The sequence below is a fragment of the Duganella rhizosphaerae genome (assembly GCF_040364205.1).
Classification (GTDB): domain Bacteria; phylum Pseudomonadota; class Gammaproteobacteria; order Burkholderiales; family Burkholderiaceae_D; genus Rugamonas; species Rugamonas rhizosphaerae.
The window spans coordinates 445,717-498,751 of the sequence record NZ_BPWK01000004.1; the positions used below are offsets into that span (position 1 = coordinate 445,717).

The window sequence follows — 53,035 nt, forward strand, 5'->3', positions numbered from 1 at the left end:
GCGCCGGAGTCGAGCATCGAGCAAATGGCGGTGCACGAATATGGCGAGCTGGCGGTGGTCAGCTTCATGTGGAAAATCGCCGCGCCGAAAAACAGCGCGCTGCCCACCCAGGTGTTCGTGGTCGATACCTGGAAGCAGATGGACGGCGGCTGGAAGGCGGTGGCCCGCTACGCCGCCACCGTGGACGGCGCCAGCAAGGCCGTGCCCGGTTCCGACCTGGCCGCGCCGGCCATCCATAAAAAATACTGAACCCGGCCATGACGACCTTGCTGTACCGGGAACGCTACTGGATAGGCGCCGCCGCGCTGGCCGGCGTGGCGCTGGCGTGGTACTGGCCATCCGCCGACGCGCCGGCCGTCCCGGCGCGCACCGCCGCCGCGCCCGCGTGGTACGACCGCATCACCGCCAACAAGATGGTCGCCGACCTGCGCCAACCGAGCGAGCTGCCGCTCGACGACCAGCTCGCCCCCTCCTCGCTGTCAACCGACGCCGCCGGCAACCTGGTGGTGGATGCGCCGCTGCGGATGCTGTTCGAATTCTTCCTGGTACGCGGTGAAGGCGCCGACCTGAATGCGCGCGCCGATCAACTGCGTGCCCACCTGGAGCGGCAAGTCAGCGGCCCCGCCGCCATCCAGGCCGAGACGCTGGCCACGCGCTACGCGGCCTACGTGCGCGCGCACGACGAGCTGCTGGCAAGCCAGCGCATCGCGCTGACCGCCGGCGCCGCCCCCTCGCCGCAGCAGGTGGAACAGCTGGCGACCTGGCAACAGCAGCGCGCGCGCCTGCGCCTGAGCAGCTTCGGACCGGCCACGGCCAATCTGTGGTTCGGCGCCGACGATGCCGAACTGGCGCAAGCGCTGGCCGAGCTGCGCGAGCAGGCCGCCACCGGCGCGCCCCCGAACGCGGCCGATGCCGGCGCGGCCGAACCCGACTCCAATACGCTGCGCGAGCGCCGCCTGCACGGCGCCACCCGGGACGCGGTGCGCGCCAGCGACACCCGCGAACTGCTGGCCGGCGCCACGCAAAGCTATGAAGCCGCCGCCGGCGAGGAGCGCGCGTGGCGCGCACACTATCTGCGCTACCGGGCCGACGCCGCCCGGCTGGCCGCCGCCCCCGGCAGCGAAGCGCGCCGGCTCCAATTGGAAGCGCTACAACGACAGAATTTCTCCTCCGAGCGCGAGCGCATCCGCGCGCGCGCCAGCGGCATCGAATAATCCACCAGGAACACACCGCATGAAGCACACCACCAAGCTGCTGCTGGCAGCCAGCCTGCTGACCTGGTCCGCAGCCCACGCTGAAACGCCCCAGGAAGCCCGCATCAAAGCCCTGATCACGCCGCGCCTGGGCGTCAACATCAAAGTCGATTCGGTGACCAGGACGCCATACGGCGGCCTGTACGAAATCAGCACCAACGGCGACATCTTCTACACCGATGAAAGCGCGCGCTATCTGTTCGTCGGCAAAGTGGTCGACACCGGCGACAACTATCAGGACCTGACGCGGGCCCGGGTCGACCAGCTGGCCGCGATCCGTTTTGCCGACCTGCCGCTGGAGACCGCGATCAAGACCGTCAGGGGTGACGGCAAGCGCGTGATGGCGGTGTTCGAAGATCCGAACTGCCCCTACTGCCGCAAGCTGCACCAGACGCTGGAAGGGATAGACAACGTCACCATCTACACCTTCCTGCTGAATATCCTGTCGGACGACTCGTCGGTCAAATCCAGGGACATCTGGTGCGCCCCCGACCGGGCGCAGGCATGGCACGACTGGATCGTCAGCGCCAAGGCCGCGCCGGCCGCGCCGGCCGCCTGCCCGACACCGAACGAGCAGGTGCTGGCGCTGGGCAAGAAGCTGCACGTGATCGGCACGCCGACCGTCTACTTCGCCGACGGCTCGCGCACCGGCACCGCGTTCGGCCGGCAGGCGCTGGAGGCCAAGCTGAGCGCAACGGCGAGGTAGGCCCGCGCCGCTTGCAGGAGAATTTTTATTTCCTTAAAGATTACTCAATTTGGTCATTTTGGCATTAGAATGTCAAAAAACCACTTTTGTCCGCCATCATGAAGAACTTGATCGAATCGCTGGGCAAATCCGAAATCGAGAGCGTGGTCACCCGCCTTCAGGCCGATATCGGCGGCACAGCGCCGGTCACCGGCGAACTGCACAACATCATCATGGTCATGCCGCTGGCCCTGTTCATCAAGGATGCGCAATCCCGGGTGGTGCTGATGAATCCGGCCTGCGAAGCGCTGTGGGGCATCGCCTTCGCCGACATCCGCGGCACCGATGGCGCCGCCTTCTTCCCGGCCGATCAAACCGCCTACTTCCTCAAGCACGACCGCATCGCCTTCGACAGCGGCCAGCACACGATATACGAAGAAGAACTGTGGCATGCCGGCCGGGCCGAAAACCGCTGGATGCAGACCCACAAGCAGCCCACCTACGACGAGCTCGGCCAGCCCAAGCTGCTGATCGCCATGTGTGTCGACATCACCGAGCGCAAGCGGGCGGAATTGGCTTTGCAGTCCTCGCTGCAAGAGCTGCGGACCCTGTCCGAGCACGACCACACCACCAAGGAAAGCGAGCGCCGCCGCATCGCCCAGGATATCCACGACGACCTGGCGCAAAACCTGCTCGCGCTCAAACTGGACGTGACCACCCTGCACAAGCGCACCACCGAGCGCCAACCGCTGCTGCACCAGCGCGCCGCGCAAGCGCTGCGGACGCTCGACGCCAGCATCCTCGCGGTGCGCGAATTGATCAACGAACTGCATCCCCGCACGCTGGAACTGGGCCTGTCGGCCGCCATCGAATGGCAGATGCAGCAACTGGAGCGCCGCCACGGCCTGCGGTGCCGGCTGGAGCTGATCGAGGACAACGCCAAGCTGGACCAGCGCCAGATCACGGCGATCTACCGCATCATGCTGTCGGCGCTGAGCTATTTGTGCGGCCAGAGCGGCACGCGCTCCGTGCAGGCGACGCTGAACCTGCAACCGGAACGGCTGTCCATCGTGGTCAGCGGCGACGGCCTGCCCGAGCAGCAATCGCCGCGCGACGTGCTCGACCTGGGCGCCATCCGCGCCCGCCTGGCCGACTTCGGCGGCGACCTGGCGGTGGCGCAGCTGCCCGGCGCCGGCACCGTGCTGCGCATGAACTTGCCGGGCAAGCTCTCTGCCGCCTAGCGGATGCCCGGCGCCGCCCTTGGGCGCCATCCATCCGTTACCCCGCCAGCATGCAGGCGGCGCCTTCATGCGCCTGACCCTGCCCGCTATGTACGCCAGCGCATAGACGGCGCGGCGCGGCATTGATGTAATCACGCAGTTGCATTCCCACCCAACGAGGAGCGAACTAAATGAAGCTGAAAGACAAAGTCTGTATCGTCACCGGCGCCGCCAGCGGCATCGGCAAGGAAATCGCCCTGGTGTACGCGCGCGAAGGCGGCAAGATCGTCATCGCCGACCTGAACCTGGAGGCCGCGCAAGCGACTGCCGAAGAACTGAAAGGCGCCGGCCACCAGGCCATGGCCATCGCCATGAACGTGGTCGATGAAGGCCAGGTCAACGCCGGCATCGCCAGCGTGATCGAGGCCTGGGGCCAGATCGACGTTTTGGTCAGCAACGCCGGCATCCAGATCATCCATCCGGTCGAGGACTTCCCGTTCGAAGATTGGAAGAAGCTGCTGTCCATCCATCTGGACGGCGCCTTCCTGACCACCAAGGCCTGCCTGCCGCATATGTACAAGGCCGGCAGCGGCAGCGTGATCTACATGGGCTCGGTGCATTCGAAGGAGGCGTCCAAGCTCAAGTCGGCCTATGTGACGGCCAAGCACGGCCTGATCGGGCTGGCCAAGGCGGTGTCGAAGGAAGGCGCCGAGCACGGCGTGCGCGCCAACGTGATCTGCCCCGGCTTCGTGCGCACGCCGCTGGTGGACAAGCAGATCCCCGAGCAGGCCAAGACGCTGGGCATCTCCGAGGAAGACGTGATCAAGAAAGTGATGCTGGCCGACACCGTCGACGGCAAGTTCACCACGGTGGAAGACGTGGCCGAAGTGGCGCTGCTGTTCGCCAGCTTCCCGTCGAACGCGCTGACCGGCCAATCGCTGGTGGTCAGCCACGGCTGGTTCATGCAGTAACAAAAGTGGCCACGCCGGCGCCGGATGACACCCTATCGGGTTGAAGCGGCGCCGCTGCGGCGGCCTCGCTTGAGGTATTGATGCATCACCATCACGAACACCACCCCGATCACCGATAGCTGCAGCCAGAGCGGCAGGGTCGCTGGATAAATATAATCGACCAGCTTCACGGCCTGCCAGCACGCCAGCGCCAGGACCAGCAGCCATTCGCGTATGCAGATGTAGTAGACCAAAATCAGTGCGGAAATAATTGAAGCGACCACGAGTAATTATTCTTATTGATATAAACTGTTTTCATTCTTTACCGTCTCAGCGTCCCAGCGTCATCCGCTTCAGCAGCACGTTGAAGTCCATGGCTGGGCGGTTCAGCAGGTTGTTGGCGTACTCGCCTTCGCAGGATGCCCTGGCCTCGTCGGCCGGCACGCCGGCCACCTTTTCCTTCAGGTTCGCATTGAATATGCCCAGCACCGCGGCGACGTGCGCGTCGATATCGGCGTCGGTCGCATCGGGCTGCTGCGCGCGCTTCAGCTGCATCAATTGCGCCTTGTAGAGTTGACGCAGGATTAGCAACGCATCGGCGTTCTGTTCTTTCCATTGCGCCATGGCTGCCGTCAAGCCATCGACCGCTTCCGGCGCCAGCACCCTGCAACGTTCAAGCAACAGCGCGTGATAACTATCGAAGTCGATCTGCGCCAACTGTATGCCGGCGGCGACATCGACTACCGCAGCAGCAGCGGCCGTCGCGGACGCACCAGCCAGGACCAGGCTGAGAAAAATTGATTTGATCATCCGAAAGCCTTGGTTTTCCATGCCCATGCCGATTGGGTGGATATCGTTAGTGTATTGCAATACGATCAAAAAAGCGCGTTTGACAACAGATTCACGAGCTTGCTACACTAAAGTTGTTACTATTATATTTTTATCGAAATTCAAACATCTACGGGACCGTCATGAACCGACAATTACTGGCTGCGCTGTTCGCCTCCACCACCTTGGCCGGCGCCGCGCACGCCGCTGACATACCGAAATCGCTGGAAACCATGGGCATCAAGATCGGCGATACCCAGCAACAGGTTGAAAAAGTGCTGTTCGCCGACGGCTACAAGGCCAACCGCACGCACGTGCGTCCGGCCGACACGGTCTACGCGGCGCGCCCCGACAACATCGAATACACGGTCCCGAACGCGCCCAACCGTTCGCGCGTCACCGTCACTTTCGGCCCGATGGATGGCCGCGTGGTGCAGATCGAACGCCTCGCCGAGAAGTTCGAGCAAAAGGTGCTGAACACGGAGCTGCGCAAGCAGTTACTGGAAAAATATGGCCAACTGCCGCCCAACGAAGGCCAGTATGGCGACATGCACTGGGTCCGCACCAAGACCGGCAAGCTGATCAACGACTGCTACGCGCGCGGCATCGGCGTGACGTTCGCCCACGCCGCGATGATGGACCGCATCGTCAATTGCGACAAGGCTGTCCAGGTGGCGTTTGTCGGCGACTCCACCTGGACCACCTCGATGAGCGTGGTCATCACCGACTACGACGCCGTGCTCAGGAACCAGAAGCCGATCGCCGCCGCCGCTGAAAAGGCCAAACAGGACGCCATCGACGCGGCCAGGAAAGCCACGCCGGTCAAGCTGTAAGCCAAAAAAAAAAGCCACGTGCGCTTAGGACGGCCTTGGCCGTCTTAAGCGCACGTGGCTTTTTTCAAGCGCAACAATTAGTTCTGCGTCAGGAAAGTCTTCAGCTTGTCCGAGCGCGACGGCTGGCGCAGCTTGCTCATGGCCTTCGCTTCGATCTGGCGGATACGCTCGCGGGTCACGTCGAACTGCTTGCCCACTTCTTCCAGCGTGTGGTCGTTCGACATTTCCACGCCGTAGCGCATGCGCAGCACCTTGGCTTCGCGCGGGGTCAGCGAGTCCAGCACTTCCTTGATGACGTTGCGCATCGAGGCATGCAGCGCGGCGTCCAAAGGCGCCAGCGTGGTGTTGTCTTCGATGAAGTCGCCCAGCTGCGAATCGCCATCCTCGCCCATCGGCGTTTCCATCGAGATCGGCTCTTTGGCGATCTTCATGATTTCGCGGACTTTGTTTTCCGGCATTTCCATCTTGACGGCCAGGGTCGCCAGGTCCGGCTCGCTGCCGGTTTCCTGCATGATCTGGCGCGAGATGCGGTTCATCTTGTTGATCGTCTCGATCATGTGCACCGGCACGCGGATGGTGCGGGCCATGTCGGCGATCGAACGGGTGATGGCCTGGCGGATCCACCAGGTCGCGTAGGTCGAGAACTTGTAGCCGCGACGGTATTCGAACTTGTCGACCGCCTTCAGCAGGCCGATATTGCCTTCCTGGATCAGGTCGAGGAACTGCAGGCCGCGGTTGATGTACTTCTTGGCGATCGAAATCACCAGACGCAAGTTGGCGACCGTCATTTCACGCTTGGCCTGGCGCGCGCGTTTTTCGCCGGCGGCCATCTGCTTGTTAATCTTGCGCAGGTCGGCCAGCGGCAAGGCCACGCGGGCTTGCAGGTCGATCATTTTCTTTTGCAGCTCTTTCACCGCGGGCACGTTGCGGCCCAGGATGGCGCTGTACGGATAGGCGCTGTCGACTTCGCCGTCAACCCAGTCCAGGTCGCATTCATTGCCCGGGAAGACCTTGATGAAGTGGGCGCGCGGCATGCCGCATTTGTTCACGCACAGCTCCAGCACGGCGCGCTCGATGTGGCGCACTTCTTCCATCTGGCCGCGCAGCGTGTCGCACAGCTTCTCGACCACCTTGGCGGTGAAGCGGATGCCCAGCAGTTCGGCCGAAATCGCTTCCTGCGCCGACACATAAGCCTTCGAGCCATAGCCGCCGGCGGCTTTGCGCATCTTGTCGTACTGGGTCGAGATGACGTCGAACTTTTCCAGCGCGGCTTTCTTCAGCTGCGCCAGTTGCTCGGTCGAGAAGCCTGCCGCGCCGCCGTTGGCGTCGCCGTCTTCTTCCTCGACTTCCTCTTCCTCTTCCTCTTCGTCGTCCGACGCGGCGGCAGGCGCGGCCGCAACGGCCGGCGTGTTGTTCGCCTCGTTCAGGTCGACGAAGCCGTCGACCACTTCATCCACCTTCAGCTCGTCGGCTTCGATCTTCGCGGCCAGCGCGACGATCTCGGCGATCGTGGTCGGGCAGGCGGAGATGGCCTGGATCATGTCCTTCAGGCCGCCTTCGATACGCTTGGCGATCTCGATCTCGCCTTCGCGCGTCAGCAGCGCCACGGCGCCCATTTCACGCATGTACATGCGGACCGGGTCGGTGGTACGGCCGAAGTCGGAGTCGACCGTCGACAGCGCGGTCGCGGCGGCCGCTTCCACTTCGTCGTCGGAGGTCACGGTGGCGACGCTGTCGGTCAGCAGCAGCGAATCGGCTTCCGGCGCGCGCTCGTAGATGGCGATGCCCATGTCGTTGAAGGTGGCGATGATGCCTTCGATCGCTTCAGGGTCGACAATGTTTTCCGGCAGTTGGTCGTTGATCTCGGCGTAGGTCAGGAAGCCGCGCTCCTTGCCCATGTTGATCAGGTTCTTGATCTGGGTGCGGCGGCGTTCCAGTTCCTCGGCCGTGCTCTTCGAATCGACGCCCAGCATGTCGGCGGCGCCGCCCTTGGCTTTGCGCTCGCGGGCCTTGGACACGGCCTTCAGTTCGGCGCGCTCGACCGCGTTCAGTGCCGCCACTTCGTCGTTTTCCGGCGTGAATTCGGACGGCTTGCGGCCGCGGCGGCCTGGCACCTTGACGCTAGGCAGCAGGTAGCCGGAAGTGTCGATCGAAGCCAGCGTGGCGGCGTCGGTCACCTGGCTCACGGCCGGGCCGGCGGTCACGATGACGACCGGCGCAGGCTCGGCCTTGACGGCCTTGACCAGCTTGGATTTCGGCGCGGCCTTGACCACCACCGCAGGCGCGCCGGTGTCGGCGGCCGGCAGCACGGCGCTCTTGCGCGCCACCTTGACGGTCTTGACCGGGATGTCGGACGCGTCAGCGTGCTGCACCGCCACCTGCGCTTCCGCCTGGGCCGCTTCGGCCGCGGCGCTCAGGCGGGTTTTCTTTTTGACTACCGTTACTTTGCTCGCTGCCTCTTGCGCATTATCGATCACATAAGATAGAGTCGTCTTTGGCACCACCAGCGGAGCGGAGCTGGTACGGGCGGCCTTGACGGACAACGTTAAAGTTTTCGGCGTTTTTGTCATTAAATATCTCTCAATGCGTATTCGCCAGAAAATACAAAATGCCATAGCCGGCGCCGACCGTTACCGGTGCGCACAGATGGAAATGTTGTAATTTAGCTGACGATTATCTGCGGAATAAAAAAAGCCCGCATCCAACAACGGGCTTGTTTCTCTTTTCAGTGAAGAATAGGGAGAGGGCAAAGTATGCCGTATAGCGAGACATCAGGATAATTGATAGTACTTATATCCGACATCGTAAAACCATATAACAAGGGCGTCACACTCTTGTCAGACCGTCCAAATCGCATCCTGTACCAAACTGAAACGCACCGTCCTGCAAAGGTGCGTCTCGCATTATACATGTTTTGGCGTGCGAACGCACCTTCCGCGCCGAAGGGGCGTATGATGTCGATATGGTCATTTTTACATCATGGCCTAAAAGGCACTGCAATCCCGTAGTGCACATGATATGCTGACGCCTCTTGCTTAAACTATGAAGTCGATGAACACTAGCCTCACCCCTCAGGCGCCGGCAATCGAGCCCGCAGCCTCTGCCGCTACCGCCGCCGTCACACCCACCTCTGCGGCTCTGACCCCGCGCAGCTTGCTGAAACAATTGCAAACCCAATTCCCGGCCTTCCGCGATTTCCTACCCCTGTCGATCGGTATCGACAAGCAGATCCTCGCCATCATGCCTGAACTGGATCGCAAGACCATGCGCACCGCGCTCGGCATCCATACCGGTTCGCTGCGCTACCTGAAAGTCATGGAAAAAGCCAAGGTGCGCCACGATCTGGACGGCACCCCGGGCGCCGAAGTGACCGACACCCACCGCGCCCACGCCACCCAGGTATTGCAGGACCGCTTCAAGAAAGAAGCCGAGCGCAAGAAGGCGGAACGCGACGCGGCCGCGGCCGAAGAAGCGGCCCGCGTGCGCGCCGACAAGCTGAACCAGCTGACCGCGAAGTTCTCGCGCAAGGGCTGAGTTGGCTCAGTTGGCTCAGTTAGATAATACCCAGCAGCCTGCACTACAGGCGGAGGCCGAGCTTCCGCCTTACGTGGGGATACGCATCGCCGATGTGCGGCTGGTCACCACGGCCGAGCAAGCCGTCGCCGCGCGCGACGCCCTGCTGGCCACCGACGCCATCGGCTTCGATACCGAATCGAAGCCGACCTTCACCAAGGGCGAGACCTCGACCGGTCCGCACCTGATCCAGTTCGCCACCGACCACCAGGCCTATCTGTTCCAGATCGGCAGCAGCACGTCCGCGGTCATCCTCGAAGTGCTGCAGGCGGTGCTGGAAACGCCGGCTTTGCTGAAGGTGGGCTTCGGCCTGTCCGACGACGTCAAGCGCCTGCACGCCAAGCTGGCGATACGGGCGGCCGGCGTGGTCGACCTGTCGGTGGCGCTGCGCACGCCGGGACAACGCAACGACCTCGGCGCCAAGACCGCCGTCGCCAAGTTCTTCGGCCAGAAGCTGCAGAAATCCAAGAAGATCTCCACCACCAACTGGGCGCTGCCGCGCCTGAACGAAAAGCAGATCCTGTACGCGGCCGACGACGCCCAGGTGGCGCTGCGCATCTACCGCCACTACATCGGCGCCGGCAACAAGCTGCCGCCGGTGAAAGCCGTCAAACTTCCTCGCCCGCCCAAGCCGTTGTAGGGGTTGATCTGGTATCCTTGCCAGATAGCTACGACTTCAAGGAATGGCATGTCTACCTCTCTCGTCGTGCGCGCGTGCGTCGCGCTGGCTTTGGCCGGCTGCGGCCTGCCATCGTTGGCCGCCGCACCCGCCACCCTGCCCGACACGCTGGAACAGCGCGTGGCCGCCTGCACCGCCTGCCACGCCGTCAAGGAGCGCGGCGACGCCTTCTTCCCGCGCATCGCCGGCAAGCCGGCCGGCTACCTGTACAACCAGCTGGTCAATTTCCGCGACGGCCGGCGCCATTATCCGATGATGACCTATATGGTCGACCACCTGCCGGACGCCTACCTGCGCGAGATCGCCGACTACTTCTCGCAGCAGCACCCGCCCTACCCGCCGGCGCAGGCAGGCAGCGGCGCCAGCGCCGACAGCACCGCCCTGGCGCGCGGCCAGGCCTTGGTGCAGCAAGGCGATCCGGTCAAGAAAATCCCGGCCTGCGTGGCTTGCCACGGCAGCACGCTGACCGGCGTGACGCCGGCGATACCCGGCCTGATCGGCCTGCCCAGCGACTACGTCAACGCCCAGTTCGGCGCATGGAAGAACAAGGTGCGCCGCGCCGCCGCGCCGGACTGCATGGCGGAGATCGCCAACCGGCTGTCCGAGGCCGACGTCGCCGCCGTCTCCGGCTGGCTCAGCAAGCAAACGCCGGACGCCGCCGCCCGCCCCGGCGCCGCCGACAGCATCGCCATGCCCCTGCCGCTGAACTGCGGCAGCGTGCCAGCACCTTGAGGGGCCGCACATGAAGAAAATTATTTATACCGTTATCGCGCTGCTGCTGGCCGGCATCCTGCTGGTGCTGTTCGGCGGTTCCGACGACGCCGGCCCGGCGCCGACCGTCACCGCCAAACTGGCGCCGGCCGAAAAGATCGCGCGCGGCGCCTACCTGGCCAAGGCCGGCGACTGCATGGCCTGCCACACCGTGCGCGGCGGCGCGCAACATGCGGGCGGCCGCGCGCTGCAAACCCCGTTCGGCAACGTCATTTCGCCCAACATCACCTCCGACAAGGCCAGCGGCATCGGCAACTGGAGCGCGGACGATTTCTGGCGCGCGCTGCACAACGGCAAATCGAAGGATGGCCGCCTGCTGTACCCGGCCTTCCCCTATACCAACTACACCCGCATCACGCGCGACGATGCGGATGCGCTGTACGCCTACTTCCAGTCGGTGCCGGCGGTGGCGCAGGCCAACCAGCCGCATGATCTGCGCTTCCCATACAACCAGCAATTCATGCTGGCGGCGTGGCGCGCGCTGTACTTCAGGCCGGCCGTGTTCCGCGAGGACAGCAAGCAATCGGTGGACTGGAATCGCGGCGCCTACCTGGTGCAGGGCCTGGGCCATTGCAGCGCCTGCCACAGCGCGCGCAACACGCTGGGCGCGACCGACGGCGAAGGCCTGTCCGGCGGTCTGATTCCGGTGCTGGGCTGGTACGCGCCGTCGCTCAATTCCGGCGCCGAGGCCGGGCTGGGAGAATGGATGCAGCCGCACATCGCGCAATTGCTGAAGACCGGCGTGTCGCCGCGCGCCACCGTGTTCGGGCCGATGGCGGAAGTGGTGCAGCAAAGCCTGCAATACCTGAGCGACAGCGACATCAACGCGATGGCGGTCTACCTGAAAGCGCTGCCAAGCGACGGCAAGAAATCCGAGTTCGAGCGCGACAAGGGCGCCGAGGCGGTGGCCTACCTGTCGGCCGGCGCCAAGCTGTACGAGAAGCACTGCGCGGATTGCCATGGCGCCGGCGGCGCCGGCCTGCCGCCCGGCTACCCGCCGCTGGCCGGCAACCGCGCATTGACGATGGAGCAGGCGGTCAATCCGATCCGCATCGTGCTCAACGGCGGCTTCGCACCCGGCACGGATGGCAATCCACGGCCATACGGCATGCCGCCTTTCGGCCACGTGTTGAACGATACCGAAGTGGCGCAGGTCGTATCCTATCTGCGCAGCGCCTGGGGCAACAACGCGCCACCGGTCAACGGCAACGACGTCAACCGCTACCGCGCGATTCCGTTGGATTAAACCACTGGGGTCAAGTCTGACATTCAACCACTGGGGTCAAGTCTGACATTCGGACACGACCTCATCCGAAAGGCGCGTCTACAGCAGGGCTCGTGTCCGAATGTCAGACTTGACCCCGGGGTTGCACAACGCCGGCACGACGGCTTGCAGGCTGTCCACTTCGTAGTCCGGCATCGCTTCCGACGCATTGGTCAGGCGGTCGGGATTGAACCAGCAGCTTTCGATGCCGTATCGATTCGCCCCGAGGATGTCGGCGTCCAGGCGGTCGCCAACGATGATCGCTTCTTCCTTGGCAAACGGCTTTGCCATTCTGGCGGCATATTCGAAGAAACGCACATCCGGCTTGGCATGGCCGCACGCTTCGGACGTGGCGACGAAGGAAATATACTCGGCCAGCCCCGAGCTGGCGATGCGGCGGTTCTGGATGGCTTCGACGCCGTTGGTGATGATGCCCACCTCGCCGATTGCGGACAGCGTCTCGCACAGCAAGTTGGCGCCCTCGATGAGCACCACCGTATCCGGCAGCGACTCAAGATAAAGAATGCTTGCTGCCTCCGGGTCGAGCTCGATGCCGTTCGCCAGGAAGGTCTTGCGGAAGCGCTCCACCTTCAAAAAGTCCTTGGTGACAGCGCCGGTCTCGAAGCGCCGCCACAGTTCCACATTGATCGCCTGGTACTGCTGGAAAATCCCGTCCACGCCGTCGCGCAGCCCCAGTTCCCGCATCGTGCGTACGAAAGAAAGTTTTTCGGACGCCTTGAAATCGAGCAGCGTATCGTCCAGGTCGAACAGAAACAATCGGTACTTCATCGCGTCCTTAGTAATGCTCGGCGAAACCGATGCGGTCGGTGGTGGCGTTGCGGGCGTCGTCCACGCTGACCTTGCCGGCGGCCAGCAGCGCGCGCAGCGAGGCGTTCATCGTATGGCAGCCCTCGCCCGGCTTGGTTTCCATCCAGTTGCGCAGCGCCGACACCTGGCCGGTGGCGATCATCGACACCACCTCCGGATTCGAGGTCAGGCACTCGGTGGCCAGGTGGTAGCGGTCGCCGTCCACCGACGGCAGCAGCGCCTGGCACAGCACGCCGCGCAGCGCATGCGCCAGCGCCTGCGATTGCGGCTCGGTGTTGCCCAGCAGGCGCACCATCTTCTGCAAGCCCAGCTCGGTCGAACGCGCGTGCAGCGAGGCCAGCACCAGCGGGCCGGATTCGGCCAGCGCCAGCGCTTCCTGCGCCGTCTGGGCGTCGCGGATCTCGCCGATGACGATCACGTCCGGCCGTTCGCGCAGCGCGTCCAGCGCGCCCAGGTAGAAGCTCTCGACGTCGCCGTCGAAGCCCACTTCGCGCTGGGTGATGACGCACTGGCGCTGCGGGATCAGCGTTTCCACCGGATCTTCAATCGTGATGATGTGGCCGGAGCGGTGCTTGTTGATCTCGTCGAGCATGGCGGCGATGGTGGTCGACTTGCCCTGGCAGGTGTCGCCGATAATCAACACCAGTCCGCTGGTGAGCTTGGCGAAGTTCTGCTCGGCCTGGCGCAGGCCCAGCTGGCTGAGCACCATCGGCTCCTTCGGGAAACGGCGGATCACGCAGCCCAGCCGTTTCTTGCCCTGGAAGCTGAAGCAGTTGGCGCGGATGCGCGCCGTGTGCAGGTCCACCGCGCGGTCGAAGGCGCGGTCCTGGATGCGCTCGGCCCAGTTCGGCTCGACCACCTCGAAGAACTCTTGCAGCTCCTCGCGCGTGATCGGCGAATCGGTCACCGCCACCAGCCCTTTCGGCTGGCGCAGCAACAGCGGACTGTTCTGGTGGATCAGGATGTCGCTGAAGATCAGCTTGGAATTCAGCAAATGCAGGATCTGCTCGACGAGCGTGCCGAAGACCGGGTGGTCTTCGTTTTCGATGTAAGTCAGGGTGCGAATTTGCGACGACTGGTAATTTTCCATCTGTACTCTGATCTCCGTGGGGTCGGTATTGCTCCGCCAACGATTATAAGAGAAAAATTGCGCTGTCGAAATTTTTTCAGCTGCGGACCTTCGGATATTTGAAGCCGGTGCGCAAGTCCATGCTGTAGCGTTGTTTGCCTTCGGTGACCACCACGTGGTCGGGCGGTTCCTCGCCGGCCAGCGCGCGATAAAAGATCGGCAAGCCCTCCCCTTTGCGGATCAGGTCGTCGCAGCGTTCGTAGACATTCGGACAACCGGTTTCCGCCAGCAGCGCCTGCACGATGGCCACTTTCCAGGCCTCGACGCCGGCCGACTGGAACTGGCAGATCAGGTAGCCTTTGACGCCGCCCCAGCTGTCGACCAGCAGGCCGGACAGGCCGTCCTCGTCGCCACGCACCACCGGCACCAGGTCGTTGGGACCGGCCGCGCGCACGCTGGCGGCGCGCTTGGCGATGGCGGCCTTGACGCGGCGCTTGATCAGCGCGTGGTCGACCGGCTCGTCTTCCTTGTAGGTCCAGATGCGGGCGCAGATCTGCGACTTGGCGTTGTAGGCGGCGCGGCCGATGAACTGGCGCGACGAGGTCTGCACGGTGGCGGTGGCGCCCGGCTTGTTCTTTTCCTGCGGCTTGCCCTCGACTTTTTCGATCGCGGAGGCGTAAATCCAGGGGTCGCCGGCCAGCAGGCTCTTTTCCTTGCCCTGTTTGATGGTGATGATAAGCATGTAAGTCCAATAAGTGCTGCATTGCAGCGTGCGGTGTTGCGGGATAGCCCGAATGATACCTCATGCCGGCCCTGCCCCCGCCGCCGCACGCGGCCTGCTCCCCGGCTGCTGCATTCTGTGCCGCGCTGGCTGCAATCTGTCGCAGCCGGGTTTCGTGCGCGGGCATGAGTCCGTAGTATTCAACCTCAAGAGCCGTACCCACCATCCCGAGGAGATCATCATGGCAAATCCATCCGTCCGTAGCGCGCTGCGCATCCTGTTCCTGTCCGCCGGCCTGCTGGCCGTCGCCGCGCCGGCCGGCATGGCCGTGGCCGGTCCGCTCAGCTGGTTCCATGGCGAGCGCGTGCAGGGCAGCGGCAAGATCGTCAAACAGAACCGCGAGACCGGCCATTTCACCTCGCTGGCGACCAGTCTCAGCGGCAACGTCGAGATCCGCATCGGCAACACCGAAGGCATCAGCATCGAGACCGACGACAATTTGCAGGCGCTGATCGAGACCGTGGTCGACAACGGCACCTTGCGCATCCGGCCGACGCGCAAGGACGTCAACCTGGAGTCGCATACGATGAAGATCGTGGTGCAGGCGCGTTCGATCGAGAAGATCGCGGTGGCCGGCTCCGGCTCGGTCGAGGCCGACAAGCTGCGCGGCGAGAGCCTGACGTTTGACGTCGGCGGCTCCGGTTCGATCAATGTGCGCAACCTGGAGAGCGAATCGGTGGCGATCGCGCTGGGCGGCAGCGGCAACCTGAAGGCCAGCGGCAACGTCGAACGCTTGCAGGTGTCGATCGGCGGTTCGGGGCGGGTGCAGGCCGGGCAGCTGGCGGCGCGCGATGTGACGGTCAGCATCGGCGGCTCGGGCCAGGCGACGGTGTGGGCCAAGCAGACCTTGAGCCTGAGCGTGGCCGGCTCCGGCGACATCACCTACTACGGCGATCCGCAGCTGACCAAGAGCGTGATGGGTTCGGGCACCATCAAGCGGCTGGGTGGTTCGCCGCAGTAAAAACCTGAGCTGGATCGCGACCATCAATCAGCGCCTGGATCCAGGCGCTGAGCTGGGCGGTGTCGGCATGGTCCATTTTTTCGGCAACGCCGACCGGGAGTGGCGCGTTTCGGCGATCCAGCAACTCCTGCAAAACGCCTTTCAGCGCCGTGCGTTCACCCTCTTGCCGCCCTTGCTGCATACCTTGCCGCATGCCTTTGCGGCGCCCCTCCTTCAATCCCTTGAGGCGGCCACGCTTGACGGCCTCATATTCCAGTAAGGCTTCATAGGTCTTGAATCGCCGATTAAATAGCATCACTGGCTCCTCCTCTGAGCTCATATTAGCTTCGTCAAATTCCTCCTGCAAGGTCGTGCATACCCAGCGCGTCAGGCTATCGCGGGCTCTTGCGACATCCGGCGCTTTCATGCGTTCGGCAAAATCGCCCAACGCAGACAGCATTTCCTTATTGGTCTTCGAACGCAACAATCGGAACACGATACCCAGAATATTGGCCGGGTCATCCGGATTCAAATGGCGATGCTGGTCTATCAGCATGTATTGCTGGCGCGGCTGATAGACTTCCAATCCCATCGGCGGTGAGAGCATCAAATCGGCCAGCTCCCTGCTGGTGCGCCATGGGCCACGACCGTGGTACAGCACAATTTCGGGATGCGCGAAGAGTTGGCGGTAAAGCGTGTCGCTGCGGGTATTCATCCAAAAAATTGTAGCGCCCGCCTGAAGACGCGGGTACGCTAGGCGGGCGCCGTTTGGCCCGCATCAATCCGGTGCGCATAAAACGAATAAGAACCTCACCACAAGGAGATCCGCTTGAACGTTATCGCCATGTCCGTCCGCCGCGCCTGCACGCTGCCGCTGTTGCTGTTGGCCTGCTCCGCCGCTTTCGCCGATGCCCCGCCCACCGTCACCGCCATCAAGGCCGCCCACATGCTCGATGTGCGCAGCGGTGCGCTGGTCGACAACGCCGTGGTGCTGGTCAGCGGCGAACGCATTACCGCCGCCGGCAGCAAGCTGGCGATCCCGGACGGCGCCCAGGTCATCGACCTCGGCAACAAGACCCTGCTGCCCGGCCTGATCGACATGCACACCCACCTGACCGGCGACCCGCAGGACGCCGGCTATTCCATCATCGCCAAATCCATCCCCCGCACCACGCTGACCGGCGCCAAGAACGCCCGCCTGACGCTGCAAGCCGGCTTCACCACCGTGCGCGACGTCGGCGCCGACGGCTATGCCGACATCGGCCTGCGCGACGCCATCAACGACGGCGACGTGCCCGGTCCGCGCATGGCCGCCTCCGGCCCGCCGCTGAGCATCACCGGCGGCCATTGCGACGACACCATGCACGCCCCGGAATACAAGCAGACCGCGCTCGGCGTGGCCGACGGCGTCGCCGAGGCGCTCAAGGTCACGCGCCGCAACATCAAGTATGGCGCCGACGTCATCAAGATCTGCGCCACCGGCGGCGTGCTGTCCTTCGGCGACGACCCGCGCACCTCGCAATACACGCTGGAAGAATTGAAGGCCATCATCGGCGACGCCCACCGCCTCGGCCGCAAAGCCGCCGCCCACGCGCACGGCGGCGACGGCATCAAATTGGCCGTGCTGGCCGGCATCGATTCAATCGAGCATGGTTCCTACATCGACGACGAAGGCATCAAGCTGATGAAGGAGCACAAGACCTGGCTGGTGCCGACGGTCTACCTGGGCGACTGGCTGATCGACAACGCCGAGGCCATCAAGCTGCCGCCGCCGCTGCTGGTCAAGGCCAAGACGGTATTGCCGACCGCGCGCCTGAACATCGCCCGCGCCATCAAGGCCGGCGTGCCGGTCGCCTTCGGCACCGACGCCGGCGTCTATCCGCACGGCCTCAACGCGCGCGAGTTCGGCACGCTGGTCAAGCTGGGCATGACGCCGATCCAGGCGATCCGCGCGGCCACGCTCAACGCCAGCGAGCTGCTGGGCTGGACCGACAAGGTGGGCACTATCGAGGCCGGCAAGTTCGCCGACCTGATCGCGGTCGACGGCGAGCCGTTGAAAGATGTGAAGACGCTGGAAAGCGTCCAGTGGGTAATGAAGGGCGGCGCGGTCGTCAAATAATATAAACGATAAACCGCGCGCGGCCTGGATCAGTGCTGGTGCTGCGCCGTGCCGGCGGGCGCCGGCAGTACCTCCAGCACCGGCGCCGGCGCCTTCAGTTTGGCCGCGCCGTCGCCGGGGATCTCGTCCCAGGCCACGCTGACCTTGTCGCACTGCTGCACGACGCGGAAGTACAGCTTGCCCGGCTGCCCGGTCAGCTTGACCTGCACCACGAACTCGTCGAAATAAGCGTCCGGCAGCGGGCCGCCCTTCCAGCTGATTTCCTGCGCGCCGCCGTTGGCGCCGACGTTGATCTTCCAGCCGGCCTTGGGCATCGGCTTGGCGTTGGTCGCGCCCTCCGGCAGCGACACCGTCAAGCCCTTGGTGGCCGTGCCGTCGCAGCCGTGGCCGACGCGGAAGGTCAGCTTCTGGAAACTGCCGGCCAGGCCGGTGGTTTGTTCCAGCGTGACGTGCGCCTGCGCCGCAGGCGCCAGCATCGCCGCAGAGAAAGCCAGCGCCAGCATGGTGGAAGTCGTTTTCATCACTGCCCTTTCGGTGGTGTGTACGTCAGCGGTTTGACCGTCACCTCGATGGCGACGGTTTCAGCCGGCTTGCCCTTCTTGCGGATCACCAGCGTGACCGGCACGGTCTCGCCTTCCTTCAACTGCCGCTTCAAATCCATCAGCATCACATGATAGCCGCCGGACGCCAGGTCCACGTTCTGCCCGGCCGGCAAGTCCAACGACGGCACGGCGTGCATCTTCATCATCTGGCCGTCCATCTCCATGTGATGAATCTCCGCCACGCCCGCCACGCCGGAGCGCACTTCCACCAGCTGCCCGCCCTGTTTGGACTTGAGCTGCATGAACACGCCGGTGGACTTGGCCGACGGCACGGTGGCGCGTATCCAGGCGTCGCGGACTTCGACCTGGGCCGAAGCCAGCGGCGCCGCCAGCAGCAATGCGTAGAGGATTTTTTTCATCGAAGGATTATAACAACGTTATATCAACGCTCGCCCTTGAAGGTTTCGCGGCCGACTTCCACCGTGGTGGTGCCGTCGGTCAGCCAGATCTGGCCGTCCTGGATCGTGCATTGCAGCTGCATGCTGCGCTGGGCCATCTTGGACAGCTGCTCGGCGGCGTCGGCGTCGAGGTTGATCACGGTCAGGTTCTTGCAGCGCTCGACCTTGTTGGCCAGCGCCTTCCACCAGATGTGGCTGGTCGCGGCGTAGCTGTAGACGTAGACGTGCTCCGAGCGGCCGCTGGCTTTCAGGATCACCTTCTCGTCCGGCTGGCCCACTTCGATCCACAACTGGATCGCGCCGGTCAGGTCCTTCTGCCACAGGTCCGGTTCTTCGACGTCGAACAGGCCCTTGGTGAAGGTCAGCGCTTCGTTGGCGTGGATGGCGAAGGCGATCAGGCGCACCATCATGCGCTCGTCGGTTTCGGACGGGTGGCGCGCCAAGGTCAGCGACTGGGTCTCGTAGAAGTTGCGGTCCATGTCCGCGATCTGCAAGTCGGCTTTGTAAATTGTTGCTTTGAGGGCCATCGGTGAATCTCTTCGTTTCTATTTTAATCAGTTATTTGAACACGACAGTCTTGTCGCCGTTCTGCAAAATGCGGTGTTCGACAAACCATTTCACGGCGCGCGCCAGCACCACGCACTCGACGTCGCGGCCGATCGCGGACAGCGTATCGGCGTCCATCGAGTGATCGACGCGCTCGACGTCCTGCTCGATGATCGGACCTTCGTCCAGGTCGCCGGTGACGAAGTGCGCGGTTGCGCCGATCAGCTTGACGCCACGGTGGTGCGCCTGCGCATACGGCTTGGCGCCCTTGAAGCTCGGCAGGAAGGAATGGTGGATATTGATCGCCTTCCCTTTCAACGCCGTGCACAGGCCGGGCGACAGGATCTGCATGTAGCGCGCCAGCACCACCAGGTCGATGTTGTGCGAGTTCATCAGCTCGATGATCTTGGCTTCCTGCGCCTGCTTGGCTTCCTGCGGAGCGCCGGTCGCCAGCGGCAGGTGGTGGAACGGAATATTGTAGCTGGCCGCCAGCTGGTAGAAGTCCATGTGGTTGGACACGATGGCCGGAATTTCCACCGGCAGCAGACCGCTCTTGTAGCGGAACAGCAAATCGTTGAGGCAATGGCCGATCTTCGACACCATCAGCATCACGCGCGGCTTGTAGTGGGCGTCGCGCAGCTTCCAGTCCAGCTGCATCTCGGCGCCCAGCAGGCCGAAGTCGGCGCGCAGCAGGTCGTCGTTGACGTTGCGGTCTTCCAGCGCGAAGTGCACGCGCATGAAGAACAGCTTCGATTCGCTGTCGCCGAACTGGGCCGAATCGATGATGTTGCAGCCATGGTCGGCCAGGAAGCCCGACACGCGATGAACAATACCGCGCTGGTCCAGGCAAGAGAGTGTCAAAATGTATTCGGGATTGCTCATATCCACCATCGTTATAGGTCTAACAAGGCCGGTATTGTCGCACGGCCGGGCGCAAACCGTAAAAATAGCACGATCGTTCAATTTGAGATATATTGAGCGTCACACCCACCTTCGAGGAGACAAAATGACTATCAACGAGACAAATCTTCAATTCCGCCTGGCGGCCCGTCCGGTCGGCATGGTCAAGGACAGCGACTGGCAGCAGGTCAGCGAACCGGTGCGCGAGCCGGCCGACGGCGAAGTCGTGGTCAAAGTGCTGTACCTGTCGCTCGATCCGGCCATGCGCGGCTGGATGAACGAAGGCAAATCCTACATCGCGCCGGTCGCCATCGGCGAGGTGATGCGGGCCGGCGGCGTGGGCGTGGTGGTGGCGTCGAAGTCGCCGGAGTTCGCGGTCGGCGATTACGTGCAGGGCGGCACCGGCGTGCAGCGCTACTGGGTCGGCCCGGCCGGCGACAAGCGCCACGGCTTCCGCAAGGTCGACGCCAAGCTGGCGCCGCTGCCCACCTACCTCAACACGCTGGGCATGCCGGGCATGACGGCCTACTTCGGCCTGATCGAATCGGGCCAGCCGAAAGCCGGCGAGACGGTGGTGGTGTCCGGCGCGGCCGGCGCGGTCGGCCAGACCGTCGGCCAGGTGGCCAAGCAGCTGGGCTGCCGCGTGGTCGGCATCGCCGGCGGCAAGGACAAGTGCGACTTCGTGGTCAACCAGCTGGGCTTTGACGCCTGCATCGACTACAAGGGCGGCTCGGTCAAGGACGGCCTGAAGGAACATTGCCCGAACGGCGTCGACGTCTACTTCGACAACGTCGGCGGCGACATCCTCGACACCGTGCTCACCCGCATCAACCTGAAGGCGCGCATCGTCATCTGCGGCGCCATCTCGCAGTACAACAACACCACCCCGGTCAAAGGCCCGGCCAACTATATGTCGCTGCTGGTCAACCGCGCGCGCATGGAAGGCATCGTCGTGTTCGACTACGCCGACCGCTACCACCTGGGCATCGCCGCGCTGGGCAAATGGATGAAGGAAGGCAAGGTCAAGAGCAAGGAAGACATCGTGCAAGGCCTGGAGCACTTCCCGCAAGCGCTGAACATGCTGTTCGAAGGGAAGAACTTCGGCAAGCTGGTGCTGCAGGTGGCCGCCGAATAAATCCGGGAACTTTTGGACGATAGCCGAGTCTATCCTTCGGCTGCACACACCGCCGGGCCGCAAGCCCGGCGTTTTTCATTGAAGGATCACGACGAGGACGCATCATGTTCGCCCAACCCATTCCCCCCGCGATCAAATCGCACATCGACATCCAGATTACGCTGTACACCGACCTGACCCGGCGCGCGCTCGAAGCCATGCAAAGCTTGAGCGAACTGAACCTGCAACTGGGCCGCGACCTGATCGCCGAGTTCGGCGCCAACATCCAGCGCATCATGGCCAGCAAGGACGCGGCGCAGCTGGGCTCCGCCGTCGGCGCCCAGTTCACGCCGGGCTGGGGCGCGCTGCAAAACTACCAGCAGCACCTGGTCGAGATCCTCAGCCGCGCCAACTCCAGCCTGGCGCAAACGGCCGCCACCCACATGCCGGCCGTGCGCCGCGCCGCCACCGACGCGGCCGAGGAAATCATGCACCAGGCCTCGGAACAGACTGCGCGCACCGCCGAACAGATGTCCAAGTACCAGATGGCGAGCGAACTGCGCCATTAATCGCCTTCTTTGTGGAACTTTCGTCAACCTTGACTCTCTAACCATGCAGAGCAGCCGGCTTCAGGGCTGGCTGTTCGGGGAACCCTGACGGAATTTCATAACACTCATGAGGAGGTTTTATGGCCAGTAATTCAGGTAACGATCAAAGCAAGCCGAAAGGCACGGCCAAGCGCGGCTTTGCGGCGATGGACGAAGCAACCCAGCGCGCCATTGCCAGCAAGGGCGGACAGGCGGCCCACCAAAAAGGCACGGCCCATGAATTCGATTCGGAAGAAGCGCGCCGGGCCGGCCAGAAAGGCGGCGAGGCGGTCAGCCGCGACCGCGAACACATGGCGCAGATCGGCCGCAAAGGTGGGGAAAGCCGGCAGTCCGCGGCCCGCGCCAACGCCGAGAAAAACGCCGCCAACAACGCGCGCGGCGCTGCGTCCGAACAATCTTCCAAGGGAGGCAGCCAGCAAGGCGCCAAAGCCGCCGAGCGCTAAACTTCACCGCGCGGCGGCAGGCGGGCGTGGCCGCGCCCGCCTATCCTAGGCCTCCAGCGCTTCCTGCAAGCGCAGCAGCATGGAGGCATGCGCCCCCGGCGCCGCGGCGGCCATGCTGAGCGCACCCAGGCCGTAGGGCTTGCCATCGACCTGGGTCGCTTGTCCGCCGGCCTCGCGCACCAGCAGCGCGCCGCCGAGGCAATTGAAACCGTCATCGCCGAATTGCCAATATCCATCGAGGCGGCCGCATGCGACATACGCCAGTTGCAGCGATGTCGCACCCGGGCCGCGCACCGCCGCCACGTCGGGCAGCATGGCGCTCAGCGCGGCGCCGGCCTGGCGCACCGCGCGCCGGTCGCGGCCGGCAAACGGCGGCTGGCTGGTGGCGACGATGCCCTGGTAGTGGCTGGCGCGGCCGTTCACGCGCATGCGTTCGCCGTTTCGGTAGGCGCCATGGCCCCGGACCGCGTGGAACATCTCGTCATGCACGGCGTCGAAGATCGCGCTGAACACCGGCACGCCCTCGCGCATCAGCGTCAGCGACATCGACCAGCTGGGTATCGCGCGCAGGAACTGCGCCGCGCCGTCGATGGCGTCGCAGATCCAGTACTCGCCACGCTCGGCCAGGGCGGCGCTTTCGGCGTCCTCCGCCACGGTGTCGCCCAGTTCGTCTTCCAGCCAGCCGATGGCGGGATACAGTCGGCCCAGCGCCCGCTTCAGCCCGGCGTTGGCGGCGCCGTCGATGCGCCGGAACGCCGTCATCATGTCGTCCACTTCCAGCACCGGTTCGTCGCGCCAAAAGGTCTCGCACAGATCGGCGCCAGCCTCGCGCAGCAGCGCCAGGACTTCTTCCGTATCGATTGCAGTCATGCCGATTCCTTGCTATAAACTAAAGTCCTAGATTGCCAGAGAACTCAACTCCTGACTAACTGGCGACAGACAAGTAATATCGCAATCGGGCCAAAATATGGGTAGCAACTACTATGGCGACAAGCGGCTGACGGACGAGATGCCGATCATGGTGGCCGCGCAGCACGCCGACCACAACACCAGCAACATCAAGCATGTGCACCATCATCCGGAAGGCCAGCTGTACATTCCGCTGCAAGGCGTGATCGTGGTCGAGGCCGGCGACGTGCGGCAGGTGCTGCCGCGCGGCCGGCTGGGCTGGATACCACCCCATATGCCGCACGGCGCCAGCGCCTACAGCAGCACCTTCAAGCCGGGCCTGGCCGGCTACACCATCCATCTGGCGCCCTCGCTGTGCGCCGACCTGCCGCCGCAGTCGCGGGTGATGCGCATGTCGCCGCTGGCCGCGTCGCTACTGGAGCGCATGGTCGCGTGGCCCGGCGGCATGCCGGCCGACGCCGCCGCACGGCGGCTGATGACGGTGTTCCTGGACGAGGTGCGCGCGGCCGACGAAGAACCGCTGCACCTGACCATGCCCAGCCATCCGCGCCTGCAGGCGATGGCGGCGGCGATCGCCGACAATCCGGCCGACGAGACCGACCTTGACCAATGGGCCGCCAAACTGGGCTGGTCGCGCCGCAGCCTGACGCGCCACTTCCGCCACCAGACCGGCATGTCGCTGGTGGAGTGGCGCCAGGTGGCGCGGCTGCAAAAGGGCATGGAGTTGCTGAACGGCGGCGCCTCGGTGACGACAGTGGCGCTCAGCCTCGGTTATGACAGCGTCAGCAGTTTCATCGCGCTGTTCCGCCGCATCCTGGGCGTCACGCCGGCGCGCTTCGCCCAGTTCGACACCTGATCAGGCCGGCGTGCCGAGGATGACGCTGGACGCCTTGAAGATGGCGGTGGCGGCCATGCCCACTTCCAGCGCCAGCGTTTCGCCGCTGTCGCGGGTGACGATGGCGGCGATCGCGCCGCCGCCCGGCAGCTCGATGCTGACCTCGGTGTTGACGGCGCCCACCTGCACCCGCGTGACCGTGCCGGACAAGCGGTTGCGCGCGGAAAATTTGGCCTCGCCCATGTCCGTCACCACGATCACCGCCGAGGCCTTGATCAGCGCGAAAGCTTCGGCGCCGATCACCAGGTTCAGGCTGTCGCAGCTGTCGCGCGTGATGGTGGCGACGATGTGTTCGCCGCCGACGATTTCCAGCGTCACCTCGTCGTTCACCGCGCCCTCTTTCAACGCCACCACCTTGCCGCTGAACTGATTGCGCGCGCTGGTCTTCATCTTCATCCTTTGTATCAGCAAAAAATCGTCGGCCAGCGCGTGCGACTGGCTGCTCAGGTGCGCCACGAACTGGCGGTGCTCCTCGTCGATCTTGCGGAAATTTTCCACCAGCTGCGCGCCGCGCGCCGTCAGCCGTGTGCCGCCGCCGCCCTTGCCGCCCGCCGCGCGCTCCAGCAGCGGCTCGCCGGCCAGGTTGTTCATCGCCTCGATGGCGTCCCACGCGCCCTTGTAGCTCATGCCGACCGCCTTGGCCGCGGCCGTGATCGAGCCCTGTTCGGCGATGGCCGCCAGCAGCGCCATCCGGTCCTGCCCGCCCAGCTTCTGACCGCCGACGGTCAGCCATACATTGCCCTGCAATGCCATTGCGTGTTCTTCAGGCTTCATTGCGCTCCACTAGCTCCAGGTCCTTGACGTCGGCCATGCTACCATTTTCCATGCGCAGCACGTGCTCGCCGAAAGCGCGCACGTCCTCGGGATCGTGGGTGATCAGCATCATCGGAATATCGAGGCGGCGTTGCAGCGCGTCCAGCTCCGCGCGCATGCGTTCGCGCAGGCCGGGGTCGAGCGCCGCGAACGGCTCGTCCAGCAGCAGCGCCGCCGGCTCCGGCGCCAGCGCGCGCGCCAGCGCCACCCGCTGCCGCTGGCCGCCGGACAGCTGATGCGGGAACTGCTGCGCCACATGGTCCAGTTCGAACGCCTTCAGCCAGTAGCGGACCGCCTCGCCATCCACGCGCGCCAGCGGATTGCGCCAGCCGCGCTGCAAGCCGAAGGCGATGTTCTGCCGCACATTCAGATGCGGGAACAGCGCGTAATCCTGGAACAGATAGGCCAGCTGCCGCTGCGGCGCCGGCAGGTCGATACCGTTGCTGCTGTCGAACAGGCTGCGGCCGGCCACGTCGATGCGGCCGCTGTCGGGCGTCATCAAGCCGGCCACCGCCTTCAGCAGCAGGCTCTTGCCCGCGCCTGACGGGCCGAAGATCACGATGCGCTGGCTGCTCGATGCCAGCTGCGCGCGCAGTTCGAAGGTCCGCGCGCCGGAACGCATGGTCTTGACGATGTCGATATTGATTTGCATGCTCAGGCCTGCGGATTGCGGTTGGGCGTCAGTTTGTTGGCCGCGATCAGCACCACGATGCAGACCACGGAAGTAATGATCACCAGCAGGTTGGCGCTGTCGTCCTGTCCGGCCTGCACGGCCTCGTACACGGCGATCGACAGCGTCTGCGTCTTGCCGGGGATGCTGCCGGCCACCATCAGCGTCGCGCCGAACTCGCCCATCGAGCGCGCGAACGCCAGCAGGGTGCCGCCCAGCACGCCGCGCCAGGCCAGCGGCAGGGTCACGCGCAGGAACACGCCGAACGGCGAAATGCCCAGCACCCTGGCGGCCTGCTCCAGCTGGGTATCGACCGCTTCAAACGCCGCCCGCGCGCCCTTGAGCACCAGCGGAAACGCCACCACGGCCGCCGCGATCACCGCCGCCTGCCAGGTGAAAATCAGGTTGATGCCGAACGCCTGCTGCAACCATGCGCCGATCACACCATGGCGGCCGATCACCACCAGCAGATAGTAGCCCAGCACGGTGGGCGGCATCACCATCGGCAAGGTCAGCAGCGCATCGAGCAGCTCGCGCCCCGGAAAGCGCTTGCGCGCCAGCAGATAGCCCAGCGCCACGCCGAACACCAGGTCCACCAGCGTCGCCCAGCATGCCACCTTCAGCGACAGGCGCAGCGCGATCCAGGCCGGTTCGGCGAGCAGCGCGTCCACCGCTTACGGACGGCCGAAACCGTACTTGGCCAGGATCGCCTGGCCGCTGGACGACAGCACGTAATCGGCGAACCGGCGGCCGGCGGCCGCCTGCGGACCGGCCGCGATCACCGCTATCGGGTAGCTGACCGGGGTTGCGGTGGGCACGGTGGCGATCACCTTGACCTTGTCCTTCATCACGGCGGCGTCGGTGGCGTAGACGAAGCCGGCGTCGACTTCGCCGCGCGCCACGTAGTCCAGGCTCTGGCGCACCGAGGCGCCGAAGAGGGCCTTGGGCTCGACGGCGCCCCACAGCCCGGCCTGCTCCAGCGCATGCCTGGCGTAGCGGCCCACCGGCACGCTGGCCGGATTGCCCATCGTCACGCGGGTGACGGCGGCCTGCTGCAAGTCGGCGATGCCCTTGATCGGCAGGCTGGCGGCAATCGGCGTGATCAGCACCAGGCTGTTGCTGGCGAAATTCTTGCGGCTGCCGGCGGCCAGCAATTTCAGGCTGTCGGCCTTGTCCATCGCATCCTGGTCGGCGGAGGCGAACACGTCGACCGGCGCACCCTTGGCGATCTGCTGCACCAGCGGATCGGAGGCGCCGAAATTAAACTGCACCTTGTCGCCCGCATGCTCTTTCTCGTAGGCGGCGCCAATTTCCTTGAACGCATTGGTCAGGCTGGCCGCGGCCGACACCGTGATATCCGTCGCCGCCGCCGACGCGCCCATCGCCGCCAGCACCAGCGCCACCCCAAGTTTCAACGCATGCATCATTTTTTCCTTTTAGTAAGAGAACCGCCATAAACTCGATTATATAGCGATGCGGGGGTTACTGCGCTATGCAGTAATGCCTATACGGTCTATGCCGGTCGTCCTCAGGTACACTGGCTGGGGTGTATCGCGTTTGAAAGGACATGACATGGGGCGTCAGGGCACGGATTGGTTGCGGCACGGGCCCCAATCCGACGGTATCGACCTGGTCGAAGCCTTCTTTCAAGGCGCGGCCTATGGCGCGCACCGGCACGACAGCTACGCCATCGGCCTGACCATGGCCGGCGTGCAATCGTTCCGCTACCGCTCGGCGATGCGCCACAGCCTGTCCGGCCAGGCGCTGGTGCTGCATCCGGACGAAGTCCACGACGGCCAGGCCGGCACCGACGACGGCTTCCACTACCGCATCGCCTACCTCGCGCCGGCCTTGCTGCAACAAGTGCTGGGCGGCGCGCCGCTGCCGTTTGTCGACGGCGGCGTGTCCGGCGACCAGCGGCTGGTCAGGGCGGCGCGCGGCTTGCTGGACAATTTCGATGCCGCGCCCGGCTCGCTGGAGCGCGACGACGCACTGGTCGACATCGCCACCGCGCTGCGCCAGGTGGCCGGCCAGTCCGAGCTGCCGGGCGGCGACTTCCGCGCGGCCCGGATCGCCCGCGAATACATCGACGACGCCCTGCTCTCGCCGCTGACGCTGGACCAGCTGGCACGAGCCAGCGGCCGCGACCGCTGGAGCCTGTCGCGCGATTTCCGGCGCTTTTTCGGCACCAGCCCGCACCGCTACCTGACGCTGCGCCGGCTGGAGCTGGCACGCCGGCTCATGCTGCACGGCCTGCCGCTGGCCGACAGCGCGGCCCAGGCCGGCTTCGCCGACCAGCCCCACCTGACGCGCCACTTCGTCGCCGCCTACGGCATCTCGCCAGCCCGCTGGCTACGGCTGAACCGGCGCGGGCGCACAAACGTTCAAGACCGGCGGCCCGCAAGCGGCTACAGTGACCACTCCATCGCCCCACAGGAGCCGCCATGAAGCCAGCCATATCCCCCGCCGCCAGCGCCGCCGCGCTGACCGAACACTGGTCGCCGCGCGTGATCGCCGAACTGGACGACAGCTACGTCAAGGTCGCCAAAGTACTGGGCTCGCTGGCCTGGCACAGCCACGACGACGAAGACGAACTGTTTTTCATCCTCAAGGGCAGCCTGCGCATCGAACTGGAGGACGGCGCGGTCGAACTGTCCGAAGGACAAGCCTACGTCGTGCCGAAGGGCGTGCGCCACAACCCGGTGGCGCAGCAGGAATGCCTGCTCATGCTGATCGAGAAAAAGGCCACGCTGCACACCGGCGCCACGATCACCGCCAAAACCCGCTCCATCGAGGAACAGCTCGGCTAGTGGTGCGACAGGATATTCAGCAAGCGCCCGAACGGATCGCGCACGAACAAGCGCCGCACGCCCCACGGCTCGCTGACGGGGCCGTATTCCAGCGCCAGGCGCGCGGCCACCAGGCGCCGGTGGACTTCATCCAGGTCGTCCACCTCGATCGACAGGTCGGGCACCGGCGTGCCCGATCCGCCCTCGGAGGCAAAACTGATCTGCGGCACGGCCTGCCCGGCGCCCGCCAGCGTCACGATCCAGCCGTGGTCCATCACCACCGACAAGCCCAGCACGCCGGCATAGAAGGCCTTGGCGGCCTCGATGTCCACCGTGGCGATATTGCTCACGATCCGTGTTACCTGCATATGAACTCCTTCCAAAGATGGGAAGGACGGCCGGGTGTGGTACATTCACGCCTCGATTCTTTCCAGCCGTGCCCAACATGTCCTCCCTGAAGTACCTCAGCGCCTATTCCGAGCAAACCCAGCAGCAAGTATCGCAACTCCTGGCCCAGAACCGCCTGGGCGAAGTGCTGCTCAAACGCTACAGCAAGGCGCACGAACTGCGCACCGACAAGGCACTTTACCAGTATGTGCAAGATTTGAAAAATGAACATTTGCGCAACGCCGAGCCGATCAACAAGGTCGAGTACGACAGCAAGATCCACGTGATCAATCACGCGCTGGGCCTGCACACCTCGATCTCGCGCGTGCAGGGGGGCAAGCTGAAAGCCAAACACGAGATCCGCGTGGCGACGCTGTTCAAGGAAGTGCCGATTGAATTTCTGCGCATGATAGCCGTCCACGAGCTGGCGCATATCAAAGAGAAGCAGCACGACAAAGCCTTCTACAAGCTGTGCACGTATATGGAACCGAATTACCACCAGTACGAATTCGATCTGCGCCTGTATCTCACGGAGCTGGACGCGTCGGGCAAGCGCCTGTGGAGCCAGGCGGCGTAACGATAGTCCGTATCTCCACCCCGTCCATTGCGTACCGGGCATACAGGAAATCGCGGACGCCGACGACCTGGCCGCCGGCAAATTCGAGCGCCACGAAATAGGCCGGCTGCTCCAGCGAGTGGCCCAGCACATCCCGCAAAATCACCGCGCCGCGCTGCAAGGCCGGCAGCAACATGAAGCTGCGCAGGCAGGTCGCGGCAATTTCAGGATCGGGCGCATCGGGGGACGCCAATAAGGCAAGTTCATCTTCGTCCTCCATCGGCGGCACGCGCGCACGCTGCCGCAGAAAGTCGAGCGCGGCGTTGTGAGCGATCCGGTACAGCCAGGCCTGGGGATTATCCAGCCCGCCAAACGCTGCGCGCGCCGCATAGGCCTTCGCCAGCGCATCCTGGACGATGTCTTCGCCATCGATCACGGATCCGCTCATGCGGGCGCAATAGCGATGCAGCCTGGGCCGCATCTCGCCGAGCAGTTTTTCAAATTCCTGCATTGCATCGTCCATAGGCCATTATATCCGGCCGCTCACGGCTTGGCCGCGTGGACCACGTCGCCCATGATGGCTTCGATCGTCGCCAGGGCGGCGAGCTTCGGGTAGTAGGCGACCATGCGCGGGTCGGTTTGCATCGCCTTCACGGCGGCGGCGTCCCGCCATTGGGAATGAATGACGATACGGCTGCCGTCCGCGGTCGCGATCAGGTTGGTGGCGATCCAGCCGTCCAGCGTGCGGATCACGGTCTGTATATTGTCCCGCAACATGTCCAGCACTTTGCTCTGGTTGAATGGGTCGACGGTCAGGGGAAGGATCAGGGTAGTCATGGTTGGCCTCAACTTGGGAAGGCCCGCCGATCGGGCCCGTACTCAGTAAGACGATGAACCGCGACAAAACGGATCGGTCATGGAGAAAAATATTTTTCGGTGGCGTTAACGCATCCAGTCGTGCAGACCGTAGGTCTTCATGATGCGCTCCAGCTGGCCGGACTCATGCAGCCTGGCGATGCCTTCATCGAACTCCCTGGCCAGCGCCCGGGACTCCGGCAGCGCCGGCGACAACGCGAAATAGGAATAGCTGACCGGCGCGCAGCCGGCCTGGCGCAGCCGCACGTCGGCATGCATGGCCATGGTGTAGCTCACCAGGCTTTCATCTTCGACAAAGCTGTCCAGGCGTCCCAGCAGCAGCTTGCGCGCCAGCCGGTAGGTCAAGTCCTCGCCGTAGTTGACCTCGAATTCCGCGGTTTTTTGCGCGACAGCCTGGTCGATCTCCTTGCCATACGAGTAGCCCTGGACGATGCCGACCCGCTGCCCCGCCAGCGAGGCGGCGTTCTTGTAGAGCCATTGGCTGTGCGGCGCCGTATAAAAACAGTAGCGGTTGCGCGAGATCGGCGTGGCCGGATAGATGAAATCCGGCGCCTCGTCCTTGTAGGTCGGCGATGACGCGGTGTAGCGGCCGGCGCGCACGCCGAGCAAGGCGCGCGCATAGTTCAGGTTCTCGTAGTTGACCCGCCGGCCCAGCGGGGCAAACACCGCCCGCAGGATATCGATGGTGAAACCCTCATGCGCGGCGCCGGCCTTGCAGCTGAACGGACACCAGTAGTCCGGCGCCACCACCACGACAGGCTCCGCCGCGCCCGCCGCTTGCGCCGCGCAGGCCGCGCTCATCGCCGCGAACCATGCGCGGCGGCGCAATCGGGACAGGATCATGATCCGAACCGTCCCGGGCGCCAGGACTAAGGCTTCAGCAGTTGCAGCAAGGCCTGCGGTTCCTGCGCGGACATCATCAGCGCCGCGTGCTGCGGACGGATGAAGCCCTGCGCGCTGGCGTGCTCGATGAAGCCGGTCAAGCCGTCATAAAAGCCGTCCACATTGAGCAGGCCGATCGGCTTGGCGTGGATGCCCAGCTGCGACCAGGTCAGCATTTCAAACAGTTCTTCCAGCGTGCCCATGCCGCCCGGCATGGCGATGAAGCCGTCGGCCAGCTCGGCCATCATGGCTTTGCGCTCATGCATGTCCTTGACGATGAACTGGCGCGTCAGGCCGGTGTGGCCCACTTCCCGCTCGACCAGCGCGGTCGGGATCACGCCCGTCACCTCGCCGCCCATGCGCAGCACTTCATCGGCGATGATGCCCATCAGGCCCACATTGCCGCCGCCGTAGACCAGCGACAGATTGCTCGCCACCAGGGCCCGGCCCAGCGCGCGGGCCGCTTCGGCATACACAGGATTGACGCCGGCGTTGGCGCCGCAATACACGCAGATAGCTTTCACTGCTCTTTTTCCTCTTCCAGTTCTCGTTTGGCCGCGTCCAGGTCGAGCCGTTCCATCGCATCATGGACGGCGCAGCGGGCGGCTTCCTCACACAGGCCGATCGCTTCGGCCTGCTTCCTTTTACCTTCCAGCATCATCATCGCGCGCGCATAGCGGACCTTGGCGATCGCCGAATCCGGCGTCAGCGCCAGCGCGGCCTGAAACTGTTTATAACATTCTTCTTTTTTCACGCCATAGGTCAGGCCGCCGATCATGGCGCCCACCTTGTCGAGGATCTCGGCGTGGTAGACGCCCAGCGCGATGTGCGCGTCCGAGCGTTGCGGCGCCAGGCGGATCGCCTTGTCCAGGCTGTTGCGCACCTTGGCGCCCAGGCCCTGCGCCAGCGCCTTGACCACCGAGATTCCCTGCGAATACTGGCCCAGCGCATACGCATGCCAGTAGTAGCCGGACGAATTATCGGGTTGCTCCAGCTGCTGGCGCTCGCAGCGCTCGGCCACGCATTCGAAGGTGGCCAGTTTTTTTTGCGGACTGCGCTCCAGGTAATGCGCGTAGATGCAGATCGCCTTGTGCGCCACCGAATAGCCGTTCACGCCGACGTCCAGGCCCAGCCGCGCGGCCCGCTCGAATTCGCCGGCATGGAAGGCGATCCACGCCTGCACCAGCAAGGGGTTGGCCGGGAACGGCTCCTGGTCGCCGCCATGCAGCACCGGCCAGGCTGCTTCCAGGCTGGCCGGCGTGTACAGGTATGCGGGATCAGGGTAAGGAAAGGGGTTCCACGCCATTGCAGTCTCCGTCAGCTCACTTGAGCTTTTTCAGATATTCTTCGGACAGTTTCTGGAACAGCAAACTGGTTTCGTTGCGCAGGTAGGGACCGATCTGCGACAGCACCTGGTAGCAGCCGCGCGCCAGCGCGTCGGCCATCGATTGCTGCTCGCTGTATTTGCGCGGGTTGCGCACGTATTCGTACGACAGCCAGTAAGTGGCCACCACCACCATATTGGTGGCCATGGCGTCGATGGCGGTGTCGGAGGCTTCCAGCGATTTTTCGCTGCGCAGGTCTTCGCACAGCTGCTTGGCGACCTTGATCTTGTGCGCCAGGATCTGCTTGAAGTGCAGCTCCAGCTTGCGGTTGCGCGACAGCAGGTCGTTGAGATCGCGGTAGAAGAAGCGGTAGCGCCAGATCAGTTCGAACATCAGGTGCAGGTACAGCCAGACGTCCTCGATGTTGGAGCGGCGGCCGTTGGGCACGGTCAGGATGCGCTCGATCTCGGCCTCGAACTGGACGAAGATCGAGTTGACGATGTCGTCCTTGTTACGGAAATGGTAGTACAGATTCCCCGGCGAGATATTCATCTCCTCGGCGATCACCGTGGTGGTGATGTTCGGTTCGCCGAATTCATTAAACAAGCGCAGCGACAGTTCGAGTATGCGTTCGCGGGTACGGCGGGGTGCTTTTTGTAGCATAGCAAGGAAACCTCTGTTTATTCTCCTGCAAGCATAACACCGATGAGACTATCTTAGAAACATCCGTGCGTGCTTTTACGCGCACATGCCGGGCTGATGCCGCAAGATGCGGCCAAACCGGCCTAACGCCGGTGATTCTTCAGCTTTTCCGCCGCCCGCAGCGCCGCCACCTGCAGGGTCAGCTCGTCGATGCGCCGGTTCAGCGCCGCCACGTCGCCGGCGGTCGGCACGCCGATCGAGCTCAGCGCGCGCAGCACGCGTTCCTCGAACAGCTGCATGGAAAAGAACTTGCCCTCCTCCTCCTGCGCCTTGGCGAAGGCGCTCAGGCCGGCCTGCCAGATCTCCTGCGAGGACATGCGTACCACGTCAGCGGTTTGCAGGTCTTCATTGCGCTTCAACTTCTTTGCCATGTGAACTTCCCGAGTTTGCATTGCCGATATGGGATTGTAGACGGCAAAACTAGAGCACGTTTTCTAATGCTCGGGCGGCGCGGCCAGCCACTTGCGCTGGATTTTCAGCAGGCTGCCGTCCCGCTTGAGCTCGCGCAGCGCGCCGGCCCAGGCCTCGACCAGCGCTTTCGGCGTGCCGTTGGAAAAGGCGAAATACACCTCGGCCGTGCCCAGCCGCAGCGCCACCTCGATCTCGTCCGGCCGGTGGCCGGCGCGCTCCATGGCGCCGGGCATCAGCTCCTCGCCATCGAACCACAGGTCGAAGCGGCCGCTCATCAGCATCTTGGCGGCGATCTCGGAGGTATTGGTTTCGTCGGTGACGTTGAAGCCCAGCCCGCGCGCGGTGTTGACGAAGATGCTGCCGCGGCGCGCGCCGGCGTGCGACTTGTACAGGCCGGGGTCGCGCCGCTGCAATTCGGCCAGCCGGCCCTTGACCACGTAGGCCACCACGCGGGAGGTGAAGATCGGGCCGACGAACTGCATCTGGCGCTCGCGCTCCGGGGTGCGCACCACCGTCAGCAACATCACGTTCGGGCCGGCCTCGGCCAGCGTCTGGGCCCGCACCCACGGCACGATGTCGATCGCGTCATGCCGGCCCAACCGGTCCTGGATGCGGCGCGCCAGTTCGACCGCCATGCCGGCCGGCTGGCCGGTCTCGGTATAGCTGATCGGCTTGCTGTCCATGCCATAGATCTTCAGCGCGGGCGTGTCCGCCGCGGCGCACGCCAGACCGGCGTACAGCAGCAATATGGACAAACTGGACATCATGCGCATCATCAACCCCGGACTCGACCATCACCAAGCTTGATAGTAAGCCAGATTTTTTGCCGATGCGCCAGCTTATGCGTTGTTTCCGCCTGACGTCGCCGCTCAGAACTCGCGCGCCGTCAGGGCGTCGAGCTGGTCCTGGCTGGGGAAGTTGCGCAGGCGGTAGCGGGCCGGGTAGCCCTCCACGCTGTGGGCCAGCTCGCCGATGCTGGCGCGCAGGTCGTCCCAGGCCACCAGCTTGGGGGCGCCGACGCCGTGCTCGCGGCCATCGTCCGGCCGCACCAGCGCCACCAGGTCCACCTCCGGCAGCAGCGTATCGACGCCCTCGGTCCAGACTCCGTAGCTGATCAGGTGTCCGCTGTCCCTCCTCTGCACCAGCTGGCAGGTGGCGACGAAGATGTCGACCTCGTTCTGCTGGTTGGCCTTGTCCAGCAGCTGCTTTTGAGAAGCGTAGTCGTCGGCCAGGTAGATTTTTTTCAGTTGCGCCAGCTGGGCCCGCACTTCCGCGTCCGCCGGCTGGTACGCGACCGCCTTGCCCTGCTCGAAGCGATACATCAGCGCGGAAATGCTGCGGCCCTCGTCGCTGGCGAAACTGCGCGACAAGGCCAGCATGGCCAGCTGCGCCACGCTGTCGTTGGACGAGGCCACCAGCAGGCGGTTGCGCGTCGGGATCATGACCACCGGATCGCCGCCCACCTCCAGCCGGAAAAACAGGTCGGCCAGCAGGATGCGCGAGGCCTCGTACGAGTCGTCCCAGGCCGCCATCAGCAGGCCGGGCGCCACCTGCACGAAGTTGGCCACCGTCATGTCGCGCAGATTGTCGAGCGCGACCGCCAGCGCCGCGTCGAAAGAGACGCCCCAGTCCGTCAGCGCGGTGTGCGACAGGGTCTGGATCGAATGCGGGCTGTCGTAGGCCAGCATCAGCACGCTGTCCGCGCTGAACGGCGCCGAGCCGTCCTTGAACGGCTGCGGCTGCGTTGCGGGGAGGCCGGCCTGCATCAGCCGCATGTATTCGAGGATGGAGCGCCCGCGCAGCACCGGGCGCAGGCCGGCGCGCGCCTCGGCGAAGGTGGCCGGCATGACAGGCGCCTGCATGCTGCGGATGTAGTGGGCCAGCACCTCGGGCCGGCGCTTGCGGCCGGCCTCGCAGTAATCACGGTAGGCGTTGTGCAGGTTGTAGATCTCGGCGCTGCCGCTGTCGCCGACCAGGCGGAATTCGCCGGCGTCATAGCTGAGCGGTCCGGCGTGGCCGCTGTCGGCGAAGGCCTGCAGGGCCAGTCGGGCAAACTTCTCTTGGGTTGGCTTGGCGGTGAAAAAATCGAGCAGGCCCAAACTCACTCCTTGACGTCTTCGGTGATCGGCCGCAGCGGCAGCGCCGGCGCGTGGCCGCCGTGCACCTGCGCATGCAGGCGGAAGCCTTCGCGGATGTTCTCGCGCAGCACCGCGCCCTTCCACGGCTTGGTGTAGAAGCGGTCGATGGCGCCGTGGTTGATGGCGGCCATGATCGGCGTCAGGTCGGCATAGGCCGACAGCATGATGCGGAAGGTGTCCGGCGCCAGGTTCTTGACGCGCTCCATGAACTCGGTGCCGCTCATCAAGGGCATGCACTGGTCGCACAGGATCACCTGCACCCGGTTCTGCGCCAGGATGTCGAAGCCCTCGGCCGCGGTCTGCGCGGTCAGGATGCGGTAGCCGTCCTGCGACAGGAAATCGGTCAGCACGTCGAGCATGAAGGCGTCGTCGTCGACGATCAGCAGGGTCTGCTGCTCGACCACGTTTTCATCGGCCGGCGCCTGCAGGAAGCGGCCTTCGCGCAGCATCGCCTCGAAGTCCTCTTCCGGCAGCGGGCGGCTGAAGTAATAGCCCTGCATCTCGTCGCAGCCGTGGCGGCGCAGGTAGGCCAGCTGCGCATCCTTCTCCACGCCCTCGGCGATCACTTCCAGCTTCATGCTGTGCGCCATGTTGATGATGGCCAGCACGATGGCGGCGTCGTCCGGGTTGCTGGTCACTTCGCGCACGAAGGCGATGTCGATCTTCAGCTTGTCGATCGGGAAGCGTTTCAGGTAGGCCAGCGAGGAATAGCCGGTGCCGAAGTCGTCGATCGAGATCTGGATCCCCAGCGCCTTCAGGTTCTGCAGCACGGTGATGGTCTCTTCCGCGTTGGACATCAGCGAACTTTCGGTCAGCTCCAGCTCCAGCAGTTCGGGCGCGATGTCGTGCTCCTTGATCGCCTTCAGCACCTCTTCCTCCAGCCCGCCGACGAAGAACTGGATGCCCGAGACGTTGACCGACAGGTGCACCGCGCCCACGCCCGACTTGCCCCACAGCGCGATCTTGCGGCAGGCCTCGTGCAGCACCCAGGTGCCGACCCGCACGATCAGCCCGGTCTCTTCCAGGATCGGGATGAACAGCGCCGGCGACACCATGCCGTGGCCCGGCCGTTTCCAGCGGATCAGCGCCTCGGCGCCGCTGATGCGGCCGGTGCCGATGTGGACCTTGGGCTGGAAGTGCAGCACGAACTCCTCGTTGTCGATGGCCCGCCGCAGCGCGTTCTCCAGGTCCAGCCGCGCCAGCGATTGCGCGTTCATCTCCGAGGTGAAGAAGCGGAAGGCGTCGCGCCCCGCCTCCTTGGCGCGGTACATGGCGGTGTCGGCGTACTGGATCAGCGTGTCGGGATCGGCGCCGTCGTCCGGATAGACCGAGATGCCGATGCTGGCCGTGACCGTCACCTCGTGGCCCTTGAGGTCGAACGGCCGGCGCATCGATTCGCGGATCTTGTCGACCACGGCGATGGCGTTCTGCGCGCCTTCGGGCAGCATCAGGATGGCGGCGAATTCGTCGCCGCCGAAGCGGCCGATGGTGTCGCGCACCCGCAGGCAGTCGACCAGCCGGCTGGAGAACTGCCGCAGCAGTTCGTCGCCGATAGTGTGGCCCAGCGTGTCGTTGACGTTCTTGAAGCGGTCGACGTCGAGGAACAGCACCGCCAGCGACCACTTGTGATCGTTGGCCTGGCGCAGCGAGTGGCTCAGCGAATCGTAGAACTGGCTGCGGTTGGGCAGGCCGGTCAGCGTGTCGAAATGGGCCAGCTTGAGCAGGCGCTGCTCGGCCTCCTTGCGTTCGGTGATGTCGCGCGCCACCGCCACCAGGATCCAGCTGGGGCCGGAGCGCAGGGTGCGCCGCTGCACTTCCACCGACAGCGGCGAGCCGTCCTTGCGGTATAGCAGCAGCTCGGTCATGGCGCCGCTCTGGTCGCCGGCCAGCAGCTTGTCGTACAGCTCTTCCAGGCGGTTCAGCTCGCCCTCGACGGGCTTGTTGGGGCCGACCTTGAGGAAGTCCTCGCGCTCGTAACCCAGCATGCGGCAGGCGGTGACGTTGACGTCGACAAAGCACATGCCGGCGCGGTCGACCAGGAAGATGGCGTCGGCGGTGGCGTCCATCGCCAGCCGGAAGCGGCGCAAGTCCTCGTCGAGGCGGATGCGGGCGTTCATGTCCAAGGTCAGCTGGGCGTGGTGGCGCTTGATCTCGTCGTACAGCAGCAGGTTTTCGTAGGCCACCGAAATCTGCGCGGCCACCGTGGCGGCGACCCGCTCGTCGACCTCGGAGAAGCCGTCGGCGCCCAGCTTGTCGACCAGGTACAGCCAGCCGTGGATGCGCTCGCGCGAGGCGATCGGCACGCCGAGGAAGGAATGCACCGGCGGATGGCTGGGCGGCAGGCCGATGACGGCCGGGTCGCCGTCCAGGTCGTTGATGCGGCAGGCCTGGCGCTGTTCCAGCAGGCCGCGCAGCACGCCGGCGCGCGGCGCCAGCGCGATCTGCCGGGCCGGCACGCCGGCGCCGCAGCTGGCGAAGTACGCCAGCTCGGCCGCGCCCGGCTCCAGCACGCCAATGCAGGCGTACTTGGAGACGCAGATGTTCTGCGCCACCCGGCAGCCGATCTCCACCAGCGCGCCGGGATCGCGCTCGGCGCCCAGTTCGATGCCCAGCTCGATCAGCGCGGTCAGGCGCAGGCTCACCGCCTGCAGGCTGGACAGTGAACTAGTCAAGCGCTGCGTCATGCGCGTCAGGTTTTCCGGCGCCGTCTCGTCGGTCTCGTGGGCGAACTTGGACAGCAGCTGGCTGCTCGACTCCAGCTCGCCCAGGTATTCGGCCACCTTGTCGTCGATGTTGTGGAAGCGCCCTTCCTGCGGCGGCTCCGGCGCGAACGACGGGATCTGCTCGTCCTCGGCCACCTCGGCCAGGCCCAGCGCCTCGTGCACGGTGCGCAGGATCACCTCGGGATCGGACGGCTTGGGCAGCACCCAGCGCACGCCGCACGACTGCGCCACGGCCATCGCCTCGCGCTCGCGGTAGGTGGCGGTGTAGAAGATCACCGGCACGTCGGCCGTCTGCGGATCGCTGTGCAGGCGGGTGACGAACTCGTAGCCGTCCATGTTGGGCATCAGGATGTCGGAGATCACCAGGTCGGGCTTTTCGGCGCGCACCATGGTCAGGCCCTCGGCGCCGTTGGCCGCCTCCAGCAGCCGGTGGCCGCCGTAGCCCAGCAGGGTCATCAGGAATTCGCGGTTCAGCACGTGGTCGTCCACGATCAGGATCGTGGCGATGTCGGATTTAGCCGGGGCCGACACCGCCCCGGTCAAGAAAGACTCGATCTGCTTGACGAAGCTGTCCGGCTCGACCGGCTTGCCGATGTAGCCGTCGAAGCCGGCCTCCAGCAGTTTCTCGCGGTCGCCCGCCATCGCCAGCGCCGTCACCGCCAAGGTCGGGATGTGCTTGAGCGCGTCGTCGCCCTTGAGCGCGGCCACCACGCCGTAGCCGTCCAGCTTAGGCAGGTGGACGTCGCAGATAATCAGGTCCGGCACTTCCCGCCGCGCCGCGGCCACGCCGGCCTCGCCATCGCTGGCCGACAAGGGCACGTAGCCGAAGGCGCGCAACAGGTACACCATCAACTCCATGTTGGTGGCATTGTCTTCTATGATCAGGATACGTGCCGACACGTCGAGCTCCCCTTATTCATCGTTCCAGCGGCAGCGCCAGGGTGAAGATGCTCCCGGCGCCAGATTCACTTTCAAACACAATCTCGCCGTGCAGCAGCGCCGCCAGACGCTGGCTCAGGTGCAGGCCCAGTCCCGTCCCCTCCAGCTGCCGCGCCTTGCAGGCGTCGAGCTGGGCAAACGCCTGGAACAGCGTGGCCTGCTCGTCTTCGCCGATGCCGGCGCCGCTATCGCTGACGCTGATCGTCGCACAGGCGCGCTCATGAACCGTGCCCTGCTCCAGCCGCACCACGACGCGGCCCTGGTCGGTGAACTTAATCGCATTGTGGAGCAAATTCATCAGTATCTGTTGCAGCGCGCGGCGGTCGGCGACCACGGTCAGGTCGTCCGGCGCGCTGACGAATTCCAGTTCCAGCCCTTTGTGCCGGGCCTGTGGCTCAAACAGCAATAATATCTCGTCGATCACTGCGCGGCATGGCATGGGCTTGAGGTCGAGCGCCAGGCTGCTGGTTTCAATCTGGGTCAGTTCCAGCAAGTCGTTAATCAAGGATAGCAGATGTCGCGCGCTGCTTTGCACGGTCCGCAGCTGTTTTTCCTGGTCATCATTGATAGGTCCAGGCAACTTCATCAACATAGTACCCGTAAAACCGATAATCGCGTTCAACGGCGTGCGCAATTCATGCGACATGCCGGTCAGGAAGCGGTCCTTGGCGGCGTTGGCGCGCGCCAGTTCGGCGTTCTTTTCCTGCAGCGCGCGTTCGATGCGCTGGCGTTCGCTGGTGTCGCGGATCGCGCTCAGCACCAGCGTGCCCTCCTCGGTGACGATCGGGCTCAGGCTGATCTCGACGGGGAACTCGACGCCGTCGCTGCGCAGGCCGTACAGCTCGCGGCCGCCGCCCATCGGCCGCGCCACCGGCTGCGCATGGTAGGCGTGGCGATGCGCCAGGTGGCCGTGCCGGAAGCGCGCCGGCATCAACTGCTCCAGCGCCAGGCCGCGCATGGCGCCGCCCGGGTAGCCGAACAGCGCCTCGGCCTGGGCATTGACCAGCACCACGCGGCCGCCGGCGTTGGCCATGATGATGGCGTCCGGCAGCGACTCCAGCAGGCCGGCGAAGCGCGCCTGCACCAGCTTGGCGTCGCGCAGCACCTTCAAGGCGGTGACGTCTTTTTTACTCCACAGGATATATTCGGGCCGGCCCTGCCCGTCACGCACCAGCTTGGACGTGCTGTCGATGTACACCAGCGTGCCGTCCTTGGCGTGGCGCATCGATTCGTAGTTGGCGGCGCCGCTGTGCAAGGTGGCCTGCAGCACGGCGCGCTCGTCGTCGAGCAGGCTGGCCGGTACGATCAGCTCGGCAAGCGTGCGACCCAGCGCCTCGGCCGCGCTGTAGCCGAAGATGGCTTGCGCGCCATTGGTCCAGCAAACCACCTCCCCGTCCAGCGACGTCAGCACGACAGCGTCGGGCGTTTCGTTCAGGATGAGCGTGCCGAAGTCGGTTGCCATTGCGCCGCCTGTTGTTCATGGGTACACATCAATAAACATACAGTAACAAGCAACGCGAATATTCACACAAAATCACAATCGGGCCACGGCGGCGATTTCGTCCAGGGCGCAGCGCAGGATGACCGGGTGGCGACCCAGCGCCACGTGGCCTATGGCGCCGAATTCCAGGTTGCGCGCGCCCGGCAGCGCGCCGGAATCCTGCGGCGCGACGATATTGTCGTGGACAGAATAGATGGAACTGAACAAGCCACGTTGCAAATTTGCCTCAGATGCGGCCAGCGCCGCCAGCCACTCGCTGCGGTAGCGCATTTGCACGGCGTTGCCGCCCGGTCCGAAATGGGCCAGCGCGGTGCCGTGGTGCGGCGTACCCAGCGTGATCACGCGCGCCACGGCGGCCGCGCCGTAGCGGCGCAGCCAGGCGCGCGCCACCAGCCCGCCCATGCTGTGGCCGACGATGATCACTTGCTTGCTGCCAGTCTCCGCGCACAGCCGCTCGATGGCGGCCTGCACCTGCGGCGCATAGGCGTCGATCGAGGCGCCCGGCGGCTCCAGGTCGATGCCGTAGTGGCTGATGCCGGCGCGCGCCAGTTGCGCGCTCAGCGGCCGCCAGTAGCCGCTGTTGCAGGCGTAGCCGTGGATCAGCAGCACCGGCAGGCCGCGCGCCTGCGGCTGCAAGCGCATGCCGAGCGGACGCAGCATGTAGTAGCTCGAAGTCAGCATCGAGGCGCTGAATTCGTGCAGGAACAGGCTGGCGGCGCGCGCCGGATTGAGCGCATGCGCGGCCGGCGTCGGCGCGCCCTTGCCGGCGCGCGAGCTGAGCACGAAGTTGTTGACCGACAGCGCCAGCCGCACCAGCAGCACCGCCGCCAGGCCGATGGCGAGGCAGGCCAGCGCCGTCAGCGGCGCATTGAACGGTGAATTGAACGAAGCCAGCCAGGCCGGCCGCCACAGTTGGTACAGGCCGGCCGCCAGCGCCAGCGCGGCGCCGGCTTGGACGGCCAGCAACAGGATAATCCAGCGTTTGATCATGCCGCCATCATACCCCCGCCGGCAAGATCAGGTGCGCAGCGGCCGCGCCGCCGGCTTGCCGGTCAGCTGCTGCGCCAGGCCGCTGGCCAGCCGCGCCACCACGCCGAAGATCGACAGCTGCGGATTGGCGCCGATCGAGGTCGGGAACAGCGAGCCGTCGTACACCGACAGGTTGGCCAGGCCGTGGTAGCGGCCGTCGGCGCCGCACACGCCCTGGCGCTGGTCGTCCGACATGGTGCAGCCGCCCATCACGTGGGCCGACACCACCCGCGTCGCCAGCAGCTTGAGCGGCAGCGCGGCGATGCCGGCCTTGGCCTGCGCCCAGCTGGTGTAGCGCGGCGCCGACTCGTGCACCGGCGACACATCCTGCGCGCCGGCGGCGAACTGGATCTCGGCCATCGTCAGGAAGGCGCGGCGCGCGCCGTCCCAGATGAAATCACTGATCGGATAATCGAGCACCGGCGCGCCGCGGCTGTCGAGCACCACGCTGCCGCCGGGGGCGTCGGCGTGGAAGCCGTCGCGCAGCAGCGCCAGGATGGCCTGCTTGTGCGGGAACTGCGCCATGTCGCCGGCGTGCTGGGCGCCGAAGCCGGCGGTGGTGGTGGCCAGCAGCAGCGGATGCAGCGGCGGCACTTCCAGCTTGTAGCCGATGGCGCCGTCGATCGGGTTGTTGTGCAGGAAGTGATCGGAGTACACCGTCTGCGGCGCGCCGGCGTAGCCGTCCACGCGCTGGTCGAAGGTGCCGGCCGAGATCACCACCGGATGCAGGAAGGTGCGCTTGCCGAGCAGGCCGTGCGGATCGGGCGCGCCCGAGCGCAGCAGCAGCGCCGGCGAGTTGATGGCGCCGCCGGCGACGATGTAGTGTTTGGCGCGCAGCGTGATGCGGCGTCCGGTCGGCGCGCGGCCGGCGTCGTCCAGCGCCACGCAATCGAGCTGCGCCACCTTGTCGCCCTGGATCACGAAGCGCTCGGCGCGGGCGCGCGTCAGCAAGGTCGCGCCCTGGGTCAGCGCGCCGGGGATGGTGGTCACCAGCATCGACTGCTTGGCGTTGGTCGGGCAGCCCATGCCGCAGTAGCCCAGGTTCCAGCAGCCGTTGACGTTGCGCCGTATCAACCCGGTCGGGATGCCCAGCTTGGCGGCGCCGCGGCGCAGCAGGTCGTTGTTCTCGTTGGGCGCGGCGGCCCAGTCGCTGATGTTGAGGCGCTGCTCCATCATGCCGAACCACGGCGCCAGTTTTTCCGGCGTGTAGTCCTTTAAACCATACTGTTTAGTCCAATACGCCAGCGTGATGTCGGGCGTGCGGAAGCTGCTGGTCCAGTTGACGGTGGTGCTGCCGCCGACGGTGCGCCCCTGCAGGATGTTGATGCCCTTGTCGCGCGTCTTGCGCGCCGCCGATTCCTGGTACAGCTGCGGATAGGCTTCGGCCTCCTTCATGTTGAAGTCGGACGAGGAGCGCAGCGCGCCCTCCTCGACGATCAGCACGCGCAGGCCGGACAGCGCCAGGATCTCGGCGCTGACGCCGCCGCCGGCGCCGCTGCCGACGATGATCACGTCGGCTTCCAGCGTCAGGTCGGCGTCCAGCCGCGCGCAGTCGGTGACGCGCCAGCCGGCGGCCAGGCCGGCCCGGATCGGGTCGGGGATCGGGCCCTTGGAGGGGAGGATGGGAATGTTGGTGTTCGGCTGGCTCATTTCAGCAGCTCCTTCAGCGGGCCGGGATAGCCGATGCCAACCCACGAGGACGGCTCCGCATACCACGGGCCGAGGATCAGATCATGCAGCGCCAGGTAGGCGGTCTGCAGCATGGCGAGGCGGTGGTGGCGCCAGCTTTCCAGGAAGGCGGCGACCGCCTCCGGCGTGGCCTGCGCCCAGCCGCCGGAGACGCCCGCCAGCAGGCGCCGCGCGGGGCCCAGCGCCAGCAGGCCGAACAGGTCTTGCACTTCTTTTTGGGTCGACAACGGCAGGCCATGGATGGCGGCCAGCGTGCGCGCCATGGCGTCGCCCAGCGCCGCCGCGCGCGCGGACGCCTCGGCCGGCAGCACCGGGCCCAGCATCGCCGGCACGATGGCCGCCAGCACGGCCTTGGCGTCGCCGTCCAGCGTGAAGGGGTTGGGCAGCGCCGGCGGGTTCGCCAGGCGATAGATGGCGCCGCCGACTGCGAGGGTGATCGCAGCGGCCGCGCCGACCTTGAGGAAAGATCTGCGGGTGGTCATGTCTCCGTCCGTCTGTATTTTTTTAATCCAGCTAGTGTACGTGAACGGGCGGACAACCCTGAGCGCAAAAAATAGAGTATGGCGTCTAGTCGGTACCGCGAAACCGTACGCTGCGCAAACACAGGTTATTGTAAAATGAATAACAATCAAAACCAGCCCCCACATGCCCTTCGAAACCCGCGACGATAAGCTGTTCCCCTATTTGTTGGGCCCCTGGTGGCTATGGGTATTGCTCCTGCTGTTTATCTCCCGCCATCCGCGCGTGCGCGGGCACGCTGACCTTCGGCCTCATCGAACGTCCGTTTAGCTTCGCCCTGCTGAAGCAGAACGATGCCGGGACCTACCAGCTCATCGGCGGCGCCGCAGCGATTATCGAAGAGCGCTTCGGCCGGCTCGACCGCTATAAGCACCTCCCCAGGGACCGCGCCGCCCCGATCGGCCAAGCCGCGCTGAGCAAGGCCTTTTTCGACGGCATAGCCCAGCTGCCCGACGCCGCGCGCGAGCGCCAGGCGATCAGCGATCTGCAGCCGACCTCCGCGTGCCTCCAGGTCCGGTCCAGCGGCGCCCACCGCTGCCGGCTGCTGGTCGCGCGCGACGACCCCGGCCTGGCGGCGACAGGACAACCTTCCGCCACGCTGCTCAACAGCGATTTCACTTTCGAGCGAGATGCCGCGACCGGCGCGTGGCGGCCGATCCCCGGCTTTGCCAACGAATACCGCAACGCCGTCAAGGCCGCCAGAACCGACTGAGCCGTGCGACGCGCCATCGCGTGAAATTATAAAATAAATAACCTTTATTCACGCCATGGGCTTTCATGACCTCCGACACCGCCATCACCGCCATCCCCGGCCTCGACACACTGCACGCGATCGGCATCATCAGCGCCGGCCAGCGTCGCCGCGCACTGGCCGAGCCGGGCGCGGCCGAACTGGCGGCGATGACCAGCCTGTCCGACCAGCTGGTGTGGATGCTCCAGCGCGACATCGTCACGCCGGACGACATGCAGCGCGCCTGCACCCACATCGGCACCACCTACGCCGGCGAGGAGTGCGAGCGCCACCTGGACATCGTCAGCGACACGCTGACCAAGCTGGTCAGTGCGCGCGAGAAAATCAACCGCGATACGCTCGGCGTGCTGGCATCGAGCGGCCTGATCACGCAGGCCGAGCTCGATCGGATACTGCCGCACGTACCGCAAAACCTGTTGCTGGAGTCGCCCGGCGAGGCCTTCGTCTGGATGGCGCAGACCGGCCATATCAGCGGGCGCCGCCTGAAGGACCTGCGCCGCGACGGCGCCGCCGGCGACGTCCGCCGCGCCGGTATACTGCAGGACGTTGAACGCCTCGACCGCGAGCACAACGCCGCCAAGAGCGCCTTCCTGCGCGCGCTGCTGCCCGGCCCGGCGTGGATGTGGATCGCCTTGCCGCTGCTGGCGTTCAGCGTCTACATCTGGAACACGGTCGGGCCGGCGCCGACGCCGGGCTGCGCCGACAAGGCGACCATCGGCACGCTGAACGCCCTGATGCTGCGCGTCAGCATCGACGGCAGCAACAGCGCCATGGGCCGCAGCGAGCCAGTGGGGCAGCCGCGCATCACCGACGTCAAGGAAGTGGGTTACGCCAGCGAGCCCCGCATCCGCGGCTGCAAGGCCACGCTGAAGGCGCAGGACGACGCAATGCCGTACGCGTTCACGATCGAACCGAGCGCGACCGACAAGCAGGACTTCAACGTGATCGGGGCCTCGCCCGCCATCGTCGAGGCGCGCTTCGGCCATCTGGCGCCGGACGGCAAGTTCGTCAACCTGGCCGAACCGGTCGGACGCGCCGCCGCCGAGCGCGCGTTCCGCGCCGGCGTCGAGCAGATGATGGCGTCGGCCTTGCCGGGCGCCCGCCACCTGAAGCCGGACACGCCGTCGTCCGACATCCCCAAGCTGGCCCCGGATTCGCCCGAGCGCAGCCGCGAGATCGCCGAAGTCGAACCGATCGCGCCGTGCCGGGAGATTGCGGCCGGCACCGCCTACAGCTGCCGCCTGCTGATCGAGCGCAACGATCCGCTGCTGACAGCCATCGGCGCCAGCAGCTCGACCACGCTCGAGGGCGACTTCGTGTTCGTGCGCGACGGCGCGACCGGGCCATGGCGCATGGGCGACGGATTTAACGAGGCCTTTGCCAAGGCGGTGGCGGCCGCGCGCATGGGGGCCGTGCCGCACTAAACAGCGTCAGTCGCGGCGCTTGCCCACCATGTGGCGGGCGATGCCGCGCAGGATGTTGACTTCCTCGGTCTCGAGCTGGGCGCGGGCGAACATGCGCTTGAGGCGCGGCATCAGCTTGCGCGGATTGCCGGCGTCGAGGAAGCCGATCTCCACCAGCGACTGTTCGAGGTGCTGGTACATGCCCTCGATCTGCGCGGCGCTGGCGGCCTCGCCCTGGAAGCCGATCTCGTTGGCGTCGCCGCTGGGCTGGCGCACATTCATCGCCGGCGGCGCGCCGTCCAGCACCGCCATCCGGCATTCGTAGGCCAGCACCTGCGCCGCCTGCGACAGGTTCAGCGACGAGTAGTCCGGGTTGGCCGGAATATTGATCAAGACATTGCATTTCTCGACGATCTCGTTCGGCAGGCCGAAACGCTCGTTGCCGAAAATGAGGGCGGCGTGCAGCGCCGGCTGGGCCGCCAGCTGCCCCGCCACCTCGCGCGGGGTCAGCACCGGCGGCGAATACTCGCGCAGCCTGGCCGACACGGCGGCAGCGAAATTGACGCCGTCCAGCGCCTCGGCCATGCTGCCGACCACCCGCGCGCCGGCCAGGATGTCGCCGGCGCCGCTGGCGAAGGCCACCGCCTCCGGGTCTTGCAGCGCGTGTTCGAAACGGGGCGTCACCAGCACCAGGTCGCTGAAACCCATGGTTTTCATGGCCCGCGCCACGGCGCCGATATTGCCCGCGCGGCTGGTCTCGACCAGGATAAATCGCAGCTGTTTGAAAAGATTGGTATTGATTTCGGGCAGGTTCATTAAATGGGGAATCGGGTGCAATATCGATAAACAAGGGATTGCGGCGAGATTGCCGCTACTCTGCCCTGAAAACCGGAATTTTAACCTGTCCTCGCCTCTGAAGCCCGCCCGCAAATTTGAGCGCTAACGTTCAGAGAGCGCAAGGTTGGCCGCGAGGCCGGCAAATGCCGCTGCAAAGCCGCGACGCAGCCACGCTTGCACACGCGGCGACTCGATGACGGCGCGGCGGAACGCGTGTGCGAGAAAGCCGTAGATCACGAATACGACGAAGGTCATTGCCATGAAGACGCCGCTTAAGACCAGCATCTGCGTCAGCGGCGCCGCTGCGGCCGGCTCGACAAACTGGGGCAAGAACGCGAGAAAGAAAATCGTGAGCTTGGGATTCAGGATATTGAGCAGAAACGCCTTGAGCATGAGGCGCGTGGCGGAGTTGGCGTTCTGCGCACCGGCCATGGCCAATGCAGACTTGTCTTTCCACGTCACGATTGCCAGATAGAGCAGGTAGGCGACGCCCGCGAACTTGAGGATCTGGAACGCGAGGGCACTGGCGTGCATCAGCGCCGCCAATCCCAGAACGGTGGCGACCAAATGCGGCACGATGCCCGCGGTACAGCCGATGGCCGCGGACACGCTTGCGCTGCGCCCCTGCACGATGCCGGTCGAAATGGTGAACACCACGCCGGTACCCGGAATCAGGACGACGATGAGTGACGTGACGAGGAACTGGAGTGTGATCATGTGGCGGGCTTTCTAGTAGGTGCCGGCACGCGCCAGAGGGGGGGCGGGCCGACGTCGAGTGGCCGGCCCAGTATCGCAATCGCTCAGGCTCGCGTCTTGAACGTTATTGCAGAGTTAGGAATTTTTAACGACTTGCTGCCAAGCGCCGGGGGTGAAGCCGAACTGGCGCACGAAGAGACGCGTCATGTGGCTCTGATCCGCAAAACCACAGGATGCCGCCGCATGGGCCAGACTCACGCCGTCGCGGATCAGGATGCGCGCCCGTTCCGCACGCTGCAGCAACAACCATGCGTGAGGTGGCACGCCGTAGGTTTTCTCGAATCGCCGCAATACCTGGTATTTGCTCAGGCCGGTCATGGTCGCCATTTCCGTGAGCGTCGGCGGGTCGAGCAGGTCGTCGGCGAGCCGATCGCGCACCTTTCTCACGTCGCCGCGCACTTCGAGGATCGGTGCGCTTGTGGCATGGTGGTTCAACAGCAGCGCGCACAGGCGCACCAGCGATTCTTCGCATGCCAGTTCGGCGCCGCCCGCGACAGCAGCTGGTCCCGCATGCCAATCGTCAAGCCGGGCGAACAGTTGCCGCAACGCGGTAGTCAGTCGCGCGTCGCGGATGACAGGGCGCGTGAACTCCACGTCGCGCGACTGCGCAGCGCCGGATCCGGGATGACCGTTCATCGAAGCGATCACGCCGGGATCCAGGTACACCATCCGCCAGCGGCGCGACGGTCCTCCGAGCGGGCGGCCATCATGAACCTCGCCGGGATTGGTCGTGATCAGGTCGCCGGCATAGGCATCCACCATGCCGCGGCCGCTGGCCGAGGTCTGGGCGCCATGCTCCAGCAGTCCCACGCCGTAGGTCGCATGCCAGTGCTTGCCGTAGTGGCGCGCGCTCTCGATGGTCGTGCAGTGCAGCCCCTCCCAGGGAGTACCCACGAGGCGGCATTGATGATCTGGAGGGGCGGTCATGAAATAAAGTCCCAGCCTGCGGTCCTGGTTGTCCCGGCTCTTAGTCCTGCAAGGTCTTCGTGGCCGTCGGCGTCTCGCCCTCGGCGCCGGGGATCTGCAGGACATAGGACCACTCTGCCCCGGTGCTCGGATCCAAAGCCTGGTCCAGGGTCCAGCCAAACGACTTGTAGAGGTGAACGGCGGAATGCATCTGACTCCAGGTTTCAAGATAGATCGCGGTATAGCCGTGACTCCTGGCGGCGGCTATGGCGCGGTGTAGCAAGGCCTTGCCCGCGCCCTTGCCGCGCGCGGAACCATGGACGTAGAAACCCGTTAGCTTGAGGGTGTTTGAGTCCTTGCGTGTGAGGATCAGCGATCCGATGACCGAGCCGCCAATTTCCGCGACCAGCTGCGCCACGGTGTGCGTTGCGGCTGCGCCGAATCTGCCGAGGTCGATGTCCAGCGTGGCAAAATCCGGCTCAAGCCCGAAGTGGCGCATGGACTCCGCGGCGATCTCTTGAACGCGCCGCCGATCCTGGATACAGGCTTCGCGGACTGACAACAATTCGGTCGGTTTGATCATAGGATACGGTCCGGGTCCGGACGCTTGAATAATGTGGAAAACATTGTACGTCATGCAGTACCGCTTCCGCTGCCCGTCGACCTTGGCCTTCCGGCCCACTGCGGACAATCCGGGCCGTGCCCGGATATGTCCGCGAGTATCGGCCTCTCTCCCGTCAGATCAAACGGCGTGGCGTCTCAAAAAGTCTTCGATAACGGTGGCAAAATTATGCGGCGCCTCCTCCATCGGGTAGTGACCGCAGGGGATGACGTGAAGTATCGCGTTTGGATGCCACGATAGAAAGGTGCGTTCCATGGCTGCGCAATCCAGTCCAGGATCGTTGTCACCGACCATCACCAAATACGGTGTTTCAAGACCTCGAACGTCGTCGACAAAATTGGCCGTGACCAGCATGTCGAGATACCTCGCCCGGCATCCGCGAGCGATCGAACCGCGGCTTTGCCGGACCTTGCGATCAATCCATTCGTCGGACAGACCACCGCCCACGAATTTGAACAGGCGCCGAAGTGCCTCGTCATCAACTACCGTGCTGGCGAAGAAAGCGAAAGCCTCAGGACTTAAACGATTTCCGGCCGCGGAAACGGGGCACACCGCGATCGCACTCACGACACCAGACGGCGCGTCGGCGGCAAGACGTTGCGTGATCATTCCAGTCATTGAGTGGCCAACCACATGGAAGCGTGTCCAACCGAGCCGGGCGACGAGCCCAAGGCAATCGGATGCGATCTCGTCTACAGTGTATTCGCCAACCAACCCGATGGACAGCCCGTAGCCACGCAGATCGACAAAGACGTAGCTAAACGCGTGACCGTCAAGATGGGGCAGGACGGCCTTGTAGTTGGCGTGATCTCCCAGCCAGTCATGCATGATCAAGACGTGGATCGGGCCCTCGCCATACCGCAGATATCCGAGGGTGTCGCCAGCCCCGTGGCTGATTTCAACGTATGTTTTCATTTTGCTTCCTTGCTTGTTGGAGGAAACAAAATGAAACGCCCTCCCGGCGAACCGGGAGGGCGTTTTCAAAGTAATGTCATCCTATCAATTGCCCGAATTTTAGTCAAGCCTGGTCCCGACCGCGAAAATCCCAGCTATTTGAAAAGATTGGTGTTGATTTCAAGCAGGTTCATTTAAAATAGCGCTATTGCGCGGTATCGATACACAAATTCTCCGGGATTTCACCCTGTCGGCGCCGCTCCGCTCTTTAATTCACTCTTGTACACTAATGTGCTGCCGGGCAGGCTGAGGCCCCCGGTGGGCGTTAGCGTTCTTTTAACGGAAAAGCTTACATGCACCCAATGCTCAACACGGCGATCAAAGCCGCCCGCCGCGCCGCCGCCGTCATCAACCGCGCGTCGTTCGACCTCGACCGCGTCATCGTCACCGAGAAAAACCACAAGGACTTCGTCACCGACGTCGACCAGGCGGCCGAACAGGCCATCGTTGAGGTGCTGTCCAAAGCTTATCCCGACCACGCCTTCCTGTGCGAAGAGTCGGGCCCGTCCAAGAACGCCAACGACGAGACTGAATACACCTGGATCATCGACCCGCTCGATGGCACCACCAACTTCATGCACGGCTTCCCGCAATACTCGATCTCGATCGCGCTGTCGCAGCGCGGCGTGATCACCCAGGCCGTGATCTACGACCCGGTGCGCAACGACCTGTTCACCGCCACCAAGGGCGCCGGCGCCTACCTGAACGACAAGCGCATCCGCGTCACCAAGCTGGACCGCATCGCCAACGCGCTGCTGTCGACCGGCTACGTGGCCGGCAACGCCAAGGCGCTGGACGAATACCTGAAGATGTACGGCATCATGGCCGAACGCTGCCACGGCGTGCGCCGCCCGGGCAGCGCCGCGCTGGACCTGGCCTACGTGGCCGCCGGCCGCCTGGACGGCTTCTACGAAAAAGGCCTGAAGCCTTGGGACATCGCCGCCGGCGCCCTGATGGTGACGGAATCGGGCGGCATCGTCGGCGAGTTCAGCGGCGAGTCCGATTACCTGTACAAGGGCGACATCATCGCCGCCAGCCCGAAGATCTTCGGCCAGATGGTCGGCCTGCTGTCGCAGTTCGGTGAGCAGCCGAAGGCATAAATAACTTTTTGTTACAAAAAAAATCCCCTGTGGCGATGGGGCGGCCTTGGCCGTCTCATGCGCACAGGGGATTTTTTATTTCCTAGTTGAAACAAGTGATGAACTTAGCTGTTATACTCAGGCCTGCGGCACTCTGACCAGTCCTTTAGCCGCAGTGTCATCCACTCTGATTGCCTGCGACTGGCGCCTTGAACGCGACAGGCCTATCTTAACAAAAAGTCATTCATGTCATTCTCTACCCTCGGTTTGTCCGACGCTATCGTCCGCGCTGTTACCGAAGCCGGCTACACCTCGCCCACCCCTATTCAACAGCAGGCGATCCCTGCCGTTCTGAATGGCGGCGACCTGCTGGCAGGCGCACAAACCGGCACCGGCAAGACCGCCGGCTTCACCCTGCCCATCCTGCACCGCCTGTCGACCGACGCCAAAGGCGCGGCGATCACCAGCAACACCACTGCCCGCCCGATCCGCGCGCTGATCCTGACCCCGACCCGCGAACTGGCGGCCCAGGTCGAGGAAAGCGTACGCATCTACGGCAAGTACACCAAGCTGAACTCCACCGTGATCTTCGGCGGCGTCGGCATCAACCCGCAGATCAAGCAGCTCAAGCATGGCGTCGACATCCTGGTCGCCACGCCTGGCCGCCTGCTGGACCACATGGAACAGCGCACCGTCAACCTGTCGCAGGTGGAAATCCTGATCCTGGACGAAGCCGACCGCATGCTGGACATGGGCTTCATCCGCGACATCAAGAAAGTGCTGGCCGCGCTGCCGCCGAAACGCCAGAACCTGCTGTTCTCGGCCACCTTCTCGGACGAGATCAAGGCCCTGGCCGACGGCCTGCTGAACAAGCCGGCCATGATCGAAGTGGCGCGCCGCAATTCGGCGGTCGAAGTGATCGCCCAGATGATCCACCCGGTCGACCGCGACAAGAAGCACCCGATGCTGTCGCACCTGATCAAGACCAACGACTGGCACCAGGTGCTGGTGTTCACCCGCACCAAGCACGGCGCCAACAAGCTGGTCGAACAGCTGGGCAACGACGGCATCGGCGCGATGGCGATCCACGGCAACAAGAGCCAGTCGGCGCGCACCAAGGCGCTGTCCGAGTTCAAGGACAACAAGCTGCAGGTGCTGGTGGCCACCGACATCGCCGCACGCGGCATCGACATCGACCAGCTGCCGCACGTGGTCAACTACGACCTGCCGAACATTCCGGAAGACTATGTGCACCGCATCGGCCGTACCGGCCGCGCCGGCGCCACCGGCGAAGCGGTGTCGCTGGTCTGCGTGGACGAGCACGACATGCTGAAGGACATCGAGAAGCTGATCAAGCAAACCCTGCCGCGTGAAGTGATACCCGGCTTCGAGCCGGACCTGAACGCGCGTCCGCAACCGGTGCAACTGCGCAGCGGCGGCCCCGGCCATCGCAACGGCGGTGGCGGCGGCGGCCGTAACGGCGGCGGCGGACGCGGCAAGCCTGCCGCAGCCGGCGCCAAGCCAGGTGGCGGCGGCGGCAACGGCGGCGGCAAGCCACGCGCGCCAGGCG

Annotated in this window: 59 protein-coding genes (1 of these 59 cut by a window edge); 22 read left to right on the top strand and 37 right to left on the bottom strand. The window is 64.8% G+C overall.

The window, feature by feature from the left end; all coding sequences use genetic code 11:
* The 5 genes from RUGAMON1_RS12030 to RUGAMON1_RS12050 all read left to right on the top strand — a co-directional run.
* A protein-coding gene (locus tag RUGAMON1_RS12030; protein ID WP_445230722.1) for a nuclear transport factor 2 family protein crosses the window boundary here: on the top strand, positions 1–249 show its 3' end. 267 nt of this gene lie to the left of the window's left edge; the window shows 249 of its 516 coding nt (coding positions 268–516); its start codon lies beyond the left edge, outside the window; its stop codon occupies positions 247–249.
* A gap of 8 nt (positions 250–257) precedes the next feature.
* Positions 258–1,214 (top strand): hypothetical protein, encoded by a 957-nt coding sequence (locus RUGAMON1_RS12035; RefSeq protein ID WP_445230723.1) that lies wholly within the window; start codon positions 258–260, stop codon positions 1,212–1,214.
* Between the two features lie 19 nt (positions 1,215–1,233).
* Positions 1,234–1,959 (top strand): DsbC family protein, encoded by a 726-nt coding sequence (locus RUGAMON1_RS12040; RefSeq protein WP_445230724.1) that lies wholly within the window; start codon positions 1,234–1,236, stop codon positions 1,957–1,959.
* A 98-nt stretch (positions 1,960–2,057) separates the two neighbouring features.
* A complete protein-coding gene (locus RUGAMON1_RS12045) occupies positions 2,058–3,179 on the top strand; it encodes a PAS domain-containing sensor histidine kinase (RefSeq protein WP_445230725.1) in 1,122 nt (373 codons plus the stop codon).
* Positions 3,180–3,349: 170 nt separating this feature from the next.
* Positions 3,350–4,129: a 3-hydroxybutyrate dehydrogenase gene (locus tag RUGAMON1_RS12050; protein ID WP_116989604.1), complete on the top strand. Its 780-nt coding sequence runs from the start codon at positions 3,350–3,352 to the stop codon at positions 4,127–4,129.
* A gap of 32 nt (positions 4,130–4,161) precedes the next feature.
* On the opposite strand, the gene RUGAMON1_RS12055 is transcribed toward RUGAMON1_RS12050, so the two are convergent.
* Both RUGAMON1_RS12055 and RUGAMON1_RS12060 read right to left on the bottom strand, forming a co-directional pair.
* A complete protein-coding gene (locus RUGAMON1_RS12055) occupies positions 4,162–4,392 on the bottom strand; it encodes a hypothetical protein (protein ID WP_445230726.1) in 231 nt (76 codons plus the stop codon).
* A 46-nt stretch (positions 4,393–4,438) separates the two neighbouring features.
* A complete protein-coding gene (locus tag RUGAMON1_RS12060) occupies positions 4,439–4,918 on the bottom strand; it encodes a hypothetical protein (RefSeq protein WP_445230727.1) in 480 nt (159 codons plus the stop codon).
* A 161-nt stretch (positions 4,919–5,079) separates the two neighbouring features.
* Between RUGAMON1_RS12060 and RUGAMON1_RS12065 the strand changes: the two genes are divergently transcribed.
* Positions 5,080–5,769 (top strand): hypothetical protein, encoded by a 690-nt coding sequence (locus RUGAMON1_RS12065; RefSeq protein WP_445230728.1) that lies wholly within the window; start codon positions 5,080–5,082, stop codon positions 5,767–5,769.
* 77 nt (positions 5,770–5,846) lie between these two features.
* Here the strand turns inward: RUGAMON1_RS12065 and rpoD are convergent, their stop codons facing one another.
* Entirely contained in the window at positions 5,847–8,339 is a 2,493-nt protein-coding gene (gene rpoD, locus RUGAMON1_RS12070; RefSeq protein WP_445230729.1) for an RNA polymerase sigma factor RpoD, read from the bottom strand.
* Between the two features lie 472 nt (positions 8,340–8,811).
* On the opposite strand from rpoD, the gene RUGAMON1_RS12075 reads away from it, so the two are divergent.
* The 4 genes from RUGAMON1_RS12075 to RUGAMON1_RS12090 all read left to right on the top strand — a co-directional run bounded on the left by RUGAMON1_RS12075 (position 8,812) and on the right by RUGAMON1_RS12090 (position 12,038).
* Positions 8,812–9,303, top strand: a complete 492-nt coding sequence (locus RUGAMON1_RS12075) for a ProQ/FINO family protein (RefSeq protein WP_445230730.1) — start codon at positions 8,812–8,814, stop codon at positions 9,301–9,303.
* Positions 9,304–9,376: 73 nt separating this feature from the next.
* On the top strand, positions 9,377–9,982 hold the full coding sequence (locus RUGAMON1_RS12080) for a 3'-5' exonuclease (protein WP_445230783.1): 606 nt from the start codon (positions 9,377–9,379) through the stop codon (positions 9,980–9,982).
* 48 nt (positions 9,983–10,030) lie between these two features.
* Complete coding sequence (locus RUGAMON1_RS12085) at positions 10,031–10,753, top strand: c-type cytochrome (protein ID WP_445230731.1); 723 nt, start codon at positions 10,031–10,033, stop codon at positions 10,751–10,753.
* Between the two features lie 10 nt (positions 10,754–10,763).
* A complete protein-coding gene (locus RUGAMON1_RS12090) occupies positions 10,764–12,038 on the top strand; it encodes a cytochrome c (RefSeq protein WP_445230732.1) in 1,275 nt (424 codons plus the stop codon).
* A 78-nt stretch (positions 12,039–12,116) separates the two neighbouring features.
* Here the strand turns inward: RUGAMON1_RS12090 and RUGAMON1_RS12095 are convergent, their stop codons facing one another.
* From RUGAMON1_RS12095 to RUGAMON1_RS12105, 3 genes are all read right to left on the bottom strand, one after another.
* Positions 12,117–12,845, bottom strand: a complete 729-nt coding sequence (locus RUGAMON1_RS12095) for a YjjG family noncanonical pyrimidine nucleotidase (protein ID WP_445230733.1) — start codon at positions 12,843–12,845, stop codon at positions 12,117–12,119.
* Between the two features lie 7 nt (positions 12,846–12,852).
* Complete coding sequence (locus tag RUGAMON1_RS12100) at positions 12,853–13,974, bottom strand: type IV pilus twitching motility protein PilT (protein WP_445230734.1); 1,122 nt, start codon at positions 13,972–13,974, stop codon at positions 12,853–12,855.
* A gap of 76 nt (positions 13,975–14,050) precedes the next feature.
* Positions 14,051–14,695, bottom strand: a complete 645-nt coding sequence (locus RUGAMON1_RS12105; protein WP_445230735.1) for a class I SAM-dependent rRNA methyltransferase — start codon at positions 14,693–14,695, stop codon at positions 14,051–14,053.
* Positions 14,696–14,915: 220 nt separating this feature from the next.
* Between RUGAMON1_RS12105 and RUGAMON1_RS12110 the strand changes: the two genes are divergently transcribed.
* Complete coding sequence (locus RUGAMON1_RS12110; RefSeq protein WP_445230736.1) at positions 14,916–15,695, top strand: head GIN domain-containing protein; 780 nt, start codon at positions 14,916–14,918, stop codon at positions 15,693–15,695.
* On the opposite strand, the gene RUGAMON1_RS12115 is transcribed toward RUGAMON1_RS12110, so the two are convergent.
* On the bottom strand, positions 15,667–16,389 hold the full coding sequence (locus tag RUGAMON1_RS12115; protein ID WP_445230737.1) for an RpnC/YadD family protein: 723 nt from the start codon (positions 16,387–16,389) through the stop codon (positions 15,667–15,669). The genes RUGAMON1_RS12110 and RUGAMON1_RS12115 overlap by 29 nt on opposite strands.
* A gap of 114 nt (positions 16,390–16,503) precedes the next feature.
* On the opposite strand from RUGAMON1_RS12115, the gene RUGAMON1_RS12120 reads away from it, so the two are divergent.
* Positions 16,504–17,793: a Xaa-Pro dipeptidase gene (locus tag RUGAMON1_RS12120; RefSeq protein WP_445230738.1), complete on the top strand. Its 1,290-nt coding sequence runs from the start codon at positions 16,504–16,506 to the stop codon at positions 17,791–17,793.
* A 29-nt stretch (positions 17,794–17,822) separates the two neighbouring features.
* Here the strand turns inward: RUGAMON1_RS12120 and RUGAMON1_RS12125 are convergent, their stop codons facing one another.
* Genes RUGAMON1_RS12125 through purU form a run of 4 tightly spaced genes read right to left on the bottom strand, consistent with a single transcriptional unit; the run spans position 17,823 to position 20,221 of the window.
* On the bottom strand, positions 17,823–18,314 hold the full coding sequence (locus RUGAMON1_RS12125; protein WP_445230739.1) for a YcnI family copper-binding membrane protein: 492 nt from the start codon (positions 18,312–18,314) through the stop codon (positions 17,823–17,825).
* On the bottom strand, positions 18,314–18,754 hold the full coding sequence (locus RUGAMON1_RS12130) for a copper chaperone PCu(A)C (protein ID WP_445230740.1): 441 nt from the start codon (positions 18,752–18,754) through the stop codon (positions 18,314–18,316). Before RUGAMON1_RS12130 ends, RUGAMON1_RS12125 begins: the two co-directional genes overlap by 1 nt.
* Before the next feature lie 23 nt (positions 18,755–18,777).
* Positions 18,778–19,320, bottom strand: a complete 543-nt coding sequence (locus RUGAMON1_RS12135; protein WP_332854170.1) for a YaeQ family protein — start codon at positions 19,318–19,320, stop codon at positions 18,778–18,780.
* Positions 19,321–19,351: 31 nt separating this feature from the next.
* A complete protein-coding gene (gene purU / locus RUGAMON1_RS12140) occupies positions 19,352–20,221 on the bottom strand; it encodes a formyltetrahydrofolate deformylase (protein ID WP_445230741.1) in 870 nt (289 codons plus the stop codon).
* Between the two features lie 124 nt (positions 20,222–20,345).
* Here purU and RUGAMON1_RS12145 point away from each other — a divergent pair, with 124 nt between their 5' ends.
* The 3 genes from RUGAMON1_RS12145 (at position 20,346) to RUGAMON1_RS12155 (ending at position 22,404) form a co-directional block, all read left to right on the top strand.
* Positions 20,346–21,374: an NADP-dependent oxidoreductase gene (locus RUGAMON1_RS12145; RefSeq protein WP_445230742.1), complete on the top strand. Its 1,029-nt coding sequence runs from the start codon at positions 20,346–20,348 to the stop codon at positions 21,372–21,374.
* A 104-nt stretch (positions 21,375–21,478) separates the two neighbouring features.
* Positions 21,479–21,922, top strand: a complete 444-nt coding sequence (phaP, locus tag RUGAMON1_RS12150; protein WP_445230743.1) for a TIGR01841 family phasin — start codon at positions 21,479–21,481, stop codon at positions 21,920–21,922.
* Between the two features lie 119 nt (positions 21,923–22,041).
* Positions 22,042–22,404: a KGG domain-containing protein gene (locus tag RUGAMON1_RS12155; protein WP_445230744.1), complete on the top strand. Its 363-nt coding sequence runs from the start codon at positions 22,042–22,044 to the stop codon at positions 22,402–22,404.
* 45 nt (positions 22,405–22,449) lie between these two features.
* Here RUGAMON1_RS12155 and RUGAMON1_RS12160 read toward each other — a convergent pair whose 3' ends face one another.
* Entirely contained in the window at positions 22,450–23,274 is an 825-nt protein-coding gene (locus RUGAMON1_RS12160; RefSeq protein WP_445230745.1) for an inositol monophosphatase family protein, read from the bottom strand.
* Positions 23,275–23,371: 97 nt separating this feature from the next.
* On the opposite strand from RUGAMON1_RS12160, the gene RUGAMON1_RS12165 reads away from it, so the two are divergent.
* Entirely contained in the window at positions 23,372–24,169 is a 798-nt protein-coding gene (locus RUGAMON1_RS12165) for a helix-turn-helix domain-containing protein (RefSeq protein WP_445230746.1), read from the top strand.
* Here RUGAMON1_RS12165 and RUGAMON1_RS12170 read toward each other — a convergent pair whose 3' ends face one another.
* Genes RUGAMON1_RS12170 through modA form a run of 4 tightly spaced genes read right to left on the bottom strand, consistent with a single transcriptional unit; the run spans position 24,170 to position 27,118 of the window.
* Positions 24,170–24,982, bottom strand: a complete 813-nt coding sequence (locus RUGAMON1_RS12170; protein WP_445230747.1) for a TOBE domain-containing protein — start codon at positions 24,980–24,982, stop codon at positions 24,170–24,172. It lies immediately after the preceding gene.
* Positions 24,972–25,673 carry an ABC transporter ATP-binding protein gene (locus tag RUGAMON1_RS12175; RefSeq protein ID WP_445230748.1) on the bottom strand — a complete coding sequence of 234 codons (702 nt, stop codon included), beginning with the start codon at positions 25,671–25,673 and terminating at the stop codon, positions 24,972–24,974. Before RUGAMON1_RS12175 ends, RUGAMON1_RS12170 begins: the two co-directional genes overlap by 11 nt.
* A 2-nt stretch (positions 25,674–25,675) precedes the next feature.
* Positions 25,676–26,362 carry a molybdate ABC transporter permease subunit gene (gene modB / locus RUGAMON1_RS12180; protein ID WP_445230749.1) on the bottom strand — a complete coding sequence of 229 codons (687 nt, stop codon included), beginning with the start codon at positions 26,360–26,362 and terminating at the stop codon, positions 25,676–25,678.
* A gap of 3 nt (positions 26,363–26,365) precedes the next feature.
* Positions 26,366–27,118: a molybdate ABC transporter substrate-binding protein gene (modA, locus tag RUGAMON1_RS12185; RefSeq protein WP_445230750.1), complete on the bottom strand. Its 753-nt coding sequence runs from the start codon at positions 27,116–27,118 to the stop codon at positions 26,366–26,368.
* Positions 27,119–27,287: 169 nt separating this feature from the next.
* Here modA and RUGAMON1_RS12190 point away from each other — a divergent pair, with 169 nt between their 5' ends.
* Positions 27,288–28,139 (top strand): AraC family transcriptional regulator, encoded by an 852-nt coding sequence (locus RUGAMON1_RS12190; protein ID WP_445230751.1) that lies wholly within the window; start codon positions 27,288–27,290, stop codon positions 28,137–28,139.
* Positions 28,136–28,501 carry a cupin domain-containing protein gene (locus RUGAMON1_RS12195; protein ID WP_445230752.1) on the top strand — a complete coding sequence of 122 codons (366 nt, stop codon included), beginning with the start codon at positions 28,136–28,138 and terminating at the stop codon, positions 28,499–28,501. The genes RUGAMON1_RS12190 and RUGAMON1_RS12195 overlap by 4 nt, the downstream gene beginning before the upstream one ends.
* Here the strand turns inward: RUGAMON1_RS12195 and RUGAMON1_RS12200 are convergent.
* Positions 28,498–28,848 (bottom strand): VOC family protein, encoded by a 351-nt coding sequence (locus tag RUGAMON1_RS12200; protein WP_445230753.1) that lies wholly within the window; start codon positions 28,846–28,848, stop codon positions 28,498–28,500. The genes RUGAMON1_RS12195 and RUGAMON1_RS12200 overlap by 4 nt on opposite strands.
* A gap of 77 nt (positions 28,849–28,925) precedes the next feature.
* On the opposite strand from RUGAMON1_RS12200, the gene RUGAMON1_RS12205 reads away from it, so the two are divergent.
* Complete coding sequence (locus RUGAMON1_RS12205; RefSeq protein WP_116989574.1) at positions 28,926–29,444, top strand: M48 family metallopeptidase; 519 nt, start codon at positions 28,926–28,928, stop codon at positions 29,442–29,444.
* Here the strand turns inward: RUGAMON1_RS12205 and RUGAMON1_RS12210 are convergent.
* From RUGAMON1_RS12210 to RUGAMON1_RS12280, 15 genes are all read right to left on the bottom strand, one after another.
* The gene (locus tag RUGAMON1_RS12210; protein ID WP_445230754.1) at positions 29,395–29,946 is read right to left on the bottom strand and encodes an RNA polymerase sigma factor; all 552 of its coding nucleotides are present in this window, start codon (positions 29,944–29,946) and stop codon (positions 29,395–29,397) included. The genes RUGAMON1_RS12205 and RUGAMON1_RS12210 overlap by 50 nt on opposite strands.
* A 20-nt stretch (positions 29,947–29,966) precedes the next feature.
* Positions 29,967–30,260: a putative quinol monooxygenase gene (locus RUGAMON1_RS12215; RefSeq protein WP_445230755.1), complete on the bottom strand. Its 294-nt coding sequence runs from the start codon at positions 30,258–30,260 to the stop codon at positions 29,967–29,969.
* A gap of 105 nt (positions 30,261–30,365) precedes the next feature.
* Positions 30,366–31,142, bottom strand: coding sequence for a substrate-binding periplasmic protein (locus RUGAMON1_RS12220; protein WP_445230756.1), 777 nt, complete (start codon positions 31,140–31,142; stop codon positions 30,366–30,368).
* Positions 31,143–31,168: 26 nt separating this feature from the next.
* Positions 31,169–31,705, bottom strand: a complete 537-nt coding sequence (locus RUGAMON1_RS12225) for an LOG family protein (RefSeq protein ID WP_445230757.1) — start codon at positions 31,703–31,705, stop codon at positions 31,169–31,171.
* Entirely contained in the window at positions 31,702–32,487 is a 786-nt protein-coding gene (locus RUGAMON1_RS12230; RefSeq protein ID WP_445230758.1) for a tetratricopeptide repeat protein, read from the bottom strand. Before RUGAMON1_RS12230 ends, RUGAMON1_RS12225 begins: the two co-directional genes overlap by 4 nt.
* 16 nt (positions 32,488–32,503) lie before the next feature.
* Entirely contained in the window at positions 32,504–33,169 is a 666-nt protein-coding gene (locus RUGAMON1_RS12235; RefSeq protein ID WP_008446927.1) for a TetR/AcrR family transcriptional regulator, read from the bottom strand.
* 122 nt (positions 33,170–33,291) lie between these two features.
* Complete coding sequence (locus RUGAMON1_RS12240; protein ID WP_445230759.1) at positions 33,292–33,579, bottom strand: phasin family protein; 288 nt, start codon at positions 33,577–33,579, stop codon at positions 33,292–33,294.
* 63 nt (positions 33,580–33,642) lie between these two features.
* Positions 33,643–34,386, bottom strand: a complete 744-nt coding sequence (locus RUGAMON1_RS12245) for a substrate-binding periplasmic protein (protein WP_445230760.1) — start codon at positions 34,384–34,386, stop codon at positions 33,643–33,645.
* Between the two features lie 102 nt (positions 34,387–34,488).
* Positions 34,489–35,718, bottom strand: coding sequence for a DUF1444 domain-containing protein (locus tag RUGAMON1_RS12250; RefSeq protein WP_445230761.1), 1,230 nt, complete (start codon positions 35,716–35,718; stop codon positions 34,489–34,491).
* A gap of 2 nt (positions 35,719–35,720) precedes the next feature.
* On the bottom strand, positions 35,721–39,380 hold the full coding sequence (locus RUGAMON1_RS12255) for an EAL domain-containing protein (RefSeq protein WP_445230762.1): 3,660 nt from the start codon (positions 39,378–39,380) through the stop codon (positions 35,721–35,723).
* A 16-nt stretch (positions 39,381–39,396) separates the two neighbouring features.
* Complete coding sequence (locus tag RUGAMON1_RS12260; protein ID WP_445230763.1) at positions 39,397–40,881, bottom strand: PAS domain-containing sensor histidine kinase; 1,485 nt, start codon at positions 40,879–40,881, stop codon at positions 39,397–39,399.
* A gap of 72 nt (positions 40,882–40,953) precedes the next feature.
* Complete coding sequence (locus RUGAMON1_RS12265) at positions 40,954–41,910, bottom strand: esterase/lipase family protein (RefSeq protein WP_445230764.1); 957 nt, start codon at positions 41,908–41,910, stop codon at positions 40,954–40,956.
* Positions 41,911–41,937: 27 nt separating this feature from the next.
* The gene (locus tag RUGAMON1_RS12270) at positions 41,938–43,599 is read right to left on the bottom strand and encodes a GMC family oxidoreductase N-terminal domain-containing protein (protein WP_445230765.1); all 1,662 of its coding nucleotides are present in this window, start codon (positions 43,597–43,599) and stop codon (positions 41,938–41,940) included.
* A complete protein-coding gene (locus RUGAMON1_RS12275; protein ID WP_445230766.1) occupies positions 43,596–44,120 on the bottom strand; it encodes a twin-arginine translocation signal domain-containing protein in 525 nt (174 codons plus the stop codon). The genes RUGAMON1_RS12270 and RUGAMON1_RS12275 overlap by 4 nt, the downstream gene beginning before the upstream one ends.
* A 242-nt stretch (positions 44,121–44,362) precedes the next feature.
* Positions 44,363–44,743: a hypothetical protein gene (locus tag RUGAMON1_RS12280; RefSeq protein WP_445230767.1), complete on the bottom strand. Its 381-nt coding sequence runs from the start codon at positions 44,741–44,743 to the stop codon at positions 44,363–44,365.
* A gap of 191 nt (positions 44,744–44,934) precedes the next feature.
* Here RUGAMON1_RS12280 and RUGAMON1_RS12285 point away from each other — a divergent pair, with 191 nt between their 5' ends.
* A complete protein-coding gene (locus RUGAMON1_RS12285; protein WP_445230768.1) occupies positions 44,935–46,332 on the top strand; it encodes a hypothetical protein in 1,398 nt (465 codons plus the stop codon).
* A gap of 6 nt (positions 46,333–46,338) precedes the next feature.
* On the opposite strand, the gene RUGAMON1_RS12290 is transcribed toward RUGAMON1_RS12285, so the two are convergent.
* The 5 genes from RUGAMON1_RS12290 to RUGAMON1_RS12310 form a co-directional block, all read right to left on the bottom strand.
* Entirely contained in the window at positions 46,339–47,127 is a 789-nt protein-coding gene (locus RUGAMON1_RS12290; protein WP_445230769.1) for an RNA methyltransferase, read from the bottom strand.
* Positions 47,128–47,250: 123 nt separating this feature from the next.
* Positions 47,251–47,865, bottom strand: a complete 615-nt coding sequence (locus tag RUGAMON1_RS12295) for a LysE family translocator (RefSeq protein ID WP_445230770.1) — start codon at positions 47,863–47,865, stop codon at positions 47,251–47,253.
* Positions 47,866–47,979: 114 nt separating this feature from the next.
* Positions 47,980–48,831 carry a helix-turn-helix transcriptional regulator gene (locus RUGAMON1_RS12300; protein ID WP_445230771.1) on the bottom strand — a complete coding sequence of 284 codons (852 nt, stop codon included), beginning with the start codon at positions 48,829–48,831 and terminating at the stop codon, positions 47,980–47,982.
* 40 nt (positions 48,832–48,871) lie between these two features.
* Positions 48,872–49,393: a GNAT family N-acetyltransferase gene (locus RUGAMON1_RS12305; RefSeq protein WP_445230772.1), complete on the bottom strand. Its 522-nt coding sequence runs from the start codon at positions 49,391–49,393 to the stop codon at positions 48,872–48,874.
* Positions 49,394–49,552: 159 nt separating this feature from the next.
* Entirely contained in the window at positions 49,553–50,347 is a 795-nt protein-coding gene (locus RUGAMON1_RS12310; protein ID WP_445230773.1) for an alpha/beta fold hydrolase, read from the bottom strand.
* Between the two features lie 341 nt (positions 50,348–50,688).
* On the opposite strand from RUGAMON1_RS12310, the gene RUGAMON1_RS12315 reads away from it, so the two are divergent.
* Together RUGAMON1_RS12315 and RUGAMON1_RS12320 are read left to right on the top strand one after the other, a co-directional pair.
* Positions 50,689–51,486: an inositol monophosphatase family protein gene (locus RUGAMON1_RS12315; protein ID WP_445230784.1), complete on the top strand. Its 798-nt coding sequence runs from the start codon at positions 50,689–50,691 to the stop codon at positions 51,484–51,486.
* Positions 51,487–51,711: 225 nt separating this feature from the next.
* Positions 51,712–53,035: DEAD/DEAH box helicase (locus RUGAMON1_RS12320; RefSeq protein ID WP_445230774.1), on the top strand; the 1,324-nt coding region annotated here is incomplete at its 3' end.

Coding starts and splice junctions, on each gene's coding strand:
- RUGAMON1_RS12210 (WP_445230754.1), bottom strand. CDS start 29,946: ATGGACGATGCAATGCAGGAATTTGAAAAACTGCTCGGCGAGATGCGG.
- RUGAMON1_RS12200 (WP_445230753.1), bottom strand. CDS start 28,848: ATGCAGGTAACACGGATCGTGAGCAATATCGCCACGGTGGACATCGAG.
- RUGAMON1_RS12300 (WP_445230771.1), bottom strand. CDS start 48,831: ATGACCGCCCCTCCAGATCATCAATGCCGCCTCGTGGGTACTCCCTGG.
- RUGAMON1_RS12115 (WP_445230737.1), bottom strand. CDS start 16,389: ATGAATACCCGCAGCGACACGCTTTACCGCCAACTCTTCGCGCATCCC.
- RUGAMON1_RS12260 (WP_445230763.1), bottom strand. CDS start 40,881: ATGGCAACCGACTTCGGCACGCTCATCCTGAACGAAACGCCCGACGCT.
- RUGAMON1_RS12275 (WP_445230766.1), bottom strand. CDS start 44,120: ATGACCACCCGCAGATCTTTCCTCAAGGTCGGCGCGGCCGCTGCGATC.
- RUGAMON1_RS12145 (WP_445230742.1), top strand. CDS start 20,346: ATGACTATCAACGAGACAAATCTTCAATTCCGCCTGGCGGCCCGTCCG.
- RUGAMON1_RS12065 (WP_445230728.1), top strand. CDS start 5,080: ATGAACCGACAATTACTGGCTGCGCTGTTCGCCTCCACCACCTTGGCC.
- RUGAMON1_RS12075 (WP_445230730.1), top strand. CDS start 8,812: ATGAAGTCGATGAACACTAGCCTCACCCCTCAGGCGCCGGCAATCGAG.
- RUGAMON1_RS12165 (WP_445230746.1), top strand. CDS start 23,372: ATGGGTAGCAACTACTATGGCGACAAGCGGCTGACGGACGAGATGCCG.
- RUGAMON1_RS12085 (WP_445230731.1), top strand. CDS start 10,031: ATGTCTACCTCTCTCGTCGTGCGCGCGTGCGTCGCGCTGGCTTTGGCC.
- RUGAMON1_RS12105 (WP_445230735.1), bottom strand. CDS start 14,695: ATGCTTATCATCACCATCAAACAGGGCAAGGAAAAGAGCCTGCTGGCC.
- RUGAMON1_RS12205 (WP_116989574.1), top strand. CDS start 28,926: ATGTCCTCCCTGAAGTACCTCAGCGCCTATTCCGAGCAAACCCAGCAG.
- purU (WP_445230741.1), bottom strand. CDS start 20,221: ATGAGCAATCCCGAATACATTTTGACACTCTCTTGCCTGGACCAGCGC.
- RUGAMON1_RS12230 (WP_445230758.1), bottom strand. CDS start 32,487: ATGGCGTGGAACCCCTTTCCTTACCCTGATCCCGCATACCTGTACACG.
- RUGAMON1_RS12125 (WP_445230739.1), bottom strand. CDS start 18,314: ATGAAAACGACTTCCACCATGCTGGCGCTGGCTTTCTCTGCGGCGATG.
- RUGAMON1_RS12170 (WP_445230747.1), bottom strand. CDS start 24,982: ATGAAGCCTGAAGAACACGCAATGGCATTGCAGGGCAATGTATGGCTG.
- RUGAMON1_RS12295 (WP_445230770.1), bottom strand. CDS start 47,865: ATGATCACACTCCAGTTCCTCGTCACGTCACTCATCGTCGTCCTGATT.
- RUGAMON1_RS12060 (WP_445230727.1), bottom strand. CDS start 4,918: ATGATCAAATCAATTTTTCTCAGCCTGGTCCTGGCTGGTGCGTCCGCG.
- RUGAMON1_RS12090 (WP_445230732.1), top strand. CDS start 10,764: ATGAAGAAAATTATTTATACCGTTATCGCGCTGCTGCTGGCCGGCATC.
- RUGAMON1_RS12305 (WP_445230772.1), bottom strand. CDS start 49,393: ATGATCAAACCGACCGAATTGTTGTCAGTCCGCGAAGCCTGTATCCAG.
- RUGAMON1_RS12035 (WP_445230723.1), top strand. CDS start 258: ATGACGACCTTGCTGTACCGGGAACGCTACTGGATAGGCGCCGCCGCG.
- RUGAMON1_RS12310 (WP_445230773.1), bottom strand. CDS start 50,347: ATGAAAACATACGTTGAAATCAGCCACGGGGCTGGCGACACCCTCGGA.
- RUGAMON1_RS12155 (WP_445230744.1), top strand. CDS start 22,042: ATGGCCAGTAATTCAGGTAACGATCAAAGCAAGCCGAAAGGCACGGCC.
- RUGAMON1_RS12100 (WP_445230734.1), bottom strand. CDS start 13,974: ATGGAAAATTACCAGTCGTCGCAAATTCGCACCCTGACTTACATCGAA.
- RUGAMON1_RS12240 (WP_445230759.1), bottom strand. CDS start 33,579: ATGGCAAAGAAGTTGAAGCGCAATGAAGACCTGCAAACCGCTGACGTG.
- rpoD (WP_445230729.1), bottom strand. CDS start 8,339: ATGACAAAAACGCCGAAAACTTTAACGTTGTCCGTCAAGGCCGCCCGT.
- RUGAMON1_RS12050 (WP_116989604.1), top strand. CDS start 3,350: ATGAAGCTGAAAGACAAAGTCTGTATCGTCACCGGCGCCGCCAGCGGC.
- RUGAMON1_RS12160 (WP_445230745.1), bottom strand. CDS start 23,274: ATGACTGCAATCGATACGGAAGAAGTCCTGGCGCTGCTGCGCGAGGCT.
- RUGAMON1_RS12235 (WP_008446927.1), bottom strand. CDS start 33,169: ATGCTACAAAAAGCACCCCGCCGTACCCGCGAACGCATACTCGAACTG.
- RUGAMON1_RS12265 (WP_445230764.1), bottom strand. CDS start 41,910: ATGATCAAACGCTGGATTATCCTGTTGCTGGCCGTCCAAGCCGGCGCC.
- RUGAMON1_RS12195 (WP_445230752.1), top strand. CDS start 28,136: ATGAAGCCAGCCATATCCCCCGCCGCCAGCGCCGCCGCGCTGACCGAA.
- RUGAMON1_RS12315 (WP_445230784.1), top strand. CDS start 50,689: ATGCTCAACACGGCGATCAAAGCCGCCCGCCGCGCCGCCGCCGTCATC.
- RUGAMON1_RS12110 (WP_445230736.1), top strand. CDS start 14,916: ATGGCAAATCCATCCGTCCGTAGCGCGCTGCGCATCCTGTTCCTGTCC.
- RUGAMON1_RS12215 (WP_445230755.1), bottom strand. CDS start 30,260: ATGACTACCCTGATCCTTCCCCTGACCGTCGACCCATTCAACCAGAGC.
- RUGAMON1_RS12245 (WP_445230760.1), bottom strand. CDS start 34,386: ATGATGTCCAGTTTGTCCATATTGCTGCTGTACGCCGGTCTGGCGTGC.
- RUGAMON1_RS12270 (WP_445230765.1), bottom strand. CDS start 43,599: ATGAGCCAGCCGAACACCAACATTCCCATCCTCCCCTCCAAGGGCCCG.
- RUGAMON1_RS12040 (WP_445230724.1), top strand. CDS start 1,234: ATGAAGCACACCACCAAGCTGCTGCTGGCAGCCAGCCTGCTGACCTGG.
- modA (WP_445230750.1), bottom strand. CDS start 27,118: ATGATGCATGCGTTGAAACTTGGGGTGGCGCTGGTGCTGGCGGCGATG.
- RUGAMON1_RS12130 (WP_445230740.1), bottom strand. CDS start 18,754: ATGAAAAAAATCCTCTACGCATTGCTGCTGGCGGCGCCGCTGGCTTCG.
- RUGAMON1_RS12095 (WP_445230733.1), bottom strand. CDS start 12,845: ATGAAGTACCGATTGTTTCTGTTCGACCTGGACGATACGCTGCTCGAT.
- RUGAMON1_RS12045 (WP_445230725.1), top strand. CDS start 2,058: ATGAAGAACTTGATCGAATCGCTGGGCAAATCCGAAATCGAGAGCGTG.
- RUGAMON1_RS12175 (WP_445230748.1), bottom strand. CDS start 25,673: ATGCAAATCAATATCGACATCGTCAAGACCATGCGTTCCGGCGCGCGG.
- phaP (WP_445230743.1), top strand. CDS start 21,479: ATGTTCGCCCAACCCATTCCCCCCGCGATCAAATCGCACATCGACATC.
- RUGAMON1_RS12285 (WP_445230768.1), top strand. CDS start 44,935: ATGACCTCCGACACCGCCATCACCGCCATCCCCGGCCTCGACACACTG.
- RUGAMON1_RS12290 (WP_445230769.1), bottom strand. CDS start 47,127: ATGAACCTGCCCGAAATCAATACCAATCTTTTCAAACAGCTGCGATTT.
- RUGAMON1_RS12220 (WP_445230756.1), bottom strand. CDS start 31,142: ATGATCCTGTCCCGATTGCGCCGCCGCGCATGGTTCGCGGCGATGAGC.
- RUGAMON1_RS12135 (WP_332854170.1), bottom strand. CDS start 19,320: ATGGCCCTCAAAGCAACAATTTACAAAGCCGACTTGCAGATCGCGGAC.